The sequence below is a fragment of the Psychrobacter sp. GTC18467 genome (genome assembly GCF_055397455.1).
In genome coordinates, this window is record NZ_AP038920.1 from 805,839 (window position 1) to 863,509 (window position 57,671).

51 protein-coding genes and 1 tRNA gene (2 of these 52 cut by a window edge) are annotated in these 57,671 nt (G+C 45.4%); 19 read left to right on the top strand and 33 right to left on the bottom strand.

Translation table 11 applies throughout. The features are described 5' to 3' along the window. Together ACZ5XY_RS03395 and epmB are read right to left on the bottom strand one after the other, a co-directional pair. Positions 1–392, bottom strand: partial view of a hypothetical protein gene (locus tag ACZ5XY_RS03395; RefSeq protein WP_464742970.1) — the start only. 1,459 nt of this gene lie to the left of the window's left edge; the window shows 392 of its 1,851 coding nt (coding positions 1–392); the start codon lies at positions 390–392; its stop codon lies off the left edge, out of view. Positions 393–605: 213 nt separating this feature from the next. Further along, positions 606–1,634 (bottom strand): EF-P beta-lysylation protein EpmB, encoded by a 1,029-nt coding sequence (epmB, locus tag ACZ5XY_RS03400; protein WP_464742972.1) that lies wholly within the window; start codon positions 1,632–1,634, stop codon positions 606–608. A gap of 110 nt (positions 1,635–1,744) precedes the next feature. On the opposite strand from epmB, the gene efp reads away from it, so the two are divergent. Further along, complete coding sequence (gene efp, locus ACZ5XY_RS03405) at positions 1,745–2,317, top strand: elongation factor P (protein WP_464742974.1); 573 nt, start codon at positions 1,745–1,747, stop codon at positions 2,315–2,317. A gap of 83 nt (positions 2,318–2,400) precedes the next feature. Here efp and ACZ5XY_RS03410 read toward each other — a convergent pair whose 3' ends face one another. From ACZ5XY_RS03410 to ACZ5XY_RS03460, 11 genes are all read right to left on the bottom strand, one after another. Then, positions 2,401–4,164 (bottom strand): GAF domain-containing hybrid sensor histidine kinase/response regulator, encoded by a 1,764-nt coding sequence (locus tag ACZ5XY_RS03410; protein ID WP_464742976.1) that lies wholly within the window; start codon positions 4,162–4,164, stop codon positions 2,401–2,403. 22 nt (positions 4,165–4,186) lie between these two features. Next, positions 4,187–5,014, bottom strand: coding sequence for a tRNA threonylcarbamoyladenosine dehydratase (locus tag ACZ5XY_RS03415; RefSeq protein WP_464742978.1), 828 nt, complete (start codon positions 5,012–5,014; stop codon positions 4,187–4,189). 238 nt (positions 5,015–5,252) lie between these two features. Then, on the bottom strand, positions 5,253–6,161 hold the full coding sequence (locus ACZ5XY_RS03420) for a TatD family hydrolase (protein ID WP_464742980.1): 909 nt from the start codon (positions 6,159–6,161) through the stop codon (positions 5,253–5,255). Positions 6,162–6,291: 130 nt separating this feature from the next. Continuing rightward, positions 6,292–7,173, bottom strand: a complete 882-nt coding sequence (locus ACZ5XY_RS03425) for a hypothetical protein (protein ID WP_464742982.1) — start codon at positions 7,171–7,173, stop codon at positions 6,292–6,294. A 161-nt stretch (positions 7,174–7,334) separates the two neighbouring features. Then, entirely contained in the window at positions 7,335–7,493 is a 159-nt protein-coding gene (locus tag ACZ5XY_RS03430; RefSeq protein WP_464742984.1) for a hypothetical protein, read from the bottom strand. Positions 7,494–7,579: 86 nt separating this feature from the next. Beyond that, positions 7,580–9,823, bottom strand: a complete 2,244-nt coding sequence (gene gspD, locus ACZ5XY_RS03435) for a type II secretion system secretin GspD (RefSeq protein ID WP_464742986.1) — start codon at positions 9,821–9,823, stop codon at positions 7,580–7,582. 70 nt (positions 9,824–9,893) lie between these two features. Further along, entirely contained in the window at positions 9,894–10,829 is a 936-nt protein-coding gene (locus ACZ5XY_RS03440) for a type II secretion system protein N (protein ID WP_464742988.1), read from the bottom strand. Continuing rightward, complete coding sequence (gspN, locus tag ACZ5XY_RS03445; protein ID WP_464742990.1) at positions 10,826–11,632, bottom strand: type II secretion system protein N; 807 nt, start codon at positions 11,630–11,632, stop codon at positions 10,826–10,828. The genes ACZ5XY_RS03440 and gspN overlap by 4 nt, the downstream gene beginning before the upstream one ends. A 247-nt stretch (positions 11,633–11,879) precedes the next feature. After that, the gene (locus tag ACZ5XY_RS03450) at positions 11,880–12,197 is read right to left on the bottom strand and encodes an H-NS histone family protein (RefSeq protein ID WP_464742992.1); all 318 of its coding nucleotides are present in this window, start codon (positions 12,195–12,197) and stop codon (positions 11,880–11,882) included. 333 nt (positions 12,198–12,530) lie between these two features. Then, positions 12,531–13,160, bottom strand: a complete 630-nt coding sequence (gene ssb, locus ACZ5XY_RS03455; RefSeq protein ID WP_464742994.1) for a single-stranded DNA-binding protein — start codon at positions 13,158–13,160, stop codon at positions 12,531–12,533. Between the two features lie 93 nt (positions 13,161–13,253). Beyond that, positions 13,254–14,618 carry an MFS transporter gene (locus tag ACZ5XY_RS03460; RefSeq protein ID WP_464743727.1) on the bottom strand — a complete coding sequence of 455 codons (1,365 nt, stop codon included), beginning with the start codon at positions 14,616–14,618 and terminating at the stop codon, positions 13,254–13,256. A 740-nt stretch (positions 14,619–15,358) separates the two neighbouring features. Between ACZ5XY_RS03460 and uvrA the strand changes: the two genes are divergently transcribed. The 3 genes from uvrA (at position 15,359) to ACZ5XY_RS03475 (ending at position 19,785) form a co-directional block, all read left to right on the top strand. Next, entirely contained in the window at positions 15,359–18,238 is a 2,880-nt protein-coding gene (gene uvrA / locus ACZ5XY_RS03465; protein WP_464742996.1) for an excinuclease ABC subunit UvrA, read from the top strand. Positions 18,239–18,998: 760 nt separating this feature from the next. After that, entirely contained in the window at positions 18,999–19,247 is a 249-nt protein-coding gene (locus ACZ5XY_RS03470) for an IS630 transposase-related protein (RefSeq protein ID WP_464742998.1), read from the top strand. 85 nt (positions 19,248–19,332) lie between these two features. Beyond that, entirely contained in the window at positions 19,333–19,785 is a 453-nt protein-coding gene (locus ACZ5XY_RS03475; protein WP_464743000.1) for an IS630 family transposase, read from the top strand. 95 nt (positions 19,786–19,880) lie between these two features. Here the strand turns inward: ACZ5XY_RS03475 and ACZ5XY_RS03480 are convergent, their stop codons facing one another. Then, positions 19,881–20,276: a hypothetical protein gene (locus tag ACZ5XY_RS03480; RefSeq protein WP_464743002.1), complete on the bottom strand. Its 396-nt coding sequence runs from the start codon at positions 20,274–20,276 to the stop codon at positions 19,881–19,883. Between the two features lie 236 nt (positions 20,277–20,512). Between ACZ5XY_RS03480 and ACZ5XY_RS03485 the strand changes: the two genes are divergently transcribed. Then, positions 20,513–21,007, top strand: a complete 495-nt coding sequence (locus tag ACZ5XY_RS03485; protein WP_464743003.1) for an REP-associated tyrosine transposase — start codon at positions 20,513–20,515, stop codon at positions 21,005–21,007. An 86-nt stretch (positions 21,008–21,093) separates the two neighbouring features. Here the strand turns inward: ACZ5XY_RS03485 and ACZ5XY_RS03490 are convergent, their stop codons facing one another. Further along, positions 21,094–21,375: a DUF503 domain-containing protein gene (locus ACZ5XY_RS03490; RefSeq protein WP_464743005.1), complete on the bottom strand. Its 282-nt coding sequence runs from the start codon at positions 21,373–21,375 to the stop codon at positions 21,094–21,096. A 115-nt stretch (positions 21,376–21,490) separates the two neighbouring features. On the opposite strand from ACZ5XY_RS03490, the gene ACZ5XY_RS03495 reads away from it, so the two are divergent. Continuing rightward, entirely contained in the window at positions 21,491–21,712 is a 222-nt protein-coding gene (locus ACZ5XY_RS03495; RefSeq protein ID WP_464743007.1) for a hypothetical protein, read from the top strand. Between the two features lie 7 nt (positions 21,713–21,719). On the opposite strand, the gene ACZ5XY_RS03500 is transcribed toward ACZ5XY_RS03495, so the two are convergent. After that, complete coding sequence (locus tag ACZ5XY_RS03500; RefSeq protein ID WP_464743009.1) at positions 21,720–22,301, bottom strand: GNAT family N-acetyltransferase; 582 nt, start codon at positions 22,299–22,301, stop codon at positions 21,720–21,722. Between the two features lie 111 nt (positions 22,302–22,412). After that, entirely contained in the window at positions 22,413–24,023 is a 1,611-nt protein-coding gene (locus ACZ5XY_RS03505) for an FAD-dependent oxidoreductase (RefSeq protein WP_464743011.1), read from the bottom strand. A 185-nt stretch (positions 24,024–24,208) separates the two neighbouring features. Between ACZ5XY_RS03505 and truD the strand changes: the two genes are divergently transcribed. Continuing rightward, the gene (truD, locus tag ACZ5XY_RS03510; RefSeq protein ID WP_464743013.1) at positions 24,209–25,396 is read left to right on the top strand and encodes a tRNA pseudouridine(13) synthase TruD; all 1,188 of its coding nucleotides are present in this window, start codon (positions 24,209–24,211) and stop codon (positions 25,394–25,396) included. A gap of 16 nt (positions 25,397–25,412) precedes the next feature. Here the strand turns inward: truD and ACZ5XY_RS03515 are convergent, their stop codons facing one another. Together ACZ5XY_RS03515 and ACZ5XY_RS03520 are read right to left on the bottom strand one after the other, a co-directional pair. After that, positions 25,413–26,903, bottom strand: coding sequence for a GGDEF domain-containing protein (locus tag ACZ5XY_RS03515; RefSeq protein WP_464743015.1), 1,491 nt, complete (start codon positions 26,901–26,903; stop codon positions 25,413–25,415). Between the two features lie 152 nt (positions 26,904–27,055). Further along, a complete protein-coding gene (locus tag ACZ5XY_RS03520; protein ID WP_464743017.1) occupies positions 27,056–27,952 on the bottom strand; it encodes a PHP domain-containing protein in 897 nt (298 codons plus the stop codon). A gap of 244 nt (positions 27,953–28,196) precedes the next feature. Between ACZ5XY_RS03520 and ACZ5XY_RS03525 the strand changes: the two genes are divergently transcribed. From ACZ5XY_RS03525 to ACZ5XY_RS03540, 4 genes are all read left to right on the top strand, one after another. Continuing rightward, positions 28,197–28,748, top strand: coding sequence for an inner membrane-spanning protein YciB (locus tag ACZ5XY_RS03525; RefSeq protein WP_464743019.1), 552 nt, complete (start codon positions 28,197–28,199; stop codon positions 28,746–28,748). Between the two features lie 95 nt (positions 28,749–28,843). Beyond that, a complete protein-coding gene (locus ACZ5XY_RS03530; protein WP_464743021.1) occupies positions 28,844–29,155 on the top strand; it encodes a YciI family protein in 312 nt (103 codons plus the stop codon). Beyond that, complete coding sequence (gene mnmC1 / locus ACZ5XY_RS03535) at positions 29,152–31,152, top strand: FAD-dependent 5-carboxymethylaminomethyl-2-thiouridine(34) oxidoreductase MnmC1 (RefSeq protein ID WP_464743023.1); 2,001 nt, start codon at positions 29,152–29,154, stop codon at positions 31,150–31,152. Before ACZ5XY_RS03530 ends, mnmC1 begins: the two co-directional genes overlap by 4 nt. A gap of 49 nt (positions 31,153–31,201) precedes the next feature. Further along, positions 31,202–31,789, top strand: a complete 588-nt coding sequence (locus ACZ5XY_RS03540) for a hypothetical protein (protein WP_464743025.1) — start codon at positions 31,202–31,204, stop codon at positions 31,787–31,789. Positions 31,790–31,842: 53 nt separating this feature from the next. On the opposite strand, the gene ACZ5XY_RS03545 is transcribed toward ACZ5XY_RS03540, so the two are convergent. Both ACZ5XY_RS03545 and ACZ5XY_RS03550 read right to left on the bottom strand, forming a co-directional pair. Then, complete coding sequence (locus tag ACZ5XY_RS03545) at positions 31,843–33,234, bottom strand: hypothetical protein (RefSeq protein WP_464743027.1); 1,392 nt, start codon at positions 33,232–33,234, stop codon at positions 31,843–31,845. 248 nt (positions 33,235–33,482) lie between these two features. Then, entirely contained in the window at positions 33,483–34,235 is a 753-nt protein-coding gene (locus tag ACZ5XY_RS03550) for a DUF4230 domain-containing protein (protein WP_464743029.1), read from the bottom strand. Positions 34,236–34,604: 369 nt separating this feature from the next. On the opposite strand from ACZ5XY_RS03550, the gene ACZ5XY_RS03555 reads away from it, so the two are divergent. After that, positions 34,605–36,317: a proline--tRNA ligase gene (locus ACZ5XY_RS03555; protein ID WP_464743031.1), complete on the top strand. Its 1,713-nt coding sequence runs from the start codon at positions 34,605–34,607 to the stop codon at positions 36,315–36,317. Between the two features lie 81 nt (positions 36,318–36,398). Here the strand turns inward: ACZ5XY_RS03555 and queF are convergent, their stop codons facing one another. The 4 genes from queF to ACZ5XY_RS03575 form a co-directional block, all read right to left on the bottom strand. Then, the gene (queF, locus tag ACZ5XY_RS03560; RefSeq protein WP_464743033.1) at positions 36,399–37,271 is read right to left on the bottom strand and encodes an NADPH-dependent 7-cyano-7-deazaguanine reductase QueF; all 873 of its coding nucleotides are present in this window, start codon (positions 37,269–37,271) and stop codon (positions 36,399–36,401) included. A gap of 59 nt (positions 37,272–37,330) precedes the next feature. Then, positions 37,331–38,104 carry an ABC transporter permease gene (locus ACZ5XY_RS03565; RefSeq protein ID WP_464743035.1) on the bottom strand — a complete coding sequence of 258 codons (774 nt, stop codon included), beginning with the start codon at positions 38,102–38,104 and terminating at the stop codon, positions 37,331–37,333. Positions 38,105–38,169: 65 nt separating this feature from the next. Continuing rightward, entirely contained in the window at positions 38,170–39,123 is a 954-nt protein-coding gene (locus ACZ5XY_RS03570; RefSeq protein ID WP_464743037.1) for an ABC transporter ATP-binding protein, read from the bottom strand. A 207-nt stretch (positions 39,124–39,330) separates the two neighbouring features. Beyond that, positions 39,331–40,011, bottom strand: coding sequence for a c-type cytochrome (locus ACZ5XY_RS03575; RefSeq protein WP_464743039.1), 681 nt, complete (start codon positions 40,009–40,011; stop codon positions 39,331–39,333). Between the two features lie 289 nt (positions 40,012–40,300). Here ACZ5XY_RS03575 and ACZ5XY_RS03580 point away from each other — a divergent pair. The 4 genes from ACZ5XY_RS03580 (at position 40,301) to ACZ5XY_RS03595 (ending at position 45,722) form a co-directional block, all read left to right on the top strand. Beyond that, positions 40,301–40,377 (top strand) — tRNA-Arg (locus tag ACZ5XY_RS03580). A 150-nt stretch (positions 40,378–40,527) separates the two neighbouring features. Next, the gene (locus ACZ5XY_RS03585) at positions 40,528–40,923 is read left to right on the top strand and encodes a helix-turn-helix domain-containing protein (RefSeq protein ID WP_464743041.1); all 396 of its coding nucleotides are present in this window, start codon (positions 40,528–40,530) and stop codon (positions 40,921–40,923) included. Positions 40,924–41,015: 92 nt separating this feature from the next. Then, positions 41,016–44,279: a type ISP restriction/modification enzyme gene (locus ACZ5XY_RS03590; protein ID WP_464743043.1), complete on the top strand. Its 3,264-nt coding sequence runs from the start codon at positions 41,016–41,018 to the stop codon at positions 44,277–44,279. A gap of 270 nt (positions 44,280–44,549) precedes the next feature. After that, complete coding sequence (locus ACZ5XY_RS03595) at positions 44,550–45,722, top strand: Fic family protein (RefSeq protein WP_464743045.1); 1,173 nt, start codon at positions 44,550–44,552, stop codon at positions 45,720–45,722. A gap of 209 nt (positions 45,723–45,931) precedes the next feature. Here the strand turns inward: ACZ5XY_RS03595 and ACZ5XY_RS03600 are convergent, their stop codons facing one another. Both ACZ5XY_RS03600 and ACZ5XY_RS03605 read right to left on the bottom strand, forming a co-directional pair. Next, positions 45,932–46,834, bottom strand: coding sequence for a hypothetical protein (locus ACZ5XY_RS03600; RefSeq protein WP_464743047.1), 903 nt, complete (start codon positions 46,832–46,834; stop codon positions 45,932–45,934). Between the two features lie 85 nt (positions 46,835–46,919). Continuing rightward, positions 46,920–47,267, bottom strand: coding sequence for a hypothetical protein (locus ACZ5XY_RS03605; RefSeq protein WP_464743049.1), 348 nt, complete (start codon positions 47,265–47,267; stop codon positions 46,920–46,922). A gap of 48 nt (positions 47,268–47,315) precedes the next feature. Here ACZ5XY_RS03605 and ACZ5XY_RS03610 point away from each other — a divergent pair, with 48 nt between their 5' ends. Then, a complete protein-coding gene (locus ACZ5XY_RS03610) occupies positions 47,316–48,110 on the top strand; it encodes an NAD-dependent deacylase (protein WP_464743051.1) in 795 nt (264 codons plus the stop codon). Positions 48,111–48,192: 82 nt separating this feature from the next. Here ACZ5XY_RS03610 and ACZ5XY_RS03615 read toward each other — a convergent pair whose 3' ends face one another. The 4 genes from ACZ5XY_RS03615 to ACZ5XY_RS03630 all read right to left on the bottom strand — a co-directional run bounded on the left by ACZ5XY_RS03615 (position 48,193) and on the right by ACZ5XY_RS03630 (position 51,830). After that, positions 48,193–49,194 (bottom strand): adenosine deaminase, encoded by a 1,002-nt coding sequence (locus ACZ5XY_RS03615; protein WP_464743053.1) that lies wholly within the window; start codon positions 49,192–49,194, stop codon positions 48,193–48,195. Between the two features lie 50 nt (positions 49,195–49,244). Further along, positions 49,245–49,775 (bottom strand): TPM domain-containing protein, encoded by a 531-nt coding sequence (locus ACZ5XY_RS03620; RefSeq protein WP_464743055.1) that lies wholly within the window; start codon positions 49,773–49,775, stop codon positions 49,245–49,247. Positions 49,776–49,890: 115 nt separating this feature from the next. Further along, complete coding sequence (locus tag ACZ5XY_RS03625; protein ID WP_464743057.1) at positions 49,891–51,054, bottom strand: TPM domain-containing protein; 1,164 nt, start codon at positions 51,052–51,054, stop codon at positions 49,891–49,893. A gap of 152 nt (positions 51,055–51,206) precedes the next feature. Then, positions 51,207–51,830 carry a LemA family protein gene (locus tag ACZ5XY_RS03630; protein WP_464743729.1) on the bottom strand — a complete coding sequence of 208 codons (624 nt, stop codon included), beginning with the start codon at positions 51,828–51,830 and terminating at the stop codon, positions 51,207–51,209. 760 nt (positions 51,831–52,590) lie between these two features. Between ACZ5XY_RS03630 and ACZ5XY_RS03635 the strand changes: the two genes are divergently transcribed. Further along, positions 52,591–54,153 (top strand): alanine/glycine:cation symporter family protein, encoded by a 1,563-nt coding sequence (locus tag ACZ5XY_RS03635; protein ID WP_464743059.1) that lies wholly within the window; start codon positions 52,591–52,593, stop codon positions 54,151–54,153. A gap of 199 nt (positions 54,154–54,352) precedes the next feature. On the opposite strand, the gene ACZ5XY_RS03640 is transcribed toward ACZ5XY_RS03635, so the two are convergent. Beyond that, complete coding sequence (locus tag ACZ5XY_RS03640) at positions 54,353–54,988, bottom strand: fasciclin domain-containing protein (RefSeq protein ID WP_464743061.1); 636 nt, start codon at positions 54,986–54,988, stop codon at positions 54,353–54,355. 74 nt (positions 54,989–55,062) lie between these two features. Beyond that, on the bottom strand, positions 55,063–55,614 hold the full coding sequence (locus tag ACZ5XY_RS03645) for a fasciclin domain-containing protein (RefSeq protein WP_464743063.1): 552 nt from the start codon (positions 55,612–55,614) through the stop codon (positions 55,063–55,065). Positions 55,615–56,029: 415 nt separating this feature from the next. Between ACZ5XY_RS03645 and metH the strand changes: the two genes are divergently transcribed. Then, positions 56,030–57,671, top strand: the 5' portion of a protein-coding gene (metH, locus tag ACZ5XY_RS03650; RefSeq protein WP_464743065.1) for a methionine synthase. It continues 2,153 nt past the right edge of the window; the window shows 1,642 of its 3,795 coding nt (coding positions 1–1,642); it begins with the start codon at positions 56,030–56,032; its stop codon lies beyond the right edge, outside the window.

Consider the following 57,671-nt stretch of genomic DNA (forward strand, 5'->3'; position numbering starts at 1 on the left):
TGAATGGCAAGGCGCCGCTCCCGCTCAATAACGCCATCAAAAATCGGCAACATCTGCTGATATAATGACTTGACTTGCTCGACCATCAACAGCTGCTCAGCGCTTAATGGTCCTGACTCATGAATATAATGACCCCGAAGACTGGCAATCAACTGATTGGCAGCCCCAATCACAATATCCATCAGCTTTAAGCGCAGCGCATCAACGATCGGCTTACTTTGCAGCTCGGCTAAGATGGTCTCAATTTCATTGAACTGCTCATCTTCTGGCAACATGGTTAGGCTTGCCGCCCACTGCAAAAGCTGTTGGATACTGTTCTCTACATCCTCGGGAAAGGCTGACGGCAAAGGCGCTTTTGTTATGAAATAGTCCTGAAAAGTTGATCGTTTCATGGTTCTCACTCCTTGTTCACCGTCGTTATCATCCTACTCAAAACTGACTTTCGGTGATAATTTTATTTATGATCAATAATTTATAAAAAACCGTTGCGTATTCCTTATCTTACTGTTGGCAATCATGATTTTTTTAGCACTTAGCCGCTGATTAATTAATGACAATTGCCGAATTATACTGCCGCGTTATACTAACACACCTTGACTACTATCTTAACTATTATATTGAGGTGCCCTGTCATCTTTGTAAATGTCAATGGGCACCTTAAACGGTCGGTTCGGCAGTTCTTTGACCAGCTTTGGCACCAAATATCCGGGCAGTTTTGCCAGCAGTTGCCAGTACAGCGCGCAGGCTTGCCGTTCATCGATATGAAAGTGCGCCGCGCCCGCCACCTTATCGAGCAGGTGCAGGTAATAAGGGATAACATTGCTATCAAATAAATGTTTACTCAAAGCACTTTGAATCTCAACAGTGTCATTGATGCCTTTTAATAAAACGGCTTGATTTAATAAGGTCACGCCCGAAGCTTGCGTCCGTTTTAGCGCAAGTTTGGTGGCATTATCGATCTCGTTTGGGTGATTGCAGTGAATGACCATGACAATTTGGCAGCGGCTTTGGCTTAAGCGCTCAAGTAAAGCGGCGTCCAGTCGATCAGGAATCACAATGGGCAGCCTTGTGTGCAGGCGAATTGTGGTTAATTGCGGTAGCGCTTCAAGCTTATCCAGCCAAGCAAATAAGCGCCGATTGCTCAGGCTTAAAGGGTCACCACCACTTAAAATAACTTCATTTACCTCAGGATGGGCTTGGATATACTCCAAAATCGCCGCTTGTTTTTGCGATGTTGGTAAGTTGGCTTGATAATCAAAATGCTGACGAAAGCAGTAGCGACAATGAATGGCGCAAGCTCCCGTTAAGGTTATCAAAACGCGTGACTGATACTTATGCAATAAGCCGTCGATCGGATTTTGACCGACCTCACCTAGGGGATCGCTGACAAACCCCGTCACCTCGATAGCTTCTTGAACCTCAGGGAGCACTTGCTTTAACAGGGGGTCATTGCGGTCACCGACCTTCATTTTACTAACAAACGCTCTTGGGACACGAAGCTGAAAATGTTTGGGCAGATACAGCTGGTGCTCGCTAGGATCAAGATTTAACAGCAAAAACAGCTCATTAACATCGCTTATGGCTTCGGATAATTGCGATTGCCAGTTTTTTTGTGTGATTAAATGGTTTATCATGACAGCCTAATTGCAATAAAAACCGACATTATACGCCGATTGCAATCTTGCTATCAAAAAATGGCGCATCTCGTTATTTTTATTCTGTTTATTACCCCTAGGAGTGATTTGTGGCAAGTTTTTCTACCAATGAATTTAAAGCCGGTCTTAAAGTAATGCTCGATGGCAACCCTTGCGCCATTATTGATAACGAGTTTGTCAAACCGGGAAAAGGTCAGGCGTTTAACCGCGTCAAATTGCGTAATTTGCGCTCAGGAAAAGTGCTTGAACAAACCTTTAAATCCGGCGACAGCTTAGAAGCGGCGGACGTGATGGACACCGAAATGAACTATCTGTATAACGATGGCGAGTTTTGGCACTTTATGCACCCTGAAAGCTTTGAGCAGCTGCAAGCAGACAAAGCAGCGATTGGCGATGCCGCTCAGTGGCTCAAAGACAACAGCAACGCGCTTTGCACTTTAACTTTGTTTAACGGGGTGCCGTTATCTGTCAGCGCGCCAAACTTTGTGGAGCTGCAAATCACCGAAACTGACCCTGGTGTTCGTGGTGATACCTCAGGCGGCGGCGGCAAGCCGGCGAAACTTGAAACCGGCGCGGTCGTTCGCGTGCCGTTATTTGTTCAGCAAGGCGAAGTGGTTCGCGTGGATACCCGAACCGGTGATTATCAAACGCGCGTTAACTGATTGCCAAGCTCAATCTAAGCGCCATAAAAAACGCAAGCTTTATTGAGCTTGCGTTTTTTTATAAAAGTGATTTACAAACAAGTTTATAGCTCGGGCGTGTCCGAAGCCGCGCCTTGCATGGCTTGCTTATAAATCAGCCAATATTGCACCAAGGCATTTAACTGATCTTTTTTAAAGGGTTTGGTACAGTAATCTTGCATTCCTGCTTCTAAATACTTTTCGCGCTCGCCATCCATCGCATTGGCAGTCAACGCGATAATCGGCGGCAACTCCTCAGCGGCAAACATTTCATGAAGCTTAATGGTGGCCTCAACGCCATTCATCACCGGCATGTAATGGTCCATTAAAATCACATCAAAGTCTTTTGGATGGGCGGCAAATTCCTCAATGGCCTGTTGACCGTCGGTGACCAAGGTCACGTGATGACCACAACTTTCTAACGCTTTTTTGGCGATAATGGCATTGACCGTGTCGTCCTCAACCAGTAACACATGACCGGCTTGCTCACCTTGGGTTGGTGGCTCAATCAAATCTTCATATTGCCAGCTTTCAAACTCCGCCTTTTCAAGGGTGGGCAGCGGCAGTAAGATATTAAAGGTCGTGCCCTCTTCCACCACACTTTCTGCCCAAATATGACCGCCCATCAGCCCAACAAGTGACTTACAAACCGACAAGCCAAGCCCTGTACCACCATAAAGCCGATGCGTTGACTTGTCCGCTTGGTTATAGGCATCAAAAATCGCGTCAAGCGATTCAGGTTTGATGCCAATACCGCTGTCACTGACTGAAATACAAACGGTCATATCTCCACAATAATCACTACTGTGACTGACCTCTCCTTCGGTCTCGCAAGCCGTACAATGACAGTGCGGGGCGTGCTTCACATGAATACTGACTCTGCCGCCCTCACGGGTAAACTTGATGGCATTATTGACCAAATTGGCAATGATTTGTTTTAAGCGAACTGGATCACCTTCAACGTAAGGCGACAAGGCTTCGGTATAGTGATAATCAAGGGTGAGACCGCGCTGACGGGCTTTAACCGCAAACAACCCCACCACTTCGTTACAAAGGTCAGCCAAATTCATCGGGACTTTATCAATGGTCATTTTACCCGATTCAACCTTTGATAAGTCCAAAATACCATTGATGATCGACAATAAGTGCTCAGCGGAAACTTTGATGTTGTCAACACAATCGCGCTGCTCATCGCTCAACGTCGTGTCATCAAGCATCTCGACCATGCCCATAATGCCATTCATCGGCGTTCGGATTTCATGGCTCATGTTCGCCAAAAACTCCGACTTCATCTCATTGGCATGTTTGGCGCTGCGCTGCTTGCGCTGAAGTAGCAGCGCATCTCCTGCCATGGTGGCAAACTGTTCAAGCAGCCTGATTTTTTTCTCATCAAAATCAAAATGCGGCTCAATATCAATCAAACAAAGCGAGCCAAGCTTAAACGTTTTGTTATTTTCAGTGAGCATAATGGGCGCGCCAGCATAAAACCGTAAAAACGGCTCTTCACTGACCAAAGGGTTTGGCGTAAAGCGCGGGTCTAGTGCCAAATCAGGCACCACAAATACCTCAGTTCCGGCAATGGTATAATTGCAAATGGCAATGTCCCGAGAAGTGGTGCAAATCTCCCCCAATCCAATGGGCGATTTTAAATACTGAGTTTCTTCATCAATAAAGGTGATGGTCACCATAGGCACATTAAAAAACAGCTTAACCAATTCGGTAAGACGCGAAAATGCCGGCTCTTCTTTTTCGTTGAGAACCTCAAATTCTTTCAGCTTTTTGATGCGATCTTTATCGTCAATCGCAACAGGATAAGAATATGTGCCCAATCGTGACTCCATCTATCAAATATCAACGTGATAACTTGGCTTGTTGCGATAACATTTTCAGCGCTTCACTGACCATTACCATTCCCACCACTGAGGTGACCGTTACTGCTGAGCCATAACCACCGCAGCGTAACCCACCTGCCTGACAGCTTTTATCCACCCGCGGCGGCTCGGTAGAATATACACATTTTATGCCAAATTTTTCTTTTAGCTGCCGATTGATACCAAAATCATTGCGCAGTTTTGAGCGCAGCCTTGCCAAAAGTGGGTCTTGATAACTGTCTTTTAAATCGCTGACGGTAATTTGGGTCGGGTCAATTTTGCCGCCTGCGCCACCGGCACAAATCAATTTTAACTTATTAAACCGGCAATGCAGCGCGATGGCAATTTTCGCGTCCATATCATCAACACAATCTAAAACAATAATGGGTCGATGCTCAAAAGCCGCTTGCCGCGCCGCCTCGCGACTTGGCAAAATATCGGCAACGTTGTCTTTGGTCAAAAAATCATCAATCAAATTCAGTTTTAATTTTGGATTAATTTCCCTCAAGCGCTCGCCCATCGCTGCAATTTTGCTTTTGCCAAAATTACTGGCAAGCGCAGGTAATTGCCGGTTGATGTTCGATTCAACAATCACGTCCAAATCGACAAGGGTAATCACGCCCACAGCCGTTCTTGCCAATGCCTCTGCCGCCCAAGTTCCGACGCCGCCAACACCAATTACCATAACATGAGCTTGCGAAAATGTATCTACCGCGCTTGCGCCAAATAACGTTCTCGTTCCCAAAAAACGCCGTGACTCATCTGGCGATATTAACGGTGACGAACTGCCTGAGATGCTAGACATCATAACCCAATTGCCTTTTTTATAAAGAATAACAAATTAACCATAGCGATTTATAAAACTTATGCGTTTTTATCCTCGCTTTTCTGCAATTATAAGCCAATTTGCTAAAGTTATCGTCATTAAGCCCTGTAAAAAATAGCAATTTGTTAATTGTCAGCGCTTCATGATAGTTGGTTTATAATGACCTTTAAAAATTTGCAAAATGTGTTGAGTCTTAGCTCAAAATTATTCCTAATAAAAGCTAGGCTAATGGCAGGGTTACCTTTAACGCCTCACCGCTATTTTGCCACAATTGTAGAGCAAGGTCAGCGGGAGCAACATTTAGTAACTCACTGAGACTTAATAACACCCAAGGTAAGTTTGCAGGAACATTTGGGCAGGGCTGGTCTTGGCTATTTTTAGCTTGGCACATGACTGGCGTCATATCAGGGCAATCGGTTTCCAGAACCAAGCAGCCAAGACCAAACTCAGCGACGGCCGCCGTTATGGCGCGGCGCAGTTTTTTGGCATTAAGATTGCTCACCTGACCTGTCACCCCAAGCTTAAAGCCAAGCTTAATAAAGGCTTTGGCTTCTTGTTCACCGCCGCTAAAGCTGTGGGCGATACCCCCCAGTTTTTTGGCATCATAACGGTGCGCTTTTAATAAGGCTAATGCTTCGGCATGTGCCTTTCGAATATGCAGCATGACCGGCAATTGATGAGCAACCGCTAAATCAAGCTGAGCATTAAAAAAGCGCTTTTGTTTGGCAAAAACAGCCTCCTGTTTGAGCGCATCGGTAAAGGTGTCCAGACCAATCTCGCCAATGGCTAAAGGTCGTGACCGCTCAACTCGTTTTGCCAAGTCCTCAAGATGGCTTTCGCTATGCTGCTCAATATAAAATGGATGCAGCCCCAAGGCTAAATGCGCTTGCGGTGATTGCTGCTGACATGCTAAGTGGTTCAAGGTTTGGGCAACCTGTTGCATTCGCTCAAAATGCGCCTGCAAATAACCGACCAACACCAAATGCCAAACGCCGGCTTTAAACGCTTTTGCCGCTAACGCCTCACGAGAAGCTGCAAAAATAGGCTCATCGAAATGCGTATGGGTATCAATCAGCGGATAGCTTTGGGAAAAAGAGCGGGGCAAGACGGAATCACAAGCGCTTATCATGACCACCTAATATCAGTAAACTAAATTCAAAAAAATATTTAAAAACTTTAATAACTGCTACTTTAGATAAGGGCGCTTAAATCGTGCTTCAACCGTTAAAGTTTTATTTATTTGGGGTTTCAAGGCAGCATCAAGGTGCAACCACATATCGCGGCTTGATAATGCCTTGAAGCTCATTAAAAGGGACAATTAAATCGGCAGGTGTCTCTATCGTCTCCAAAATCTCTTTTGGCTGATAAACCAGATGCAGACCGTCGTTATTTAAATACCACTGCTCAGGCGGTTCAATTGACCAATCTTCTAACAACTTAGCTTCAATGCCCTGCTCGCTCAGCCATTTGATTTTGATAGGCTTGACCGCCCTCATAACGTCATCTAAATTTGCAGTCGGCAACAAAATGTCCGTAAGCTTTAGCTGAAGCTGCTTTTGCATTTCAAGCATTATGTAGCTGAGCGCTTGGGGCGGGTTGTCCTCACGGTGTTTGTTTAAGCTGATTTTTAGATAACTGAGGGCGGCTTTGTCGGGGCTTCCGGAGGATATGTTGACAAAGTCCGTATCAACGCGCTGATACATAGGCTGAGTGACTTGCGCCGTCTCCCCATAAGCGATTTGGTTAAATAACTTGCTGACCAATTTTTTAGCGCTTTCATCTTCACTGACCAGTGGCGTTTTTGGGTCAAGAATTCGAGCAATGCTTTGCCACATGATGTGGGTCAGCCAGCGCTGCTCCGGCTCAAAGCTTAAGGTGTTTAATTCAAAATATTGGCAAACGGCAGCTTCAGGGTCGCAGTTGGGTTGACGGGCGATGGCTTGCTCAGGCTTGGCAGTAACGTTTGGCGCAGGAATATAGTCGTTATCGTCATCAAAGTTTTCAGCTGATTTAGCTTTAATAATAAGCGGCTCAGCATGGTCTTGTTTGGGGCTTGTGATGGTGTCGACTTGCTGTTCAGCGACCGATTGCGGCGCAGGCGAACAGCTAGCCAGTGAAAGAATAAAAAGCGCACTGACCATGAAGCTAAAGAGGTTTTTATATGAATCATGCCAAGCTTTCATTACGCTAAAACCCAAATCTTAGTAAGATAAGCTTTATAGTAGCGTAAATTTCTAACCAAATTTTACTAATTTTCGTAAAATTTTGCCGATATTTTCTTAACTGATTGCAAGATTATTTTTCAGTTAGCGCCCTTAGAAGGTAGCGACTTTTCAATGTGAGTGCTTTTTTTGCTGCTGCGTCTTGGAATGATTAACAGCGCCGTGCCAATCAGCGCCAGTTTTAGCCATTTGGTTTTGTTGGTTGCTGATTTTTGCTTTAAAGCTGCTTTTTGAGTCATGATGTTTTTCCGATTACCTTATGCTTATAAGATAATCGGTTTTTACGGCGTTATCGTTAGTTATTGTAAAAAACATGCCATAACCACTAGCGCCCAAGCGGATACGTGGTCATGGTCGCTCCGCCGTCATCGACTCGGGTAAGGCTTTTGCGGGGTGTCACGGGCTTTGGCGATTGGTCGCGTCTGGGGATAAGCGGATTTAGCGGCATCAGCTCGTAATCGGCGTCAACTTTGCCGTCCCAACCTTCGGTGCCACTCAGGGGCAGCTGTTTAATTGTGCCGTTTTTGTCAATGACCAATTGCAGAACGCGCATTTGGTTGTATTTGCGCTCGGTCACGCTTGCCACCGCGCCGCCGTCACGTAAAATGGTTGGCTGCAAAAAGATAATCAAATTACTTTTTTGGGTGCTGTCATTGTCTGAGCGAAACAGGCGCCCAATAACCGGAACGTTACCCAGACCGGGAACTTTTTGTTGGCGCGTGGTGGTGTTGTCGCGCATCAACCCGCCTAAGGCAATGGTTTGTTGGTCATCGGCTAAAATGGTGGTGTTAATCAAGCTTTTGTTGGTAATCAACCCGCTAGCGTTACTGGTGCTGCCGGGGACAACGGAAGACACTTCTTGCGAGACCTCAAGACGAACCGTGCCATTTTCACCAATATGCGGGATGACGTTTAAATTAATCCCAATGTCTTTTCGGTCAATGGTTTGAAAGGGGTTGTTTGATGAGTCGCCGCTGGTGGTGTAAGAGCCGGTGACAAAGGGCACGTTTTGACCGACTAAAATGCTGGCTTTTTCGTTATCTAAAGTCAAAATCGAGGGCATGGACAATAAGTTGGCACTTGTTGTCGAATCCAGCGCTTGCAAAATTGCGCCATAAAATTCGGTATTGCCTTTGCTGTCTTTGCGGCTGTTGCCAAGTCCTAATAGCGCTCCGGCAATTGACCCTGCAGCCGCGCTGACGTTTGCTCCGCCTGCTAGCGCTGCAGCAGCAAGAGAGGTGGCACTAGCGCCCACGTTGGTAAAATTCACCACGCCATAGCCACTATTGGCATTGCCAAGCGCCCATTGAACGCCAAGTTGGGTTGCATCATCGCCGGAAACTTCCACGATCGCCGCTTGAATCAGCACTTGAGCTCGGCGGCTGTCAAGCTGATTGACCGCTTCTTCAATTTCAAACATCAGCTCGGGCGATGCATTAACGATAACCGCGTTTTGGGTTTCATCAGCAATGATGCTAAAGGGTTTGCTTCCCCCTGAAACGGAAGTTTTACCACTTGCCGCCGTGAGTTGTTCGCTGCCATTACCTGCAACGTTATCCGCGCGACTGGCATCGGTTTTGATGCCGCTATCACTTGTCGTGGTGTTTCCCGTTAACGATGCCGACTCAAGCGTTGATGCGGCTCCTGAGCTGTTAATGGATTGATTGGCAAGCAAGCCGCGCAGCATTTGGGCGATGTGACCGGCACTGGCATATTTTAAGCGGAACACCCGCAGACCACTTAAGCGGCGGCTTGGGGTGGTATCAAGCTCATTGACCATTTCTTGGACTTTGGCAATCATTTCAGGGCTGCCTTTGACCAACAAACGGTCGCTTGAATTGTCGGCAATGACTTTGAGCTGATCGCTTTGACCTTGAGCGCCGCTGCTACTGCCCACCAAAGCGCTGATTAAATCCATCATGCGCTCGGCATCAACGTGACGTAGCGGAATGACCCGCAAGCTGTCATTGCTATTGCTGTCCAAATCGCGGATTAAAGTGGTCAATTGGTTTAAACTGTCTGCGCGATCGGACAATACCAAAGCGTTGAGCCCCGGAACAGCGGCGGCGTGCGCTGATTGCGGCATTAGTGGTCGGATGACGCCCAATACTTCTTCGGCTTTGGTATTGGTTAAATAAATCACCCGCGTGGTCAGCGCCTCGCCTTTACTGTCGCCGCGCAAATCAACCGAAATGCCAGATTGCTTTGCCACGCTATCCGGAACCAGTTTTATCGTCGTTCCTGATTCAATCGCGGCAATGCCGTTGACCTGCATCACCGTTAAAAACAATTGGAAAATTTCATCGCGCGACAATGCCCGATTAGAAATCACCGTCACATTGCCATTAATCCTTGGGTCAAGGACAAAGTTTTGATTGGTGATGGTCGCCACTTCATTGATAAACGCTTTGATGTCGGCATCTTGCAAATTGACTTTCCAACTTTCGGCATTGGCAAAATGACTTGCGGCTAACAGTGGTAGCCCTATGCAAAGCGGTCGTAGCACAACGAGCGCTCGGCGAACACAAAGCACTAACGGGTTTATGAGATACTGATGCAAACTTACCATGAAAATCTTACCCACTTGATGTCACCATCGGCGATGGTTGTTACGAATGTTAGTTTATAGCCTTGCTGAATCAAAACTGTTGGCGAATGGTGATGGTCTGGTCACCGCGCTGAACTTCAATTTGCGCCTCTTTTGCTTGCTGAACTTGTTGCAATACGGCAGCGTCCGCAGCAGGGCTATTTCCCACCGTTTTGCCGTTAACGGACAGCACTTTATCACCCGGCTCAAGCCCTAAGCGATTGCGAAGCCCTGTCGGCATGGCAGCGGTCACTTGATAGCCCTCTCCTGATGCCATGACGCCCATTCGGCTCAGATAGCTTGCCGGATTGTCTTGAAGTTCGCTGACGGCTTCATCGATTGCTGAAGCGGGGCTTTGCGGGGCGCTACTGTCAGCTGCCGCGCCGCTGATATCACTGGCAAGCGCAGGCGCTTCTGGCAACGTCGGTAGCGAATTTTGCCCATTTAAAGCGGTTCCTAACGGCTGATTGCTGATTGCGCCGGCGTTCATTCCGCGCTGGTCAAGCGGCAACTCTTGACGCATAGTAATCACAATCGACTTATCACTGCGGTCGGCAATCACTACGGTATCCCAATCCACCGCCACAAGCGTAAAGCCACTATCTTTTAATTCATCATTAATATGATAGTTTTTAACCTCGCCATTCACTTCCAATAATGCCGAAGAAAATCGCTCAGGGATTGCCATCATCACCCCTTTTAAGACCACATTGGGCGGCGCTGCGACAGCCTCCGAAGTTGCCGTTGGGGTGGGCTCAGCAAAAATAGTAAATAAGCTGCTATGGTCAACGACCGCGCTTTGGTTATTTTGCAAAGGAACTGGGGGCAAGTTTGGGGCGGTGGGCGGCGCAAGAATCAGCCAAATCAGCCGAGCAGCAACCCAAGCCAACCAAATGATTGCCAAAAGCAGCAACCAGCCCGAGAAGCGGTTCAGCGTTTGCAGCACGGATTGCAAAACGGCACTCAAGTTTAGGCTTTTTGACCTCATTGGGCGCTCCCTAAACTTGACAACAGCGGCTGGCGAACACTGACCACCGGCGTATCTTGGGGCGCTTGACCTTTATAATCAGGCATCGTCTCTAAAAGGCGCTGAGTTAAATTCACATCCAACATATTATCGCCATCTAAATACAAATCACCCAAGCGCTTATTTTGCTGATTGTTTAAAGTAATATGCAAAAGCCTTTGGTTGTTTTTTTGCTCAGCGCTCAAATCTGCAAACGTACTTGGCATCAGCAATCGAAACACCCGACCGCCGCTTGGGTAACCGACCTCACCGCCCGCCCAAATCAGCTGACCGCCAGCTTTGCTAAAGCCGCTAGGGTCCTCACCTTTTTTAGCCTCGCGCTTGAGCATCACCTCTTGAACTTTAATCGGCGAATTAGGCAATTGCCAATCCATCACGTGATTGAGCGTCTCAGGCGAAATTTTGCCATTCACTTCAGAAGCTTGCCATGAGGATTTACCGATAGCAACTTTGGCTTTCAGGTTTGATTGCCCAGAACTGATTGCGACGTCCGCGCCAAATTTTCCCAAAAACACCTGCCACGGTCGCCATGACCACGATGCCGTTCCTGACAATGGCACAGCGCCCACAGGCAATTGCCAAACTGCTGAGCCTTGCCAAACATTTCCCGAGACATGCTCAATATAATTTGCATTTGGCGCAAATTTTTTCATCACCCAAGCTGCCGGCATTTGCAGCAGCAAAAACAGCATGAAGAGCACAACGCCCACCAACCACCAGCTTTTTTTGGGGCGACGGTTATCAAGTGAGGTCAATTTGGGCACAACATCAGCCTTGAGGTCAGCAAAAACATAGGAAGAATTAAAAAATAAGAATAAGTTGCAATCACAAAATAGGGGTTATCATAGCAAACTCCTGCCTAATATTAATAGCAAAAAAGCCAGTATATTTTTGCCATTACAAAACTTGTAATCACAAAATATATACTGGCTTGAATCACTTACGCCCTATTAAGCGTTGGCAAAAGTGATTTGGCGAGGCGGTATTTTAAACGCTAATTTGTTATCACAATTAAACCTCAAAGTCCTCAAGACGTTGACCAGCGTCGAGCGCATCGACCAACCACGTGGGCTTACGACCGCGACCTGTCCACGTTTCTTCATGGTTTTCGGTGTTGCGGTAGCGGATATTGCGCTTTTTGGTCAACTGCTCGCCTGCTGCCAAAATCTCGCCAATGCTGGCGTCAGCGTCTTCAGCGATTTGCTCAAACTGCAAGAACGCATCATAAAGGCGTTGGTGCTGCTTTTGCTCAATCAGCTGCTGAGCATTTTGACTAAGGGCTAACAACTCATCAACATCCAAGCTTTCTAAATCAATCTTATTGTTCATTGTCGTCTCTTTTAAAGGGCTATACTTTGATAAAATAAGGCTTTAATAAAAATATATATGAATTAAAACCGCTATTAAGCTTTATTTTAAATAAAACAATAGGCATTATTTAAATTGCTTAATCGTTGCAGCCTAACATAAATTAAACCATTAATAAATAGATTGGTCTTAATGTTTAAATTGACAGAGCAATTAAAGAGCCATTCTACTTTCATCAACAATATTTTATTCAAATAGACATTAAACATTTAAAATTAATTCAGCGTTGAAAGGATACAAAAAAGCCCTGAACTGTCAGGGCTTTTTTCATATTCGTTGAAAACTTTAAAAGGGTTAAAAAGGAATGTCATCATCCGCAGGCGCATCATTCATCGGCGTTGCAGCAAAGTTGTTTTGCGGCGTGTCGTCGGGGCGATTAAATTGGTTTGCCGGCTGGTTAAACTGATTGTTTGAGCTTTGATTAGTGCCGCCTTGATAACCGCCTGAATGACCTTGATTGCCGTAATCTTGGTTAAAACCTTGGCGCGGATTATTGTAGCCTGATTGATTACCAAAGCCGCCTTGATTGTTTTGGTTATTTTGATAGTTGTTTTGAGCGCCCGTATTAGCATAGCCGCCACCTTGAGCGCCGGCGCTATCGAGCATTTGCAGGTTGTCAGCGCGAATCTCAGTAATATAGCGGTCTTGACCATTCTGGTCTTGATATTTTCGCGTTCGAAGGCTGCCTTCAATATAAACTTTACTGCCTTTACGAAGGTACTGAGCCGCGATTTCGCCTAAGCGATTAAACAGCGCAATACGGTGCCACTCGGTCGCTTCACGCTTTTCGCCTGAAACTTTATCCGTCCACTGTTCAGAGGTCGCCACTGAAATATTGGTCACGCCGCCGCCATTATTAAACTCACGGCGCTCAGGGTCTGCGCCAAGATTGCCAATAATAATAACTTTATTTACACCACGCATAAAAGTGTCCTTGTTAAATTCAATCTTGGTCAACACTAAGACTGATTTATTAATGAATGAATAAGAATTAATGCTACTTTATATAACTTTTTATCAAATATCTAGGGGGCTTTGGCTGAGCTGCGACAACGATTGACGCGAAGAATCCGTCAGTTTGGATTTATCAAGTTTTAGATAAGCGATTTGCTCTTTTGCCATCACCATCAATTCATCAACGCCATCAACTGCCAATACTTGCCGCGACCAGTCTTGAACGTCAGTATTTTTAGGAATGGTGACGGTGGTACTGGTCAAATATGGCGGCTGAGCAATCGGCAAAATTAAGAGTAAGGCTATTGCCATCACGACCGCTAACAATGCCCAAGCTAAAAGGTCGGATTGGGTGAGTAAAATACCGCCAAGCGCCCCGCCAACAAACGCCCCAAAAAACTGAGCAGATGAGCTAATCCCCATCGCGGTGGCTTTATTCGCAACCGGAGCGCGCTTTGAAATCCAAGACGGAATGGTCGCCTCAAGCAAGTTAAAGCCCATAAAATACAGCAAAAGCCCTAAAATAATCACAAATCCAAGCTGATTACCAATGGCTAATAGGGCTAAAGCGACCGTCATTAGGGCAATTGCAGCTAAAAACACTTGGCGCATTTTGCGTTTTTTTTCAGCGATAATAATAAAAGGAATGGCAATGGCAAAGCCGATAAATAAAAGCGGCAAATAAACCATGCCTTGCTGGCGAACGGTTAACCCAAGCACGTCGCTTAACTGGTGCGGCAAAATCACAAAAATTGCGGTCATCGTTAAATGCAGCGCAAAAATGCCCACGTGAAGGCGGTTTAAGTCACCAATTTTTAGCACCTCAGCCAACTGGACTTTGACGGATTTTTGCGCAAGGTTATGCTTTAACACGCGCAAAGGCGATGGGATAAAGAGCAGCAAAATCATCGCCAAAACTGCAAATCCTGCGGTCAACCAAAACAGCCCTGACATGCCAAGCGCGCCGACCATTAACGGCCCTATGGCAAAGGAAATCATGATCGAGCTTGCAATCGTCAGCCCCATGGCTGCCATGGCTTTGGTGCGCATCTCCTCACGGGTGACGTCAGCAAGCAGCGCCATCAAAACCGCAGAAACGGCGCCACTTCCGGCAAGCGCACGACCGATGATGACTTGGTAAATATCGGTCGCCGTTGCTGCTAATATTCCGCCTAAAGCAAATAAAATCAGCCCTGCAAAAATAATCGGCTTTCGCGGAAATTTATCGGCGGCAAGGCTGACCGGAATTTGAAAAATCGCCTGACCTAAACCATAAATCCCCACCGCAAGACCAATCAAAAACGGCGTGGCATGGGCATAATCGTCGCCATAAACTGAAAATACGGGAACAATCATAAACAAGCCAATCATTCGCAAGGCAAAAATCCCGCCAACGCCCAATATCGCCCGTTTTTCTACGCTATTCATAATGGCCTCACTGATGATGAGCGGCGCAAGCTGTCGCGGCTCGGTGTTGCAGAAGAGCAGATGGCATAAATCGCCATCGCGGTAGGCAGTATAAAACATTCAGCCTTTTATAGCGATAATTTTGCAGCTCAAGTGATATTTATTCTTATTTAACGCAGCGGTAAAGCGCTTGCTTGCTAAGTGGCGCTATTGAAAGCTAGGTTTAGCCGCTAAATTGCCTTTAAGTTACATTGTTACTTCTATGATGAATAAGCGGCGAAATATGCCCAATTCCCTTGAATAATCGGTAAGTTACAACCATAAAGAAGCTTGTCCCGAAGGTTAGTTTTGATGGTTGACGGCTCCCTTTAACTCAAAACTCTTTACTTTCTTAACGATTGCTTGACCATTTTACTATGATTTAATACCCATAACCGGTTTTATAAGGGTTATGGTTTGGCTTATGAAAATTACTTAATTCAAACTTAAGACTTAAAAGTAGTTTATTTTTAATAAGATTGTCAACTGTTAAATTAATAGCTGATTTTATTATTTAAACTTTTGTTAATATATTAAGTAATGAATCAGTTAACGCTCTTATTCAAAGATTGAAATTTTTAATTTTTAACCATACTTTTTTAAAATATATCTTTTCTTATTAATTGACCGAATTTGGTAAAAATAGTACGACATAGTGAAGATACTTATTTCGTTATTGAATTGAATTTTACGACAAATTAGCAATAGGATACCCAAAACCGATGGCAAATGACCATATTGCAATTCGCGGTGCTCGAACTCACAATTTAAAAAACATTAATTTGGACATTCCTCGGGATAAGTTTGTGGTAATTACCGGCTTATCAGGCTCGGGAAAGTCATCCTTAGCGTTTGACACGCTTTATGCTGAAGGTCAGCGCCGCTATGTGGAAAGCTTGTCGGCGTATGCGCGGCAGTTTTTATCGCAAATGGAAAAGCCGGAGGTCGATAGTATCGAAGGGTTGTCGCCTGCCATTGCCATCGAGCAAAAATCAACCAACCATAACCCGCGCTCAACGGTTGGCACAATTACCGAGATTTACGATTATTTGCGGTTATTGTTTGCGCGGATTGGCACGCCATTTTGCCCAGAGCACGGCGAGCCGATGGTGGCGCAAACCATCACTGAGATGGTCGACCACATCATGGCGCTACCTGTTGACAGCAAGTTGATGATTTTAGCGCCAGTGGTTCGCGACCGCAAAGGCGAGCATCAAGTGTTGCTTGAGCAACTGATTGGTCAAGGGTTTGTTCGCGTCCGTATTGATGGTCAAGTCTATGATATGGACGAGTTGCCCGAGCTTGAAAAGAATAAAAAGCATACCATCGAGGTGGTTGTTGACCGCTTTAAAGTCCGCGATGATTTGGGCAATCGCGTGGCAGAAAGCTTAGAAACGGCGCTGCGATTGGGTCAAAATATCGCTATTTTGCATCATATGGATGGCAACCCAAATCCAGAGGGCGATGACAATCAAATCTTATCCGCAAAACACAGCTGCCCTGTTTGTGACCGTGCGGTGTCCGAGCTTGAGCCGCGCCTCTTTAGCTTTAACAACCCTTATGGCGCTTGCCCGTCGTGCGATGGTCTTGGCAAACGCCAATATTTTGCTGCCGAAAAGCTCATCACTCATCATGAAAAAACGCTCAATCAAGGCGCAATTAATGGTTGGGATAAACGTCATGCCTATTATTTTGGGCTGCTGAGCACCGTTTGTCATCATTTTGGCATTGATATGGACACGCCTTGGCACGACTTACCGCATGACCAGCAAAGTCTGATTATGAATGGCTCAGGAAAAGAAGTACTGACCTTTAACTTTACCGATGAGCGCGGTCGCAAAACCAACAAAACCATGCCGTTTGAAGGGGTTCTGCCCTACCTTGAGCGCCGCTACGCGCAAACGCAAAGCAATTTGGTTCGCGATGAGTTGGCAAAATATTTAGCCGATACCACCTGTAACGTTTGTCACGGCGCGCGCCTGAACGAGATTGCACGAAATGTGCGCGTGGATAACCAAACCATCGCCGATATTGTTAAATTATCCATTGGTGACGCCGCAGATTATTATCAATCGCTCAAAATCAGCGGTCATAAAGGCGAAGTTGCCGACAAGATTTTTAAAGAGATTAATGAGCGGCTGAATTTTTTGGTGAGCGTTGGTCTTGATTATTTAACGTTAGCGCGCTCAGCTGAAACGCTATCGGGCGGTGAAGCTCAGCGGATTCGCTTAGCCAGTCAAATTGGCGCGGGGCTGATGGGCGTGATGTACGTCCTTGATGAGCCGTCCATTGGGCTGCATCAGCGCGACAATGACCGACTTTTAAAAACCTTAACGCGGCTTCGTGACTTAGGTAATACCGTGCTGGTTGTTGAGCACGATGAAGATGCGATTCGCCAAGCCGATTATATCATTGATATTGGCGTTGGCGCCGGCGTTCATGGCGGTCATGTGATAGCTCAAGGCAGCAGCGGCGACATCATGGCAAGTTCTGAATCGCTTACGGGCAAATATCTGTCCGGTGAGCTGAAAATCGAAGTGCCTAGTATTCGCCATACCGCCAAAACGATTGATATTGATGGCAAACAAGTGCCATTATCTATTGAACTTAAAGGCGCAACAGGAAACAATTTAAAAGACGTCGATTTAAGCTTGCCGATTGGGGTGATGACCTGCGTGACGGGCGTTTCAGGGTCAGGAAAATCAACGCTGATTAACCGAACGCTCATGCCCCTTGCCGCAACCGAGCTGAATAACGCCTCAACCTTGATTGCCGACAGCTTTGAGAGCATCAGCGGTCTTGAGCATCTGGATAAAATGGTCGATATTGACCAAAGCCCAATTGGACGGACGCCGCGATCCAATCCGGCAACTTATACCGGCGTGTTTACCCCGATTCGTGAGATGTTTGCGCAAACTCAAGAAGCGCGCGCTCGCGGCTACAAACCGGGGCGCTTTAGCTTTAACGTCAAAGGCGGTCGCTGCGAAACTTGTCAAGGCGACGGTCTCATTAAAGTTGAAATGCACTTTTTGCCGGACATGTATGTCCCGTGTGACAGCTGTCACGGCAAACGCTACAACCGCGAAACGCTTGAGATTCATTATAAAGGCAAAACTATTGCCGATGTTTTGGACATGACCGTTGAGGATGCGACCGAGTTTTTTGCGGCGATTCCCGCCATTCATCGCCGACTTGAGGCGCTGATGGAAGTTGGACTTAGCTACATTCGCTTGGGGCAATCTGCGCCAACGTTGTCCGGCGGTGAGGCTCAGCGGGTGAAACTGGCGCGCGAACTTGCCAAACGCGATACCGGTCAGACGCTCTATATTTTGGATGAGCCGACCACGGGACTGCATTTTCATGATATTGCCAAGCTGCTTAACATCCTGCATGCCCTTCGCGATAAAGGCAACACTATCGTGGTGATTGAACACAATTTGGACGTGATAAAAACGGCGGACTGGATTGTGGATTTGGGACCTGAAGGCGGTAAAGGCGGTGGCATGATTATCGCTGAGGGCACGCCTGAGCAAGTCGCGGAAACGGAAGGCTCGTTTACGGGGGAGTTTTTGAAGCCGATGCTTGAGCAAGAGGCTCAGTAAGTTAGGTTGTTGGGTTTGGGAAAGGCTGTTCTTTCGGGAATGGTCTTTTTAAAAAACTATCTCATTAAGTATAATAAGCTTGACGAGGCACTATACATAATATGGGTTAAATCACCCCGAACAATCGAAAGGACAAATGCAGTGTCAATTTTTCAATTATAAAAGTCAATATTAAAGTACAAAAACCAATGATGGTCGCAATATTTCCTACCATAGCAAGCCCTCCCAGAATGTCAATTATTAGATATGTTGAACTCAACAGCTCTCATGATTTATCTTAATTATCCAACCTTTCGATTGGAGGGGGCAGAGCCCAGTTAGATTACTCGAAAAATTTAGATTGGACAAGTTATTTTATCGCTTAACTGTACTTTGATTAGTAAAAAAATTTACTCATTTTGTTTTTTGCAATGTTTCAACTAGCTTAAAAGTAGTAAATATACTTAGACTTTTATTGTCGCTGTAGAGCCTCTCTAATCGACTTTTGAAATCTTCATAAGTAAAAAACATTAAAGAAATGAATATAGTAGCTTTATTTATTTTTCCTCCTTTTATATGTAATAGCCTATTTTTTTGAAATAATTTCGACTCTCTATACTTAACGAAATCAAATTGTGCTGTTTCAGGGATACAAAGATCATAATAAATATAGTAAATCCCACCAAGAAATGTTACGATAATTATAAATTCAAGCTTGCTAATCACTATGACATACCCCATTATCCTTCGTAAAAAGGTCCTACAGTCTCTTGAACAAGGCATGAGCGTACGCACTGCAGCAAAGCTTTATGATATGAGTCCCACCACTATTATTAACTGGAAAAAAGACATTAGCATCAAACCTATTGTCAGAGCACCACGCAAAATATCTACCGAAGCACTAAAACAAGACATTGCTGACTATTCTGACGCTTACTACTATGAAAGAGCGGCGCGTTTGGGCTGTAGTAAATCCGGCGTAGAAGCTGCCATGAAGCGGCTGGGCTATACCCGCAAAAAAAAGTCTTAAACACCCAAAATCAAGTTGGCTTAAGCGATTAGAGTACACCATTAAACTGAAACACTATCAATGCCAAGGCTACCCTATTATCTATATGGATGAAAGCGGCTTTGAGCAAGAAGTTATCAGAGCTTTTGGCTATACGCCAGTAGGCAAACCTTGCATCGATATCTATAACTATCAAAAAACAAAAAGAACGAACGTCATTGGGGCGCTATATCAAAAAAGCTTGTTTGCCGTGGACGTATTTCCCCATAACATCAACTGGCAAGTGGTTTACGACTGGTTTAAGAATAACGTCATTCCAAAGCTTGGTCGCAAATGTGTCATCGTTATGGACAACGCTCGCTTTCATAAGAATAAACGCATCAAAAAGCTATTAAACCGGCATGGCCATCGCATACTCTGGCTACCGCCTTACAGTCCTGATCTGAATCCTATTGAACACAAATGGGCAGAGGTAAAAAAGCTCAGGCAAGGCTGGGGTGAGAATAATCTCAATCATTTATTCAGCAATATCTGCTGTTACAAATTTAAATTGGATTGACTATAGTTTCTTCAACATTCATTTTCAATTCCTTAAAACGATAAATAAGATGTTAGCTCATTTTTATAAAGACCAAGTTTTATCAATTAGTGTTCTTAATGTTTGCTTTTATTTTTAAAATACATCGTTACATAGCCGATTAACCAAAAAGCACATATTGCTTGAAACCAGATTAGACTGTGCATGGTGATCGTCATGATATTATCAGTCTCAACGTTGTAGTGTAGTAATGACAATAAACCCATCAAGGCATACAAATAAAGCCACCAACGCCCCTTGTTCATCTGGCTTTTAACAGCCACGATTAAGCCATAGATACCGATTGGTGTCATGACGAACCAAAAAGCATCTACCAGATGAGGGGATAACCAATCAGGCTCAGGATAGTGGTCAAAATGAATCACATTATGAACATAGTGCAAAATGCTTGAGAACACATTAAGTAATACAATGAAAATTAAGGTTTTATACTGTTTGTAACGATTTATCATGGTGTACCTTGTTGATCGTCTCTAAAATATCTTGCCAAATATAAGCTCGTAGGTTGGGTTGACTGGGGAAACCCAACAATCCATTCCACATAAATTATTTCATTAGGTGTCGTACCTCGACACCGACTTACCTTATCATTCCGATTGATATTACATACTCGTAGGTTGGCGTGGAGCTTGCGACACCCAACAAAATTTAGTAGTATAAATTATCAATCATCCACTTGCAAAATAACATGGAATACCGAAGGCATTATCAAAAAGGAGCAAGCTATTTTTTCACAATTAATCTTGCTGATAGGTCGAGCGATTTATTAACCAAGGAAATTGAAACACTTCGACATGCCTTTAAAACCGTTAAACAAAAACATCCCTTTCATATCGATGCTATCGTTATTTTGCCAGACCATTTGCATATGTTATGTACTATGCCAGATAACGATGCGGACTTCTCTAAGCGCATCAAGCTGATCAAATACTACTTTTCTTATCACATTAGCAAAACAGAGCCTATTTCAAATAGCAGACGTAAAAAAAGCGAGCGCGGTATTTGGCAACGCCGATTTTGGGAACATTATATTCGTGATGAAGCAGATTATTACGCCCATATTGATTATATTCATATCAACCCTGTTAAGCATAATCATGTTAAACAAGTCAAGGATTGGCAATATTCGTCATTCCATCGATTTGTCGCAGATGGTTTATTGCCTATCGACTGGGGCAATTAAGAATATTCATTGTTGGATATAATAGTTGTTGGGTGCCGCAAGCTCCACCCAACCTACAGATTAGAATTAATATAAAAAACTCTCAACTAGACCACCTCCCTCACCACCCCCATCACCCGACCATCCACAATACGCTCAAGCTTATCCTCGATTTGGCGGCACTGAGCGTCAATATCGCGTTTAGTTTGAGCGACCACCACAAACGACCATTCGCTGGCATCATGACGGTCAAGCTCGCCGCTTTCGCAAACCGCAACGTTTGGGCTGCGACCAAAGCGCTCATGAAGACCGCCGACGCGTTGGCGTTTTTCTTTCAGGGAGCTACAACCGGGCAAGGAGATGGTGACGGTCATAATGGCTATTTGCATCTTATTTTCCCTAACAAAAGATTAAATAGATTTCACCCCAAAGTTCATCGCGGATTACAGACAACCGCACTTTGATGCTGCTATCATACCGTGAATTGACTTGAGGGGCGCGGCTGTGTGGCAGGTGTATTTTTTTATTTTACCGATTGGGCTTGGGCTGATAACGCTAGTGGCAAGCTTGATTGGGCTATTTGCCTATTTAATGAGTGATGATGACGCCACGCGCCGACCGGCGTTTAACTGGTTTCGGCGCTTGATCGTCGTGGCGTTTATCTTGCTAAGCCTTGGGTTATTTATGACGTTTGGTTATTTTTGGGGCGCTCCGCAACACGCTTAATCGCCGATTATTTTATCGTTTTTGCCAGTTCAAAAAAATAAAGCCCTTCTTTTTTTGGCGTTCCGTTGTTGCCGTCCTCAGGAAAGGCTTCGGTATTTCCCGTTGCCACATAGCCGCGCCGCTCGTAATAGGCTTGCATTTTTGGGCGACCGTTTAACACCAAAAGCTTGATGACCGCTGGCGAAGGCTTGCCTTGAGCATTTTTACGATGGTTTAAATGACGCTCGGCGAAAACCTCGCCCGCCTCAAGCATGGTATTGCCAACGCCATTGCCTTGAAGTTCAGGATTGACCGCAAACATGCCGATATGAGCGTCATCATTGCCCATCTCAACATTGATACAGCCCAAAATCTCACCGGTTTCTGCCCCACCACGCTCGCCGTTTGCCGTTTTTGGGAATACAAATAAATATTGCTTTGGGTCGTTAATAACGCCCTCAAGCTCGGCTTGGTTGGTTCGGATACCGCCGACCAAATCTGCTTCATTCGTCCAGCCTTCATTAAAGCGGTAGCAGCGATTGAGCAGCGGCTCTAAAGCTAAAATGTCATTAAGGGTGGCTTGCCGTAAAAATACTTGAGGCGTAGTCATAAATTTCCTAAAGAGTAAAAGGCAAATTGTAAAAGCGGCAAAGCTAAAATGTGCCATGCCGCCTTAATGTTAACAGTTAACTTTAAGCCAAAATCAGCTCAAAAAATCAGATTAAGATGAAATCGCGGTTGCCTGAGCAATAATATCAAATCCGGCTAAAAGTTGCGCGCGCGTTGGGGCAACACCGCGCCGAAGCAGCGCATCAAAGGCAACCAATTCTTTATCACGACCAAGGGTGCTTGCGGCGGTCGCTCGGCTGTCCTCCCCCTCATCGTCAAAATAAAACTCAATGTAGTTCAACTCGTTTGGCTGACCCATTAAAATACCGTGGTCGGGCGTTTTGGCGTGACCGCTGTAGCGCAGGCTTTTGCCATATTGCATCGTCCAAAAAAAGGGGGTTCGCTCTTTTAGTGAGTTGACCGAATGACCATCTAAAATGTCATCATTTAAAATGCTCGCTGCCGTGACCAAACCATGCTGCAACGCCACGCGCCAATGCTCAATCCGCAAACGACCCAGTTTACCCTCAGCGTTGGCAATGTCACCAAGCGCAAAAACGCTGTCTTTTAGCTGCAATCGGGCATCAACTTGAGCGCCATTTGGGTCGTTAATCTCGCCTAACACGTCAAGTCGCGGGGCAACGCCCGTTCCTAAAATCACTACGTCAGTATCAATTTTTTTACCACTTTTAAGGGTAACGCCGGTAACTTTGCCATTATTATCGCTATTAATTTCCTGAACGGTGGCATCAAATTCAAAGGTGATGCCATTTTTTTCATGTAAATTAATTAGCGCATTGCTGACGGTTTCAGAGACAATGCTACTCATTACGCGATTGTTTTGACCGATAACGGTAATTTCGGTAGCTTTTCCTGCTTGCGCAAGTGCGGACGCGACTTCCATGCCGATAAATCCTGTGCCAACGATAGCCACACGCTTGCCGTGCGTTGCTTCTTTAATCGTTTTGGCATCGTCAAGGCTTCGCAGCGTAAAAACACCATCTGAGGTTGCGCCTTTAATCGGCGGAATGACCGGCTCAGCACCTGTGGCAATAACCAAAAAGTCTGCCGTGATTTGATTGTCCGCTTTGTTGTCAGCGCCCACTACCGTGACGGTTTTATGTTGATAATCGATGTTTGAGACGCGCTGACTTAACCGTAAGTCGATGTTTTGTTTTTTCGCCCAATCATCGCCGCCAAGTTTAAGCTTTTTTTCATCAGCTTTTTCGGCCAAAAAGGCTTTGGACAGTAGCGTTCTGTCGTACGGCTCGTGGTCGTCCGCGCTGATCATGATAATCTTGCCGCCGTAGCCTTCGTTGCGCAAATGATGGGCGCTCATAAATCCTGCTGCGCCGCTACCGACAATAACGGTCGTGGTATTTTTAAGCTTATCGTGAGGGTTGTTTTTAGTAATTTTAGAATCAGTATCGACGATTAATTTATCGCCGCTATCTTCGATTTGATATTGGGTTAAGCCCTCGGTTGCTACCGGTTCAAGCAGTGAGCCGTCCTTGCTATCAAAAGTAGCATGATGCCACGGACAGACCACGCGATTGCCGCAGCGCAGACCGTCGCCCAAGTTTGCGCCAGCGTGCGGGCATTTGCCATTAAAGGCGTGAAACTCGTCATCATCGCGGGTGATTAAAATAATGCTATCATCGTCTTGTTTAAATGATTTCATACCGCCGCTTTTAATGCCGGCTTTGTTGATGGTCACTTTCATAAATCGTCCTTAGGTGGCAATGGCTTCCTGATGAAATTTTTTATTTATTGTCAATTATCAACTATTGATGATAGCAACTGCGCCATTTATCTGCTGTTTTTTTATGGTCGCGGCAAGTAGCAAATCGTAACCTCAATCATGATTTACACCTTTTTTAATTTTTTTTATAAATAAGAGCGTCGTTTATGACATTAAACCCCGAAATTCAAAATTTTGAAGTAAAAGAATTAGCCGATACCTCAAAGCTGCCGCAGCCAAGCAAACCGCCAATTTTAACGGCAAATTTTAAAACCATGGCGCAAGATTTTATCGTTGAAGAATTATTAGACATTGAATTTAGCAATTCCGGCGAGCATCTTTGGTTGCAACTCCAAAAACAAAACTTGAATACGGCGTTTGTGGCGCAAATGTTAGCCGATTGGGCACAAATTCCGCTAAAAGATGTTGGCTATTCGGGAATCAAAGACAGAAAAGCGCAAACGACGCAGTGGTTTAGCTTGCGATTACCAAAAAAAGAAGTTCCTGCTCTGACCTTTACCGATTTTTTGCAAAATCAAAGTTTAAATAACGGTGAAAAGGTCACTATTTTGGCGCAGCAGTGGCATCAAAAAAAACTCAATCGCGGCACCCATCAACAAAATCAATTTACCATCGTGCTTCGAGAAGTAAATCTTGATGACAAAGATAATAATCCAGCCGCTAAAGCTAAGGTATTAACTCAGCTTAACGCCATTGCAAAAATCGGCGTTCCTAATTATTTTGGCGCTCAGCGCTTTGGCATTGAGGGTAATAATATTGCCGCTGCTTTAAGACTTTTTACTAAACCCATAACCGAAACTAAAAAGCCGCAAAATAAAAAACCAATGAGCAAAAGTAAAAAACGCCGACCACCAAATCCCGCGCAAAGCCTTGCAATATCCGCTGCCCGCAGTGCGATTTTTAATCAAATTTTAGCGGCGCGCGTGATTGATGACAGTTGGAATTGTGGCAAATCGGGTGAGATTTTTAATCTTGCAGGGTCAGGGTCGATATTTATTAGCGAAACGCTCGATGAGGAAATAAGGGCGCGATTGATGCGCCATGACATTCACCCAACCGGCGCACTTTGGGGAACGCCATCGGCAAAATCAAGCGCCTCAATTGATAGCTTTGAAATAGATATTGTTAAAAATAATGCGTTATTAACCGAGCTTGCTTTAGGGCTTGAGCGCTTTGAGGTCAAATCTCAGCGCCGAGCGCTTCGGCTCACGTTAACTGATTTTGCTGCCCACTGGCTTGATGAGGGGGCGCTAAAGCTTACTTTTAAACTGCCAAAAGGCAGCTTTGCCACCAGTGTTTTGGCAAGTTTTGTGCAAGACTTAACTCAGCCTTAAGAAGTTTAGCGGTCAGTTAAGATTTCAGCTCGCCCGTTTGGATTAACTCATTGGCGCTTGCCACGCGGTTGCGACCTGATTTTTTGGCATGATAAAGGGCGCTGTCGGCGGTGCTGATGATGCGCTGACAAATCACATCTGCCGGTGGTTCGTTTTTAACAAGGTAGCTTGGCAGTTGCCGCTGCTGCTTTAACGCTTGCGAGAGGCGGTGGATAAAGCATAATTTTTTATTTGATGCGGTCGTTTCTTGCAAGCTGTTGGTACTCTGTGCTAGCGGCAGATTTCGATTTTGCGCCTCAAGCTGATAGCTTTGTTTCAGAAGAAGTAATTCGTCATGACTTAAGGTATAAAGCCCTAAGCTTGCAGTAATCGGCAGTTGGCGACCGTCTACAAGGCGAATCGGGTGCTCAGAAATTCGCAGTCGCAAATCTTCAGCAATGGCAAGGGCGGCGTTGTGGGAAATATGCGGCAGCCCAATTAAAAACTCCTCACCACCTTGCCGGCTGACCGTTTCATCAAGCTCAAAGGTGCTATTTAATAGCCCTCCCACCTCTCGCAGCACCAAATCGCCCGCATCATGACCATAAGTATCATTGATGTTTTTAAAATAGTCTAAATCAAGGATAATCACACTATAACTTTGCTTTTCTTTGAGCGCCATCAGGCTTTTTTGCATCATCGCCAGACCAAAGCGGCGGCTATTTAGTTTGGTCAGCTCATCTTTATTGGCATGCTCTAAAATCTCATTTTTGCTGGCATCTAAAATTACCAACAGTTTTCGAAATACAAAAACCATAAACATGGCTTTAGGCAGCGCCAAATACAAATGACTGCCGCGCCAAAAAAACGATGACGACTGCCGCAGCAGCTCAATATTTTCCCAACTGAGTTTACCATCTTTAAAAATGGAAGCGGCAATTGCATTTTCAATGGTGGTCATTTCGCTGTAGGTTAAATAATTGTAAGTATCAAGTGGAATGGAAGTAATGGTCAGTTGCCGTAAATCAGGCAGTTTCAACCCAAAATAAGGGATGATGGTCAAAAAAACGACCACCGCGACCTGCCACAAAAACGCCCACCACATATAGCGGCGGCGAACCAGCATCATCCCAAGCATCGCCCCGCCCACAAGCGACACGCCCGCCACCAAACTGCTGTGCCCCATCACCAAAATAACCATAGCAATATAAATGCTGTAGGCGGCAATCAGCACCAACTGCCACCGATAAAGCAGCAGTAAATTATTTTTAATCTTGACCAAATAAAACACCAGCCACAAACACAGCAGCCACATCAAGCTAACGCCCATCCAAACCGGCGGCAATAGCGCCATCTGAACGTAAGTACCAATCTCGTCTTGGCACAACCAAACAAACAAGCACCAAAGCCAATGCAAGCTGATTTCAAGAACCATAAATAAAGCTAACAGCGCGGCGCGGTCTTCTGCTTGCCATTCAAAAATGATTTGGGACAGTTTGTTGTGAGGTTTAAAAATGGCATTGAGCATAAACGAGCAATCACTTATCGAAAAATCAAGGTCATCGGTTACCGCTTAGGGACAGTTAGGATAATTTTAATTTAAAAATTATCCATGTAACGCTTATAAAAATAAAAGGTTGTTGTCGATTGCGCCTTATCAGCGGCTTAAAACCGTTTGGTTTATTGGTCTTTGATGGCGCAAAAGGCGCTAAAGCTTTGCCAAATTCCCGATTGGTCAGGATTTAATTTAGGGACATCGCCCAAGCGGCGCCACGGCATATTAGCACCGTGAAAGTCGCTGCCTGTTGATACGGCAAGCTTGTGCTCTAAAATACAGCGGTCAATCATTTTTCGCGTACTGATAGGCTCGCTGATACTTGGGATTTCGCAAGCATCGCCGCCAAGCTTAGCAAATTCGGTAATTAACTTTCGGATTCGGGTGGCGGACAGCTGATATCGGGTCGGATGGGCAAGCACCGCTTTGCCGCCGCAGTCGTGAATCAGGTTGATAGCGCGCTCAAGGCTTAACGCTTCAATCGCCACATAAGCCGGTTTGTTGTCCGCCAAATACTTATCAAACGACTGCTGAACCGTTTTTACAAGACCGCGCTCAAACAACACCTGACCGATATGAGCTCGACCAACCGCGGTTGGATTGCCGCCGGCTTTCGCGCAAATCTCCTGCCAAAGCGGCGCAAATTCCAAATCAAGCAATTTACTTAATTTTTCAGTCATCTGATAACCGCGAGTGGCTCGGCTGTTTTGCAGTCCCTCAAGCGTTTGCTGCATGAGTTTAGTATCGGTAAAATCAAGCGCTACCACGTGAATGATTTTAGTGGCGGCTTTATTTTTACCATAACCACCCTCAAGGGTATGCTGACAACTGATTTCAACGCCATTAATCAGCGTTATCCCCAACTCTTTTGCAGCTTTTTTTGCCAACTCAATGCCCTTTAGCGTGTCGTGGTCGGTCAATGCCAGCACATCAATGCCAAAGGTTTTGGCGCGAGCGACGACCTCCTCTGGTGCAAATGTCCCATCGGAGCAAGTGCTGTGGCAATGCAAATCTATTTTCATCGTTAAAACCTTATTAAGGCATCATTTTGCCAGTGCTTTTGGACAACAGGTGGCAAGGCGCGAATTATGGTTACCGCCGCGCGCCAAATCCTATTTTAGCCCTCATCACATTCAATTTATAGAATATAGTAAGTTATAGGATATAGTATAAGGCAGATTGTGCCGTTTGATGCGCCAACATTGCTTTTTTTATTGCCGTGCGCCGTGTAAACTATCGGCATCACTTAAGCGGGTAAGCCTTATTATGAAAGCCTTGTTAGACTTTATTCCACTCATTGCGTTTTTTATTGCCGCGCGCCACAGCGGTATTTTAATGGCGGCAGGGGCGCTACTTATCGCCACCCTCATCGTTTATGCCATTCATTTTATCCGCCAAAAAGGCAAGTTTGATAAGCAGCAATGGGTCGTGTTATTGCTGACTATTGTTTTTTGCGGCGGTACGCTCTTGCTTCGCGATGACATTTATTTGCGCTGGAAATCGCCAATTATTAACGGTATTTTTGCGCTAACGTTGTTTGGTAGCGCGTTGATTAATAAACCGTTAATGCAGCTTGCCATGAAAGATGTGTTTTTATTATCGTCATCAGGTTGGAAAAAATTAACCATAGCTTGGGCGCTATTTTTTGGGTTAATGGGCGGGCTGCATTACGTTACTGCCTTTATGATGAGCGATGAAGCTTGGATTAACTTTAAAACTTACGGCTGGATTCCAATTATGCTGGTGTTTATTGCTGCCCAATTTATGGTATTAAAAAAATACCTTAATCCTGCGCTGATGGACAAAACGGCAAAATAGCGCTTGCCTTAAAATCAGCGCTTGTTAACAAGTTAAGAGTGTCATTAAAGTTTAGCAAAATCGCTTAAAAAATAAAGAAACAATAAGGAATGATTATGTCACTATTTGTCATCATCGGTCATGACGTTGCCGGAAGCCTTGAGGGTCGAAAAGCCACCCGCGAGGAGCATTTAGCAAGGCTCAAGCAGCTCGACGCTGCTAACCGCCTTGTCATTGCAGGACCTACGCCCATCGAGCATGGCGCTCCTGAAATGTCCGGAAGCATCATTATTGCCGACTTTGACTCGCTAGATGCCGCTCAAGAATGGGCGAGCGCCGAGCCGTATTTGCGCGAGGGTATTTATAGCCACGTTGATATTAAGCCCTTTATTCAAGCCCTGCCAGCAACGACAGTCACCCAAAAATGACTATCACGCCGGCAAAAATCACTTGGCAAACGGACGATTTGGGCAATGAAGTTCCGGTATCTGCGCTGTTTGGTGACGTTTATTTTTCGAACAGCGACGGTCTTTGCGAGTCGCAATTTGTGTTTATCGACCATAACGACCTGCCAAATCGCCTTGCCAAGCTTGCAGAAAGCCAAAGCTTTACGGTCGCGGAGATTGGCTTTGGTACAGGACTAAATTTGCTGGTTCTTTGGCAGCTTTGGCGAACGCTTCGCCGTGACAATGCCAATCTTGCCAAATCACGGCTACATTTTATTACCACCGAAAAATTTCCACTGACCCAAAGCGATTTGGCAAAAGCGCTTGCCAGTATTGCCAAGCGCGCGCCTGAATTTACTGATTTGATTGATAAGCTTTTAGCCGCTTACCCGCCTTTAGTTGAGGGCTGTCATCGGTTAAACTTTTTGAAAGATAACTTAACGGTCGATATTTGGTTTGGTGACGCCGCTCAAAGTTTGCAAAACTTAGCTCAGCCGGAACATGAGTTGCCAAAGCCGTTTATTGATGCTTGGTTTTTAGATGGCTTTGCGCCGTCTTGCAATGAGGACTTGTGGGCGCAAGCGATTTTCACCCAAATTGCGCGATTATCACGAGTAGGAACGACTGCCGCCACCTTTAGTGCGGCAGGGGTCGTCAAGCGCGGATTGCAATCTGCCGGATTTTTGGTTAAAAAAGTCAAAGGCTTTGGCAAAAAACGCGAAATGATTACCGCGATTATTGAAAATGGCGACGTCAAAGCTAAAACCACGAAATTACTAAAACCACAACCGCAATCGCTGATTATTGGCACGGGCGTTTCTGGACTGATGGCGGCATTCTCGCTGGCTCAGCGCGGTCATCGAGTGACTTTGCTTGACAAAACCGCGCCCCTTGCCGGTGCCTCTGGCAATCCGCGAGCGCTGCTTGCGCCGAAAATGACGCCGATAGCATTTGTCGCCGAGCATCTGCACAGCCTAGCCTATTTTTATAGCAGCCAATTTTATCGCAGCCTTGATTTGGTGAACGCTCAGTTGCTAATTGATACTATCGTCACCCCAACCGGAACGCTTGATTTATTGACCCAATCCAACGTTGATACTGAGCAAATCAAAGCTTATCCAAATGAGATTGCCACCACCCTTGACAATGACCCCGCGCAAAATCTCAGCGGAATTTTTGGTCAAGAGTTAAGCAATAATTTATTTTTACCAAAATCGGCATTAATTAATCCGCAAGCACTTAAATCGGCAGTGTTAGCCCATCCAAACATTGAATTTAAAAAATTCTCGGTTAAAGATATTAAAGATAATGGTCAAAATGCAATGGTCACTGGATTTTTGATTGCAGATGACAACAGTGAAAATAAAAATCTTGCAAGCCTAAACGCAGATAACGTCATCATTTGCGCAGGATTTGAAAGTCACTTATTGCATCCTAAAATTTTTAATTGTCGTAAAATCCGCGGTCAGTTGTCTTGGTTTACCCCAAGTGCTGAGCAATTGGCGGCACTGCCGAAAATCCCGTTAAAATATAGCGGTTATTGCGCGCCATTTTTACCCACCAAAAAAGATGCTGATATTAATCAAGTTAATTATCCGCAAGCGCAGTTTTTACTTGGCGCAAGCTTTGATCGCAACGATGAGCGCTTAGACGTTCGCAAGCTTGACCACGAAGCTAACCGTGATAAGCTAGTAGCCGCAATTCCTGAACTTGACGCAGTGATGCCAACTGATTTTGACAACTGGCAAGCCCGCGTTGGTATTCGCGCGCAAACGCCGGATTATCATCCGCTTGTCGGCAGGCTGAAGGATAATATTTGGTGCTTAACGGCAATGGGTTCAAAAGGCTATGCGTTCGCGCCGCTTTGTAGCGAGGTGCTTGCCGACTTGATGACAGGCAATTTTGCGCCAGTATCAAGTCAAATGCTTGCCAAACTTGCGCCCAATCGCAAACGACTGCAAGTGCCGCTTCCGCCTTAACTTTCTGGCATGACTAAATTATTGGAACTGATGTTATGGAACTAATGTTATGAAACTTAAGGGCATTCAACCAAAGCCAATCGTTGCTATTGTTGTCAGTTTATTTTTGCTGACCGCTTGCCAAAAAAAGCCGGAAACCAAAGTCGAAGCAGAAACCGCTGCTCCCGTTGCCACAAGCACTCCTACCGAAGCAATCGCGGCTGACCAAGATGCCCAAAATACTGAGGTAGATTCAGCTCCAGAGCAAGCCGATACCGAACCTGCCGAGCCGCCAAAGGCTGACGCCGAAGCCGCTGCGGCAGAAAATGATGAGACCGCGGCTGAAAATCCGCCCTCACTTGCCGGCGCTCAAGTGACCGATGTTCGTTATAAAAGCGAGGACGGCACGACCATGAGCGTGGTCTTTGAAACCTCGCGCGAGGGCTTACTCAACGCCATTGTCAGCTTTGACAATCAGCCAAAACTCACCTTAACCGCCCCTGAAGGTCAAGGCAACAACCCGACCTATCGCTCAAAGGACGGCAATATTGAGCTTGTGAGCCATGATGGCGGCAGTAGTATCGATTTGATTCAAAATGGCGATATCACCAACTTCACCGCCATCAGTGCGGATGCAGCGGTGATTACTCAGTCTTAAGGAGTGGTTTTCAGGGTTAGCTTTTAAAGACCAAGCTTTTAAAGACCAAGCTTTTAAAGACCAAGCTTTTGGCGCAATCTTGATAAAAAGCTGGTTTTTTGAGCTTGCGCGGCATCCATTTCAGGAACAGCAGGGCTAGTTTCGTCGGCTTGGTTTGCCGTATTTGTTGCTAAACCGGCTTGATTTTCAGCTTGAGCGTCATTTGACATCTCAGCAGGTTGGTCAACCGTAGCCGCTTTTTGGTTGGCGCTATTATTGATTGCTGAATTTTGGGATTGTAACAGGCGCGCGTCTAAATTTGCATAGCTGTCATGTTGCAAACTTGCTGAAAATAATAAACTGACGATAATTTTTTTCACCGTTTTTATTGAAACGCCGGCGGTTGCGGCAAGTTCATTGATTGACCTTGGTGAAAGCTCAAGCGCGGTCATGACCCCAAGCAGCTGTTGACGTTCTTTTTTATTTAAGCTTACCGTAAGGCTGTCAGCAACCTTTGGCGCATAGCTTTTGATTTCAGGCTTCACCCAGTGCGCTAGACGATAATTTGCTGAGTCGTTAGCCAGCGGCAGTAAGCTTGCGGCGTGATCCCAAGCTTGTTGCCAAAGCCATTGGGTTAAGTCATAAGCTTCAGCCGCATTTAAGTCCGCACCTTGATAGGGCGTCAATTGCCACGCCAAAACGTTCATTTCTGAATGGGATTGTCGATACCAAATGCGACCTTCTTTTGGGGCAATAATTGCCAAGCACTCGCCTTTTGCTTGTAGCTGATAGCGCCCCTCAGGCTTGGCTTTTAACTGTTTAATCAAAGCAATTAATCTTGAATAATCGGTTAACGGCTTGGCAGCTGCTTGATGGTTTTGAGAGGTAGTTTTGCTCGTTTCAGCGACAAATCGTTGATTTGTGGTTGATGGCGCATTTTCGGTATGTTTAGGAAAGTCTATTGGTCGGCGGCTTTGCTCATCATCTATACTAGCCTCAGGTTGGGTTGGGCGATTTGAGGTAGCCTCTACTTCAACGTTAGCTTTTTCATATCCAAGATCACTTTGCTTTAAAATCGTGGTGACCGCCCCTGCGCTTTGCTTTAAGGCAAATACGGACGTCATCAGCCAATCATTGAGACCGTCAAGTTTTTTTAACGGCAAAATCAAGCGATCTTGATTGATCCAACCTTCATCAATATCAGTTCGGCTGACATAAAGTACCGGCTTTTGTACTTGGCTGCTAAGGAGTTTGAGGATACTGGCAGCGGCGCGAAACTCGTGATTAATCATGAATAAATCGACCTGTGGATGGTTCGCCGACACCCACTCTAAATCCGCCTCAAGCCGCAAAAGTACGCGCAAATAGCCTTTGATCATCACCTGATCGGCAGGTTTAATCCCCACCAACGCAGTTCGCAGGACTTTTTTTAGATTGTTTTGAGTAGGCATTAAACCTTGACTCATCGTGACCCCTCCAAACCGCTTAACAAAAATCTTTCAAAATGATGGCTTACTATTTATGAATTACCTTAAACGCTAACTATTATAGCTTGAATTGTCAGTTAGTCGTTATCAAACCGCTAATTTTTACAACAAAAATTGACTAATTAGGGAAAAGCCTGTCAGTTTTAAGGTTTAAACGCCCTATTGAAGTTAAGCAATATTAATGCCAACTTAGTGATTAAGAGGTGATCTTTAAGCACGGTATACCCTTAAGCTTTATTATTGGGCTTTTTGTTGGAGGCAGCTGGCATCTGACAAGCGCCGGTGCCTTGAGAGTTTACTGTCACCACCGCTCCGGTTAAGGAAAACAGCTGTTGCAACTGTGATTGGGCATTTTTTGCGGCAAGGGTCATGATGTTACCGCGGCAAGCGCGCTCCAAAACTTCCTTTTTTGCCGATTGCTGAGCCGCTTCAAACACTTTTGGGTCAACTTGCATGAGATTAAATGCACCGGTTTGCCAATCGTAAATTTCCAAATCATCCAAATAAACGGTAAAAATTTGCGACGGCGGCAAAGTGATATGAATCGTTGGCATCGAGGCGTTGCTATCGGTGTTGGCTTTGGCGTCCTCATTGACCACAGGCGGCACGACTTGAACCATTTCAGGGGCTAATTCGCTCAAATTAATGCCCGCCTCAACGCGGCCGCGAGCAATAAACAAGCCTTTTTGCTCATCCTGCCAAAGCCGCTGCCAACTGCCACGCTTTTGGCTACTGATGATGGTATCGACGCTAAATAGTACCGTTTGCAGTCGGTTTAGCTCTTGAATTTGACTGATGACGCCCTCGCGGGTGATGGTTTCAACCGGTTCGGCTTCGGGCTTTTTTTGCATGGTAACAAACGCCCAAGCTAGTGCTAAAATCCCAAGCAATAATACCAACCACGAGAGCCAAGCCACAGGCTTTTTTCTGGCAGATTTAGTTAGAATGACTTCTTTTTGTGGCGGTTGCTTTTCAGTCATGGCGCATCCTTTTTTACTTTTAATATTGTTATTTTTATCAATTTAACTCATCACTATATGAAGCCTAAAATATGAAGCCTAAAATGCGCCTTTTAAAAATCAAATTCAAGCCAAAGCTACCGATTTGCTACAATCATCCTTAAAAATTCAGTTAAAAATAAAGCGCTTATTTTACCAAGTGGCGCGGCAAATTACAGCCGATATGCCAAAAGCTTAAAAAGTCATTGCGTCTTTCGTCAAGTTTACCTACCATAGTCAGATTGTGCTTAAAAAATCCTCAAAAAATTGGGGAGATTTTTAGGTTTCGGGCATTATTTTTATCCGTTATATCTTTATCCGTTATTACTTTTTTAAGGTTCTGCTTTATTTATGAAAGCCAGTCAGTTGTTATTCGCCACGCTTAAAGAGACGCCAAGCGATGCCGATATTGCCTCAAGTCAGTTGATGGTTCGGGCAGGTCTCATCCGAAAAATTGCCTCAGGGCTTTATATTTGGTTGCCAATGGGGCTTCGGGTGCTGCAAAAAGTGGAGCAAATCGTCCGCGAGGAGATGCAAAATGTCGGCGCGCAAGAGGTGTTGATGCCGATGACTCAGCCTGCCGAACTTTGGCAGACGACGGGGCGCTTTAATGATTATGGTCCTGAATTGCTTCGTTTCAAAGACCGCCACGAGCGCGATTTTGTGCTAGGACCCACCCATGAAGAGGTCATCACCAACTTGGCGCAAGGCGAGCTGCGCAGTTATAAGCAGCTTCCGGTCACCTTTTTTCAAATCCAAGGTAAGTTCCGTGATGAGATTCGCCCGCGCTTTGGGGTGATGCGCGCTCGTGAATTTACCATGAAAGACGCCTACTCCTTTCACGTGGATAAAGAGTCGCTGGCGCTGACCTATCAAGATATGTTTGACGCTTATACACGCATTTTTACCCGTTTGGGGCTTGATTTTCGCGCGGTTCAAGCCGATACCGGCTCGATTGGTGGCTTTGCATCCCACGAGTTTCACGTTCTTGCCAGCAGCGGCGAGGACGATATTGCCTTCTCAGACACTTCTGATTATGCAGCAAACATTGAGCTTGCCGAAGCGGTCTGTAGTGACGTTCGCCAAGCGCCATCACAAGATAAAGCTGACGTTGCCACGCCAAATATGCCGACTTGCGAAATGGTTGCTGAGCATTTAGCCATTCCATTGGCAAAAACGGTAAAAACCCTTATCGTTAAAGGCGAAACGGAAGACGGCGAGCCCCAACTCATTGCTTTAGTGCTTCGCGGTGACCATTCACTAAATACCGTTAAAGCTGAAAAAATCCCGAACGTCACCTTGCCGCTAACCATGGCAACGGAAGACGATTTAAAATCAGCAGGGCTTTATAAAGGTTATATCGGCGTTGATTTGGACATGCCCGTCTTTGTTGACCGCGCGGCGGCGGCATTGTCGGATTTTGTATCTGGAGCCAACAAACCTGACTTTCACAGCACCGGTGTGAACTGGGAGCGTGACGCGGCTATTACTGACGTTGTTGATATTCGCAACGTTATCGAGGGCGACGCCTCCCCTGACGGTCAAGGTCACTTACAAATCAAGCGCGGTATCGAAGTCGGTCACATTTTCCAATTGGGCGATAAATACTCAAAAGCGCTTAACTGCACCGTTTCGGGTGAAAATGGCAAGCCAGTTACCTTAATGATGGGCTGCTACGGCATTGGCGTGAGCCGAATTATTGCTGCGGCCATCGAGCAAAATAACGACAATAACGGTATCATTTGGCCACAAACGCCCAATGTTAAAGACTCCATCGCGCCGTTTGAAGTGGCTATCGTGCCGATGAAATCCAAAGAAGATGCGGTGATGCAAAAAGCCACTGAGCTTTATGACACGTTAAAATCGCGCGGCGTTAACGTGCTGCTTGATGACCGCAACGAGCGACCCGGTGTCAAGTTTGCTGATTTAGAATTGATTGGGATTCCACATCGCATCGTGGTGTCTGACCGCAATTTGAGCGAGGGCAAATACGAATACACCAGCCGCCGCGATTCTGAAAAGCAATTGCTTAGCTTGGATGAGGTTTTGGCAATCGTTGGTTAAGCTAATATTTAAATTGCCCATAAAAAAGCGCCTGATAATGGGCGCTTTTTTTTACTTTAGATTTAGCTGAATTAACCGTACCTACTGCCGAATCAATCGGCTTGGCTTTGGCAAAAGTGTCAAATCACTGACGCGGCACGGGTTAATGTCGATACCGCCGCGGCGCGTGTACCAAGCGCGAACGATTAAAGAGCTTGGCGCAAAATATGTCGTCAAATCAGCAAAAATCTGCTCAACGCACTGCTCATGAAAGCCGTTGTGCTGCTGATAGCTTAAAATATAGCGCAGCATATTGGTGTCACTCACCAACCGCTTGGTGGTCATGGTCACCCCAAGCGTTCCCCAATCCGGCTGATTGGTCACAGGGCAATTACTTCGCAGCAAATTAGAATGAAAACAATACGTTTGACTGGCGCTGCTGCTCACCGCAATCTCGGTCAGCTCAAGCAGTGATGGGTTTGGATGCTCGGACAACTCAAGCGGCGTTTTGATATTTTTTAGCGCCTCATCAATGCAAATACCGTCCGGCTGAACCACAAGCAGCCTTGAAGTGGCATCTTCTAAGCGGAACAAATCGACTTTGACATCCGACTGCAAGCATTTTGATAAATCCTTGCTAATCAACTCCTTAACATCATCCCAACGCTCAAACTTGGTGAAGTTGAGACTGTTTAAATAAAGCTTTAACGATTTGGACTCGATAATAAACAGTGACGTTGCCGAAATGGTAAATCGCGCCATTGCCACTTGCGCCACGCCCAAACCATTGAGCCACGACACCTCAAACGCATGCCACCAATCCACACCGACCGTGAGCGCCTCAAGGTCAGTATTTGGGTTGCTTGTTAAAATGGCGTCGCGACCAACGCTCCTTGCAATTGGAAATAAAATCTCGGGGCTGTAGGTGGTGGGGTACTGGTTGGTTTGCTCCCCTAAAATGCCGTGAATACTCATGAAGTTCCTGATAACTAATAAACGGATAGATTAACAATGACTATAGCAAAATTAACCAATTAAAGGCGGATTTTTGAGCCATCGTTGATTAAGCGATAAGCAATCACATAAAAAATCACGCAAAAGGCAAAAATCGCCGCCATCGAATACCAAACATTGACGTCCGAATAGCCCAAAATGCCAAAGCGAAACGAGTTGACCATATAAACGATAGGATTTAATAGCGACACATTTTGCCAAAAACTGGGCAAGTTTTCCATCGAATAAAACACGCCGCCAAGATAGGTCAAAGGCGTGAGTACAAAGCTTGGAATGATAGAAATGTCATCAAACGAGCGCGCAAAAACGGCGTTAATAAACCCGCCCAACGAAAATAAAATCGACGTCCCAAGAACCGTAAAAATGGTCACAAACAAATGCTCAATGCCAAGCTTGGTAAAAAATAGCGCCACAATCGACACAATCAGCCCGATTGCCAAGCCGCGAAACACCCCGCCGCTGACATAACCCATTAAAATGGCGTGCTTTGAGATTGGCGAAACCAGCAATTCTTCAATGCTTGAATGAAACTTGGCACTAAAAAAACTCGACACCACGTTGGAGTAACTGTTGGTGATAATTGCCATCATGATAAGCCCTGGCACGATAAACTGCATATACGGCACGCCGCCCATCTCGCCGACGCGCGAGCCAATCATTTTACCAAAAATCACAAAATATAGGCTCATGGTAATCACCGGCGGCAGCAGCGTTTGCGGCCAAATTCGCACAATCCGGCGGATTTCTTTCACCAGCAGCGTTCGAAAAGCAATCCAGCGCTTGGCAGCATTCATCTAAAAACTCCTAATCATTTTTATAAGGCTAAAATATGAGGTTAAAACCTAGCTTTAAAAGAAAGCTACGCGGTCAGCGGCTCATCAATGCTTTTATCGACCAAGCGCATGAACAACTCTTCTAAGCGGTTGGCTTTGTTGCGCATACTGGCAACTTTAATATTTTGCTCGGACAACTGAGTAAAAACGCCGTTTAGGGACTCGCCCTCTGATAATGTCACCTCAAGGGTCAGCGCGTCCGGCTGAGCAACATCGGTCACCCCTAAAAGTTTCACTTTTTGAGTGAGCGGCTCTGCCAAATCAAATACAAAAGTTTCCACCGACAACTGAGCCAGCAAATCTTTCATATCGGTATTCACCCGAATTTCGCCGTGGTCTAAAATGGCAATTTTGCGGCAAAGCTGCTCGGCTTCTTCTAAATAGTGCGTCGTTAAAATAATCGTGGTGTTCTCTTCGATATTGATTTGCTGCATAAATTCCCACATCGAGCGGCGCAGCTCAATATCAACGCCCGCGGTCGGCTCATCTAAAATCAACAGCCTTGGTTTGTGAATCAGCGCTCGCGCAATCATCAGCCGCCGCTTCATGCCGCCGGACAACTCACGAGCCTTGTTGTCGCGCTTATCCCAAAGCCCAAGCGCTTTGAGCAGCTTTTGCGCTCGCGGTCGTGACTCACTTGCGGCAATGCCAAAATAGCCTGCCTGAGTGATTAAAATATCTTCAACCTTTTCAAACTGGTTAAAGTTAAACTCCTGCGGAACGACGCCCAAAAATTGCTTGGCTTTTGCAGGCTCTGCCAATAAATCCGTGCCAAAAATATGAACGCTGCCGGTTGTGGGCTTAAATAATGAGCTGATAATGCCAATCATCGTTGATTTTCCGGCGCCGTTTGGCCCCAGCAGCGCAAAAAATCCGCCTTGCGGAACGCTTAAATTGACGCCTTTGAGCGCCGAAAAGCCATTTTTATAGGTTTTGGATAAATCTTGAATCAGGAGCGCGGGAGTCTCAGTGTCAGTCATGGGCATCTCAATGGCGTTGGGTTAGCAAAAATTGATGTTAAAAATTCGGCTTTAAACGTAAGCAGCCTTTTAATGTGAGGCTGAAGCAAACCAATTTCAACCGCGCCGCTTGCGTTGATAATTCCGCTTTCTTAGGAGGGATTATTAAAGGCAATAAAAAACGCCTACTTTATGCAAATAGGCGTTTTTTATCGCGGTTGGGCAAGCTTAGCTTGACCCTGCAACCATATAATCAACCGCGTTTTTGACTTCTTCATCAGGAATATCCGCCCCGCCTTTAGCCGGCATGGCATTAAAACCGTTGATGGCGTGGTCATAAAGGGTGTCTTTACCCTTAGCAACGTGCGATGCCCAAGATGCCGCGTCACCCATTTTTGGCGCACCAAGAAGTCCTGACGCATGACAGGTATGACAAACGGCGTTATAAACGGCTTCACCATCACGAGGACCGTCACCTGCAGCAGGTCCTGACGAACGCGCCGTGACATCACAAGCCTCGCCACCGTCAAAGCAAACTTTACCTACCGGCTGAATCCGAGCGATAAGGTTTGGGTATAAAGCAATCAGCTTTTTGACCTGCGGGGTATCTTCAGGAACAGGCTCTTCTTCAACGGCAGGAGCCGCGGCGGCAGCCTCAGCGCCATCTTCGGTAGCGGCAGTATCGGCTGTGGCTTCTGGCTCATCGGCAGGACCATCGCTGTCTTTGGTATCTGCGGCAGCTTGGGTTTTGTCACCAAGTTTTTCAGGAATATTTTCTTTCACAACTTCCTTGCCTTCAGCCACATCTGCTACGGTTACAGGCGTTTCAGGCGTACTCTCAGCTTGGCTCACCGCGATACTAGCGATTCCTAGAATGGCAGCTGCCGATAACATAACTACTTTTCTCATTCGTCACGTTCTCTTATTACAATTACAAAGGCGGGCTTCAATCAAAACGGTTTTGCCACTGGCATCATCGGCCAAAAACCAGTCGTTGATGGCGGGCTCAATTGCAATCGGTGGTCAACAATGATTATTCTTCTTAGCATTATAAGGGAAAATTGGGTCAAATTGCCATGCCTGATTCAGCGCTAACTGGTTTTTTCTTAAAAAACTGCCAAATGCTGGATTGAGGATTGGCTTATTCAGATTTATTTGCTAAACTTGCTGGTCTTTATTTTTGCTTAAAATAAAAATTGCGCCCGTAGCTCAGTTGGATAGAGTATCGGTCTCCGAAGCCGAGGGTCGTGGGTTCGACTCCCGCCGGGCGCACCACTCCCCATAATTCTGCATTTCCTAGCGTTACCTCATTCCCCTACAGCCCTTTATTTACCTCATTTTAATTCCTTTGTCATTACCTGATAGCACCATTACAATGTTGTTAAATTTGTTGTTAAACAATTTGACCTTATTTTTGGTGATGCCATGACCAAGCGAAAAGACTACCTATTAACAGACGCAAGCGTCAAAGGCATTGCTAAGCAGCCCACACCTGACAAAGTGACCCGCCATAGTGACGGCAACAGCCTTTATTTGATTCAGCACCCCAATGGCTCACTATTTTGGCAAATCAGTTACCGCTATCAGTCCGATAAAGCCAAAGCATTAAGCCAATCAATCGAGCTTGCCAAATTGCGCCGCGCTCAATCGTTAACACAGTCCGAACTTGCCGCCTTGATGGGCGTATCGCAAGCCTGCATATCAAAGGTGGAAAGCGGTAAAGACATTCAGCTATCAACCTTGCAAAACTATATCAGGGCGTTAGGTGGTGAGGTGAGCATTATCGCTAAACTGCCAAACCGTGACGTTATATTGATTTAGCGCCCGCGCCCCATAGGTGAACCCGCACGATTTTTATACCTTGTTTTAACTTTTTAAGCACGTTCATTCATCGATACCATTTAGGAATATTCATGTCCAATAGCAGTCAGCAGCACGTTAGCGATTACGTCCATAAAGTAGCCGCAAGGGTTAAATTAGGTCACAGCTCAGAACACACCTTTCGCAAGGATTTAGAGGACTTAATCAATAATTTAGCGCCTGAGGTGATGGTCACCAATGAGCCAAGCAAAGTCACCGACTGTGGCAACCCTGATTTTTTAATCAGTAAAAAAGACATTCCTATTGGCTTTATTGAAGCCAAAGACGTTGGCAAAGACTTAAATTCTAAACTGTATAAAGAGCAGTTTGAGCGTTATAAAGCCGCCCTTGATAACCTCATCATCACCGACTATCTGCGCTTTCAGTTTTATGTCAATGGCGAGCGCGTTCATGAAGTCTGCGTTGGTGAGTTGGTTTCAGGTGTCGTTCAGCCGCATGATAGTGAGTTTGAGCGTTTGGCAGAGCTATTGCGCGACTTTTGTGTTTATATTGGGCAAACCATCAGGTCAGCCCCGCGCTTAGCAGTATTGATGGCGGGTAAGGCAAGGCTGCTAGAAAATATCCTACATCAAGCGCTTACCAGTGATGAAGCTAGTAATACCAATACTGACTTGCGCGACCAATTCAATACTTTTAAGTCTGTGCTTATCCATGACCTAACCCCTAGTGACTTTGCCGATATTTACGCGCAAACGCTGGCTTACGGTATGTTTGCCGCACGCCTGCATGATGACACGCTAGACACTTTTAGCCGTCAAGAAGCGGCGGAGCTTATCCCTAAGACCAACCCATTTTTACGAAAGCTATTTTCTCATGTTGCAGGCATCGATATTGATGACCGTATCAAGCTGACAGTCGATAACTTAGCCGATGTATTCCGTGCAACCGATGTGGCGGCTATCCTAAAAAACTTCGGCAAAACCACCCAAACCCAAGACCCGATTATTCATTTTTATGAAACCTTTTTGGCGGAATACAATCCCAAACTGCGTAAGCAGCGCGGCGTTTGGTACACGCCTGAGCCAGTCGTTCAGTTTATCGTACGTGCCGTGGACGATATTTTAAAATCTGAGTTTGATTTGGCAGATGGTATCGCCGATACCCGTAAGATTGAGATAGAAAAGCAAACGCAAACTATCGATAGCCGTACCAAATCGGGCTATAAGACCGTAAAAGAGCGGGTTCATAAGGTGCAAATCCTTGACCCTGCAACGGGAACAGGGACATTCCTTGCCGCCATCATTCAGCATATTTTTCACAGTCAGTTTGAAAATATGGGCGGCGTTTGGAGCAATTACGTTGAGCAAGAGCTACTACCGCGCCTGCATGGCTTTGAGCTGCTGATGGCAAGCTATGCGATGGCGCATCTCAAGCTTGATATGCTGCTTGCTGATACCGGTTATCAGCCGATTAACCCTAAGCGTCTGCAAGTCTATCTGACCAACTCACTAGAGGAGCATCACCCCGATACCGGAACACTATTTGCAGGCTGGCTGTCGGCTGAGGCGAACGAAGCCAACGCGATTAAGCGTGACGCGCCCGTGATGGTGGTGATTGGCAATCCGCCGTATAGTGGTGTATCAGCAAACAATAATAAGTGGATTTCAGGTTTAATTGAAGATTATAAATATGTTGATGGTGAACACTTTAAAGAACGTAAGCACTGGCTTAATGATGATTATGTAAAATTCATTCGTTATGGTCAGCACTTTATTGAAAAAAATGGTGAGGGTATCTTAGCGTTTATCAACCCGCATGGCTTTTTGGACAACCCCACCTTTCGCGGAATGCGTTGGCAACTATTAAAAACTTTTGACAAAATTTACACTATTGATTTGCATGGAAATAGCTTGAGACAAGAAGTATGTCCAGACGGTAGTAAGGATGAAAATGTCTTTGATATTATGCAAGGCGTTTCCATAAATATATTTGTCAAAACAAATAAGAAGTCAAATAAGGATTTAGGTAGAGTTTATCATTATGATTTATACGGGAAAAGAGCATGGAAATATGATTTTCTTAGAAATAACAGTGTTAGCAAAATAGCATTTGAAGTAGTTGATTTTAATAGTCCTAATTATTTCTTTAACCCAAAAGATGACACTGGGCGAGCTGAATATGAGAAAGGTCTTAAAGTAGACGATATTTTTAAGCATATTTCTTCTGGAATAGTAACGGCACGAGACAGTGTAGTTATAGATTATAAAAGTAAGAGCTTGATTGAAAGAATGAAAAAATTTAGTGACGAAAGTCTTAGTGATAGAGATATTAGAAACTGGCTGTTTCCAAATAAAAAAGATGCTAAGTATTTAGCAGGCGATTCTAGAGGTTGGAAGCTTGCTGAAGCTAGAAATAATATAAGAAGTAACAATCATGTGAAGTACGTTAAAGACTTAAACTATAGACCTTTTGATTTTAGAAAAATTTATTACTCACAAGATATGGTTGACTGGGGACGAGAGAGTTCTATTTATCACAGTGACTTTGATGATAATTTTGCATTACTAATTCCTAAAGCTCATCGAGATAGCGAATTTGCACATATTTTCATGACAAATAAAATTTCAGAAGCCATTTTTTTATCTTCCAAAACTGGCTCAAATGCCATGAATATTCCGCTTTACTTATATCCTAATGTTCAATCTGAATTGTTAGATGTGAACAAGCCAACCCGAACCCCAAACCTTGACCCTAACATCGTGGCAGACATTGCTAAAGGCATTGGCTTGACCTTTACCAATGAAAAGACGGCGGAGGCTGGCACGTTTGCGCCAATAGATATTCTTGATTATATCTATGCCGTATTGCACAGCCCGACATATCGCGAGACTTATAAAGAGTTTTTAAAAATTGACTTCCCCCGCGTGCCCTATCCGCGTGATGCCGATACGTTTTGGCAGTTGGTCGCGCTAGGTGGTGAGTTGCGCCAAATTCACCTGCTAGAGTCACCAAAGCTTGCGGCGGAGAGTAAGGCGCTTGGGCTTGGCTATCCAATGGCGGGGGACAACCAAGTTACCCGTAAAATGACCAAGACCAGCATTGGCTTTGAGCCTGACGAGGCAGACAGCAGCATTGGCAAAGTTTGGCTGAATGATACTCAGTATTTTACTAACGTGCCGCAAGTGGCTTGGGAGTTTTATATCGGTGGCTATCAGCCCGCGCAAAAATGGCTCAAAGACCGCCAAGAGCGCACGCTTGATGTCAATGATGTTAGGCATTATATGAACATCATCGCAGCGCTGAGCCTAACCAATGCCCTGATGCAGCAGATTGATACTATCGATGTGATAGGCTAGATTCGCCTGACTGTGACCTAGCTTTAAAACAAATCAAAAAAGGCAGCCGTTCGCGACTGTCTTTTTTTGTGATTTGGTGGCGCGGTCAGTGTAATGATGACGCCTAGCAGAATTTATCCAAGCTTGCCGTAATAAGAATCGATAGGCAGAAATTATTTTTGACATTTTTTTTGACATTTTTGCTCTATTTTTTCTTACAGGCTTTTACTTATAATGCTTGTAGCTGATAATCCTTTTGACATTTCTTTTGACATTTTAGGGCTAAATATTATGGCAGAACACGCTAAAGAGTGGCTTGACGAGCAAACGCTGAGGGTTATGACCTATCGGTCTGGCGCATTCACCTTTACGCTTGGCTGCTTGCCCGATAAAGGGCTGTTAAATCGTATTGATGACGCGCAGTTACGATTCAATAAAACGCCAAAAGTGGCAGAAATCATCGATGAGATACAAGATAGAGTCCTTGTAAGTAGTGTTTACAGCACGAATACGATTGAGGGCGGGGAATTTAGCGAAGAAGAAACCAGTCAAATTTTACATACCACTCCAAAAGAAATTCAGAAAACTGCTGAAAAACGGCTATTTAATCTCAAAGATGCGTTGCTATGGGTTAATCAGCGCCGTAATCCGCAGTTTGAACCTATGCTTGGCAAGCCGTTTTCATTAGCTGATGCCTCACAGCTTCATGCTTTGGTATCAAAAGACTTGAACGAGGGGCATAATCCCGTTGGGCCATTTCGTAATAATGAAAAATGGCAAAAAACCTATGTGGGTAACGTGGAATCCGGCGGACGCTATCAGCCACCAAAATGCCTTGAGGATATTGAGTATCTGCTAGAGGCTTGGATTGAGTGGTTAAATAGCCCTGCTATTATCAATCAGCACGTTATTGTTCGGGCAAGTTTGGCGCATTACTATTTTGAGCTGATTCACCCATTTTGGGACGGCAACGGTCGGACGGGGCGCTTGATTGAAATGCTTATTTTTGAACAATCAGGGTATCAGCTGTCATCATCAGCGATTTGGCACTATTATCAAAAAAATATTCATGAATACTTTGCTTTATTCAATCATTGCCGTAAACAGGCGAAAGCCAAAGCCCCCTTACCTAATCAGCCTTTTATTGATTTTGTGATGGAGGGAATGCTACAGACGATTAATGAGCTGCATGACCAATGCAATCAGCTTATTGGGTTTTTGCTGTATCAAGGCAGCTTAAATACTGCTAAGTTCAAAAAGGTGATTTCTGAAAGGCAATTTAATGTCATTATGGTTATGATGGGATTGAGTGATTTTTACAGTCCTGCTGAGCTGTTGAGAACCCCTCAAGTCAAAGCGTTATATAGCAATCTCACTGACAGGACTTTTTATAGAGACATACAATCACTGCTAGATAATGGCTTTTTGTTTGAGCAAGACGGCAGGCTGCTACTGGCAATTTAAAACCGTCTTTTTCAACTGTTTTTGTAACTACAGCTTTGGTAGATTTGAGCAAAAAAATAGAGCAGCAATAGCAAAATGTTGTTAAATATGATGTTAAAAATATTATCTACTTATCTCAAATCCTTGCCAACAAAGGTTTTAAGAACTTAGGTTGTTTCCCGCCGGGCGCACCACTCCCTATAATTCTGCATTTCCTAGCGTTACCTCAACTAATAATTTTCTTCATAAACTTCCACCGTTTCATAATCGTAGCTGTCATCATCATTAGTGGCAGCAGGCTCTTCGATAACCACAGTGTCTTCAGCATAGTCATCACGAACGCGAATGGTGCTTTGCGTGGTCGGCGCTTTTGTGGGTTCAGGCTTTGGCGGCAAGTCGCTCATACTTTGGCGGCGGTTCGCGGTTTCCCAAGTCGCGTCCATGCCGTTTGGCTCTTCAATAATAACATCATCAAAACCATCATAATGCGCCATCATGGCAACGTCCGCTTGATTTTCTTTATCAATTTCAATCATAGCGGCAATCATCGCAGCGGCACTGCCAATATCGCCCACGTTGTAGCTTTGGTTTTGATTTCCCGATTCATCGTAAGACGTGCCAATGTCATAATAAATCGGCGCTAAAAAGCGATTGCCGCGAAGCTCACTAAAGCGGCTAATGACCTCGGCGTCGATACCAAATAACGCCAGAGTGTCACTATAAATGCCGCTATTGAGTATCCTAAAAATTTGACTGGCAATATCAGGGGCGCTGCCCTCATCCCCAAGGTAGCGAATGTCCAAATAAGCGCTGCAATCCACGCGACCGTCCTCACGGCGGCTTGGCTCGGAGATGTAATCCACACCGATTTTCACGCGGCGCAGCAGGGCTTGGCTTATTGGGTCATCGCCTTGAACATTGATACTGGTGTCACGCGACCGCTTAATCACGTTGTCTTTAATCCCTTGGACAACCCAAGGCGCAATGCAAGGATTGGTGATGGTGGCGGCATTTTCGGCGGGCTGATTGTCGTCTTTTGAAGCGCTATGACCACAAGCAGTAAGTAGCGCGGCGGTGCTGACCCCCAAGCCAAGCAAGGATACTTTAAGCAAAACGACAAGTGAGCGTGACATGAACCGACCTTATTTTTTAGATAAAAAATGATATGCTAAATCAATCGGCGCATTATCGCTTATTTTACTAACACAATTCTAGTATTTAGGTGGGTTTTAAGGTTAAATCATGGGCAAGGGTGCTTTGCGACGGCACTTGATGATAGTTCAATACCAACGCATCCCCAAGCTTGCGCTGACCTGCTGCCACTTTTTTATCTATAGTAATCATGGCGATTTTTTGTCCAGACTTACTGACAATCAAATGATTGGGCTTTTGGGTAACGCGGACATCAGTAAAGCTTTGCTCAATAAGTCGCGCCGTTTTTTGTAAAGCGGGGTTAGGCTTTGGCTTAGACGTTTTGTTTTTGTCATCACCGCGCCGTTTGGCAACCAACCAAAGCGCAAGAATAACCACAATCAATATGACAAGCCACCAAATACCGTCTATCATCAATCAATCCGTCCAAATATAAGCCATTTTGAAAATCGAGGTGGGGTTATGGTAGCAGAATTATCCGCGCAAATAACGGCGCAAATTAAGCAGGCTGCAACAATGCTCAAATCAGCTAATTCAATCTGTGTGCTGACAGGGGCAGGCGTTTCTGCTGAAAGTGGTATCCCGACGTTTCGCGATAAGCAATCGGGGCTTTGGGAAAAATTTCGCGCCGAAGACTTGGCAAGTCCTGACGCGTTTGCCCGCGACCCCAAACTGGTTTGGTCGTGGTATCAATGGCGACGCCAACAAGTCATCGATAAAAAGCCTAATCCTGCCCATTTAGCCCTTGCCCAGTGGCAAAAGTCGGCGGCAAATACGGGCATTCATTTTACCCTAATCACCCAAAACGTCGATGATTTGCACGAACAAGCAGGAAGCGACGTTTCTCATTTGCACGGCAGGCTTTGGCAAAATCGCTGTAGCCGTTGTCAAAATCTATCAAAACAATCACCCAATCCAAGCGAAAACGCCAAGCAAGCGCTTGATGATAATTTGGTGTATTGTGAGATTTGCGGCGGCTTGCTGCGACCTGATATCGTTTGGTTTGGCGAAGCACTGCCCGAAACAGAGTGGCAAATTGCCGAAAACGCAGCAGCAGAATGCGCGGTGTTTGTCAATATTGGCACCTCAAGCTTGGTCTATCCGGCGGCAGGGCTTGCGCAAATCGCTCGTCAGCACGGCGCTCAAGTGATTGAAATCAATCCGCACCCAACGCCCAATACCATCGTTAATGTGACCATTGCTGCCCCTGCCGGTCGCGCCTTGCCGCAACTGCTAAAGCAAATCAGCGCCCTATAAAACAATTCTACCAAAAACCCCTACTAAAAATGGTTTTAGCAGGGGCTGTTTATTTAACTGTTTGACTAACGAAACTCTTACGCTACTGCGCTACCGCAAGGTCAACCTTGTTAAGGTACTCTTGTTTTAACGCCTCACTAATAAATGACGAGTTAAACGAGTTTTTGACCAATTTAATCACGTCCTCGCTAGTGAGCGGTAAATTTTCGCAGATATTAATGAAGTTTTGGTTCAAATAACCTTTAAAATAGGCAGGGTCGTCTGAGTTGACACTGACATTTAAGCCAAAATCGAGCAGCTGTTTGATGTTGTGCTCTTGATAATTATCAAACACCTTAAGTTCGATGTTGGAATTTGGGCAAACGGTCAGCGGGATTTGCTCTTCTTTTAGGCGCTGCATCAGCTCAGGGCTTTTGATGGATTGCACGCCGTGGTCGATTCGGCTGATTTCTAGCAAATCAAGCGCCTCATAAATATAAGAAAAATCGGCTTCCTCGCCAGCATGAGCCACCAGTTTAAAGCCTTCTGCTTTGGCTTTTTTAAACACGTCTTTAAATTTTGACGGCGGGTTGCCGATTTCTGAGGAGTCAAGACCGACACCGATAATGTCATTTTTAAATGGCAGCGCTTCCTCAAGGGTGGCAAAGGCTTCGTCTTGGGATAAATGGCGTAAAAAACACATGATGATGCAAGAGGTGATGCCAAATTGCACTTTAGCATCGCTTAGCGCTTCTTTGATGCCGCTAAGCACCGTTTCAAAGGCAACGCCCCGTGCGGTATGAGTTTGCGGGTCAAAAAATATCTCGGTGTGAATGACATTATCTTCCACGCATTTAAGAATATACGCCCAAGTCAACTCATAAAAGTCGTCTTTGGTGATAAGGACGTTGGCGCCGGCATAATAAATATCTAAAAAGGTTTGTAAATTGGTAAAGTTATAAGCTCGGCGAACATCGTCGATATCTTTATAAGGGATTTCGATTTGGTTTTTTTTTGCCAATTTAAACATCAATTCTGGCTCAAGTGAGCCTTCAATGTGTAAATGCAGCTCCGCTTTTGGCAATTTTTTTATCAGCTCAATCATTCTGCTCTCCCACCATGATTACTTTTTAAATCAGCTCAATCAGTAAAAACTTAGGTTAAGAATACCACAGAATCAGACAGCTCATTGCCCGTAGGGTCATTTTCTAAATAATAATATTGCCGCAGCAGTTGACCGATTTCATCAAGCAGCTCGCAAAGGCTGTCCTCAAATTTTTGATTGCTCATGCCGGCGACCGCTTTGTCACACATGGCGCGCCAAATGGTCGGGCTGACGTGCTGACTGATGCCACGGTCAGCGATGATGTCGAGACTTTTTTCGCAAATATTGACATAAACCAAAACGCCAGTGTTTTCTTCGGTATCCCAAACACGGTAGTCGCTAAATAAATTGATGGCGCGCTCGCGGCAGGTTAAATGATAGGCGTCCGGAATGGGCAGCTGATTTTCAATAATTAAAAACACCTCACCGCGATGACCGCGCTCAGCCTCGGTGATTTTCGCGCTTAAGTTGGCTTTTACGGTCTGATTCAACCAGCGGCTGTGCAGCATCGGCACAAACAACGCCTGACGCCACAAGCGGGCAAAGCTTGGTTTGGATTCAGTTAGATTTGGCTTTGCCATGATTCATATATCCTCAACATCGTTCGCAAAAAAAGCAAACCCAAAGGCAAAAAACATAGGGCGATAAGTCAGCTTTTATCAGCTTTATTTTAAATATGCTAATTTGGCACTGAGTTTACCACGAACCGCCGGCGCCGCCACCGCCAAAGCCGCCGCCGCCCCCACCGAAACCGCCACCACCAAAGCCGCCACCCCCAAAACCGCCGCCGCTACTGCCGCCGCCAAAGCCTGGCATAAAGATAACGCCGCCACCGCCGCCGCGACCTCCACGCCCCCCGCGACCGCCACCGCCGCGAGAAATTAAAAACAACCAAATAAAAATGGTCATAATTAAGGTCATAAAAAACCCGCCGCCAAGCGCTAGTGACCCCACAAAAAAGCCGCCGGAGGTGAGCAGCGACCCCAAAAAGCGACCGAAAATTGCAGTGATGACGTTGCCAAAAATCATCGCCATAATAAATAAAAAGATGCTCGATGGCGTATCACTGTCTTGTTTAGCGCGCTCAGCAGCTTGAGCATCAGCGCGAGCAAGCACCTCGGGGTCTGCTTTTAGCCGAGCTTCAAGGGCGCTAATTCCTGCACTCAGCCCAGCAGCGTAGTCGTTTTGCTTAAACAGCGGCGTGATATTTTCGCGGATAATGCGCTTCACAGCAGCATCGGGCAACGTGCCTTCAAGACCATAGCCAGTTAAAATATAAATATTACGGTCATTGACCGCAAGCACAATCAGCAGCCCATCATCGACATCTTTATTGCCAAGTTGCCATTTGTCCGCCACTTGCAGCGCGTAGTCAAACATCGGCAAGCCATTGGTCGTCGGCACAATCACTACTGCCGCTTGAGCTAGCCCCGACTGATAAATGTCTTGCAGCTGCTGGGTGAGCCGCTGCTTTTCACTGCTGGTTAAAATATTGGCTTGGTCAACGACCGGCTCATTTAAAATCAGTTTATCGGCATCAACGCTTTGGGCGCTTGAGGTAACTGGCGGCTTGGTTGGCGGGGGATTTACTGTCGGATTTTGCGAATCTTCGCGCTGAGTGATGGCGTCGTTGTTTAAGATACTGTCATTTAACGCGTCATTATCTAAAGCCTCACCAAGCGCTTCATTATTTTGCCGCGCTTTGGCGATGGCGACCAAATCATCAGCGCTATGGTTGCTTAGGTTTAAGCCGTTGCCCTCAGCAGCGACAGCAACATCAGAAGCCGCAAGCGCCTGCCCCATTCCGCCTAAGCTTAAGCTCAATATCAGTGCTGCTTGTACTGCTTTTGCCTGTTTCATTCGACCAAACCACCTCAAGGGCATTTTTACCAACTTATCCCTGTCATTGTCAAAAATAAAAAATATTTTCAAAATTTGTTATTTTCAAAAGCTCATTGCTCAGTTGCCAATGTCGCCAACCGTTTTTATTCAAGATTTTCTAAAAACACCAACTATTTATTATCATCCCCAAAATCAACCGTTGGCGCGGTTGAAATTTGTGCCTCATTCGCCACGGTAAAGTTTGGTTTCGGCTGCATGCCAAAGACTTTTGCCGTGATGTTGGTTGGGAACTGGCGAACCGTGGTGTTATAGCCTTGAACCTCTTGAATGTAGCGGTTACGAGCTACCGTAATTCGGTTTTCCGTGCCCTCAAGCTGCGCCTGCAAATCTTGAAATAACGCATCGGATTTTAAATCTGGATAACGCTCAGAAACCGCCATCAGCCGTGACAGTGCGCCACCAAGCTCCGATTGCGCGGCAGCGTAACGCTCCATGGCTTGTGGGTCATTAAGCACCTCAGGGGTGATATTGATGCTTCCTGCCCGCGAGCGTGCAGCGGCAACCTCAGTCAATACCGATTTTTCTTGGTCGGCGTATTGCTTGACCACTTTCACCAAGTTTGGCACCAAATCGGCGCGGCGCTGATATTGGTTGACCACCTCAGACCAAGCTGCCGTCACTTGCTCATCTTGGGCTTGCAAATTATTATAGCCGCAGCCGGTCAAACTTACCGAACCGGTCGCCAAAACAGCAGACAAAAACAGCGGTTTTAATAACTTGGCAGGGTGCTTCATTATCGATTTGCCATAACTATTGACAAAATCATGCGACATAACTTTCTCCTAATTCCTCTTAAACGCTGATGGGGCGCTTAATTTTTAATCTTTCTTATGCTGCTAATAATGGCGCGATAACTTGAAATTTACAATTCACCGTTACCAAAACACAACCGCAAGCCCCCAATTACTGACGATTTTGGAGGATTTCAGCTTATCATCAACGCCAGTTTTGCCAACCTTTTTTAGCCATTTTTCAGTAGCCTTGAGCGCGAATTTTGCGTTATTTACTCTGTATTTTGACCACAAAAATTTGAACAATAAATGTCTTATTTATAAAAACGATAGCATTTAAATCACTATAAACCTTAGGTTTAATTTTAAAAAACTGCGAGGCAATCCCTGCTTAGTTCATAACTATAATTTTTGTTATATAAAAAAAATTGCTAGTAATCAATTTAAAACTATGGCAAATTGCAGTTACGTAGCGGTAGGTTTTAGCAATATTTAGAAGCAATTAGAAGTTAAATCAATGATTTAATATGATTTTACGGCTAAAAAAGCTTAATTTTCCTAAAACCTAATGGCTGATTAAAATGATAACACCCTCCTCAAGGGTGAATAATAGCTCAACATTAAAGCAAAACGTTAAGCGTTCGAGCAAAAGTGATGGGGGTTATTTTGGCAATGGTTAGCCAGTGATAAGGCAACTTTTGCGGATAACTCAAAGGTCAATGGGCTACTTTTCACCACTTTGAGACACATTGAGGACGACGACATGGAAAATTTTGTAAATATAGTCAATGGGATTATTTGGAGTCCGGCACTGGTGTATCTGTGTTTGGGCGCAGGATTATTCTATTCCATCATGACGCGCTTTGTTCAGGTGCGCTTGTTTGGCGAAATGATTCGCTTACTGTTTAAGGGCAAAGCCAGCGCCGATGGGATTTCATCATTTCAGGCGCTTGCGGTATCGCTAGCCGGTCGCGTTGGTATGGGAAACATTGCAGGGGTTGCCGCTGCCATCGGCTTTGGGGGTCCTGGCGCGGTATTTTGGATGTGGGTCGTTGCCTTTTTGGGTGCCTCAACCGCTTATGTTGAGTCAACACTTGCTCAGATTTATAAGGAAAAAGACGCGGTCACCGGTCAATATCGCGGGGGTCCTGCCTATTATTTTGAGCGCGCTTTAAACCAGCGCTGGTATGGGGTGGTATTTGCGGTGGCGTCCATTTTTGCTTGCGGCATGTTCTTGCCCGGCGTTCAAGCAAACGGCGTGATTAATGCGGTTACTCAGGTGATGGGTGAAGGCACGGCGATGAACATTCTTGGTATGGATGTTGGCGCGATTCGCTTAAGTGCGTTAGTTATTATTCTTGTGGTATTAGGCATCATTATTTTTGGTGGGATTAAACGTATCGCGACTTTTACTGAGTTTGCCGTACCGTTTATGGCAATTGGCTATATTGCGCTTGCCCTTATCATCATGTTTGCTAACTTTGAGCGTATCCCTGAAGTGTTTGGCTTGATTATCGGCGATGCCTTTAGTGCCCAAGCCGGCTTTGGGGCGGCGATTGGCTGGGGTGTTAAACGGGGTATTTACTCCAATGAAGCCGGTCAAGGAACAGGACCGCACGCAGCAGGCGCGGCTGAAGTTGAGCATCCTGCTCAGCAAGGATTGGTGCAAGCGTTTTCCGTTTACGTCGATACGCTATTGGTTTGTTCAGCAACCGCGTTTATGATTTTGACTATGGGAACGTACAACATTCAAGGCAAACTTCCTGCCGGTGAGTTTATCGTTCAAAATGTTCCTACCACCACTGAAATCAACTCGCCTGCCTTTACCCAAATGGCAATGCAATCGGTTTATGGGGGCTTTGGTAACACCTTTATCGCCATTGCGGTATTCTTCTTTGCCTTTACCACCATTTTGGCGTATTACTACATCGCTGAAGTGAACGTGTCGTATTTGACCCGATTTATCAGCCGAAATGCCAACCGTACCGGATTAATTTTGGTTAAAATCTTAATCATGGCAATGGTGGCTTACGGTGGCTTAAATTCTGCCGGTTACATTTGGACGATTGGCGATATTGGCGTAGGCTTGATGGCTTGGCTGAACATCGTTGGTATTTTGATTATCTTCTTTGTTGCAAGACCGACGCTTACCATGCTCAAAGACTACGAAAGACAGCGCAAAGAAGGCGTTGAGCATTATGACTTTGACCCTGCCAAATTTGGCATCAAAAATGCGCCGTATTGGGAAGAGCGCCATCTAAGACGCCAAGAAGCGCTGCGCCAAGTTGAAATCGGTCGTGAGTCGTTAGACAAAGAGCCGAAATAACTTAAGTTTAAAAGATTAAGTTTAAAAGATTAGCTTTAAAAAGATTAACTTTAACGCATTACTTTCAAAAAAATCCTAAGCTCAAGCTTGGGATTTTTTATTGCCAATCATAAAGCCCGTAAAACATTCCAAATAAAAAAGTCTGCCAAATAAAAAAGCCTGACCTACTGTCAAGCTTTTTTATGACTAAAACTTAAAACTACTGTTTTGGTAGCAAGACTTGGTCAATCACATGAACCACGCCGTTACTGGCTAAAATGTCGGTTTTGGTGATGTTTGCCTTGTTGCCGCTGGCATCGGTAATCATGTTGTCCTTGCTAATCATAAAGCTTTGACCGTTAACGGTTTTGATGTCGCTATCATAAGGGATGTCTGCCGCTTTGACTTCTTGCTCTGGAATCACATGGTAGCTTAGTACGGCTTTAAGCATTTCTTTATCTTCAAACAATTGCTCTTTGGTCATATTAAGCTTGGTCAACAGCGCTTCAAACGCGGCGTTGGTTGGCGCAAATACGGTAAAGCGACCGTTTTCTGACATCAAAGTGGTGTCAAGACCTACGTCTTTGAGCGCTTCGGTTAAGATGCTCAAATCAGGCGTTTCAGCGGCAATCTCGCCAATGGTTTTTTCAGAAACGTTGGTCGCTGCAGGGTCCATCTCATCGATGGGCTCTTCAGGAACAACGGCAGGCGCAGGCTCAGCTTCAGTGGTTGAAGCAGGCGTTGCCGGCTCAGTGGTAGCAGCGTCCGTATCGTCAGCAGGGGTGGTATTGTTGCTACAAGCCGCAAGACCAAGCATCGCGGCAATCGATAACGGGAGTAAGCTTTTTTTTAGCATAATCGTATCCTTTAGGACATGGGGTTGGTAAATTAAAATAATTAAGGTTAAGGGTAAAAATAATCTCGCTTTATTTACTTCGGCATTAAAACGTGGTCAATCACATGAATGACGCCATTACTTGCCGCAATGTCAGTTTTTATGATGTTGGTGGTGCGCCCCATCTCATCCATCAATTGACCTTTTGGTGTGACCATCAACACGTCATTGCTGAGCATCACCACATTACCAACTTTCAAATCACGACTATACATTGGCATCTTGCCATTGATAACGTGATAGCCCAAAATCTTGGTCAATAGCGGCTTGTTGGCAAAAAGCTGAGCTTTAGTCATTCCGGTTTGTTGCAAGGCTTGGACAAAGGCGTCATTGGTTGGCGCAAAAATGGTAAAGTTGGCATTTGGGTTGGCAAGCACGTCCGTCAGTCCTGCGGCTTGAACCGCCTCGACAAGGAGTGAAAAATCAGGATTGCTTTGGGCAACCTGAAGTAAATTCATATTGGTTTTTGCAGGAGTCATGGAGGTCATTGGTGTGGTTTTTTTCATTGGCATCATATTGTTACAGCCACTTAGTCCGGCAACCGCAACGCTGATAATGCCAGCAACTGCTAATTTTGATAAGGTCATGATTTGCTTCCTTAATTGTTGTTGTAATCATCAATGAACGTTGATTTGATACCTTATTAACGCGTTATCACCTTGTTATAACTATTTGCATTCTTATATCATTTTTTACTAAAGTTAAATTAGCATATAACGCTAGGGCAATTATTCTACAATTGCGCTAATATTTGTAAGCCCAATATAACTTTTGTTTAGTTTCTAGCCAAAATTATGACTTTTTAAGCATTTTTACGATTTTTTCACTTATTTCTATAAGCCTTAGTCATTAACAATGGTTTTGTCTATCAAAAAAGTTCGGTATAAAGCGCCCCAATTTTCATGGTAAAATGGCAAGTATCTAGTTCTTTTTAGCTTCTTTTTTTATCTCTTCTTTTATTAATTTATCGCCTAATTTTTCTTTGAAATAAGCAGTAATTTTATGACCACAGCCACCGCCAAACCCGCCGACCAAAAATCTACGCCCACTGCCAACCCAAGCGACTTTGAATTGACGCCGCTGGACGTTTTTAACTTTAAAGCCCAGCAAATCACCGCGCGCGAGCGTTTGATTGCGATTTTAACCCAGCGCATTATGATGCTCGATGGCGCGATGGGAACGCATATTCAGACGTATAAACTTGATGAAGCCGACTATCGCGGCGAGCGCTTTGCCAATATTTCTCAAGACGTCAAAGGCAACAATGACTTGCTCGTATTGACGCAACCGGCAATGATTCAGGACATTCACCGAGCGCACCTACAAGCCGGCGCGGACATCATCGAGACCAACAGCTTTAACGGTACGCGGCTGTCGATGGCAGATTACGACATGCAGCATTTGGTTCCGGAGATGAACCGAGAGGCAGCACGAATTGCTCGCGAAGTGGCCGACGAATTTACCCAAAAAACGCCGGAAAAGCCGCGATTTGTGGCGGGTGTCATTGGTCCAACGTCAAGAACCTGCTCGCTGTCGCCTGATGTGAATGACCCTGCTTTTCGTAACATCACCTTTGATGAGTTGGTGCTCAATTACCGCGAGGCGACGCTTGCTTTAATCGCAGGTGGCGTGGATATCATTTTGATTGAGACCATTTTTGATACGCTAAACGCCAAAGCGGCGATTTTTGCGGTGACGGGCGTCTTTGAAGATATCGGTTTTGAATTGCCGATTATGATTTCAGGGACGATTACCGACGCGTCAGGGCGAACGCTGTCAGGGCAAACGGCAGAAGCGTTTTATAATTCCATCCGCCACGCCAAGCCGTTATCGGTCGGCTTTAACTGTGCGCTTGGGGCAGATGCACTCAGGCCGCATATCCAAACCTTGTCAAACATCGCTGATACTTTTGTTTCCGCGCATCCAAACGCGGGGCTGCCCAACGAGTTTGGCGAATATGACGAAACGGCGGAAGAAACTGCCGCGCTGCTTGAAGGCTTTGCTAAAGCGGGAATTTTAAACATCGTGGGCGGCTGCTGTGGGACAACGCCTGAGCACATCCGCCAGATTGCCAACATGGTTGCCAATTTTCCACCGCGCCCCATTCCCGAAATTCCGCCTGCCTGCCGCTTGTCAGGACTCGAACCCTTTAACATCACTAAAGACAGCTTGTTTGTGAACGTCGGCGAGCGCACCAACGTGACCGGCTCTAAAAAGTTTTTGCGACTCATTAAAACCGAAGCTTACACCGAGGCGCTTGATGTGGCTCGCGACCAAGTCGAAGGCGGCGCGCAAATCGTTGACATCAACATGGACGAGGGCATGCTCGACTCCAAGCAAGCGATGATTCACTTTATCAACTTGGTATCGGGTGAGCCGGACATCAGCCGCGTGCCCTTGATGATTGACTCGTCAAAATGGGACATCATCGAAGAAGGACTCAAGCGCTCGCAAGGCAAATGCGTGGTGAACTCAATCTCTTTAAAAGAAGGCTACGACGAATTTGTCGAACGTGCCAAGCTATGTATGCGCTACGGCGCGGCAGTCATCGTGATGGCATTTGATGAAGACGGTCAAGCCGACACCGAGCAGCGCAAAATTGAGATTTGTCAGCGCAGTTATGATGTTTTGGTGAATGAAGTTG

Bases quoted from the DNA above. Each gene is read 5' to 3' on its own strand.
- epmB (WP_464742972.1), bottom strand. From the start codon at position 1,634: ATGATAAACCATTTAATCACACAAAAAAACTGGCAATCGCAATTATCC.
- ACZ5XY_RS03415 (WP_464742978.1), bottom strand. From the start codon at position 5,014: ATGATGTCTAGCATCTCAGGCAGTTCGTCACCGTTAATATCGCCAGAT.
- ACZ5XY_RS03420 (WP_464742980.1), bottom strand. From the start codon at position 6,161: ATGATAAGCGCTTGTGATTCCGTCTTGCCCCGCTCTTTTTCCCAAAGC.
- ACZ5XY_RS03425 (WP_464742982.1), bottom strand. From the start codon at position 7,173: ATGGTCAGTGCGCTTTTTATTCTTTCACTGGCTAGCTGTTCGCCTGCG.
- ACZ5XY_RS03430 (WP_464742984.1), bottom strand. From the start codon at position 7,493: ATGACTCAAAAAGCAGCTTTAAAGCAAAAATCAGCAACCAACAAAACC.
- gspD (WP_464742986.1), bottom strand. From the start codon at position 9,823: ATGGTAAGTTTGCATCAGTATCTCATAAACCCGTTAGTGCTTTGTGTT.
- ACZ5XY_RS03440 (WP_464742988.1), bottom strand. From the start codon at position 10,829: ATGAGGTCAAAAAGCCTAAACTTGAGTGCCGTTTTGCAATCCGTGCTG.
- ACZ5XY_RS03450 (WP_464742992.1), bottom strand. From the start codon at position 12,197: ATGAACAATAAGATTGATTTAGAAAGCTTGGATGTTGATGAGTTGTTA.
- ssb (WP_464742994.1), bottom strand. From the start codon at position 13,160: ATGCGTGGTGTAAATAAAGTTATTATTATTGGCAATCTTGGCGCAGAC.
- ACZ5XY_RS03460 (WP_464743727.1), bottom strand. From the start codon at position 14,618: ATGAATAGCGTAGAAAAACGGGCGATATTGGGCGTTGGCGGGATTTTT.
- uvrA (WP_464742996.1), top strand. From the start codon at position 15,359: ATGGCAAATGACCATATTGCAATTCGCGGTGCTCGAACTCACAATTTA.
- ACZ5XY_RS03470 (WP_464742998.1), top strand. From the start codon at position 18,999: ATGAGCGTACGCACTGCAGCAAAGCTTTATGATATGAGTCCCACCACT.
- ACZ5XY_RS03475 (WP_464743000.1), top strand. From the start codon at position 19,333: ATGGATGAAAGCGGCTTTGAGCAAGAAGTTATCAGAGCTTTTGGCTAT.
- ACZ5XY_RS03480 (WP_464743002.1), bottom strand. From the start codon at position 20,276: ATGATAAATCGTTACAAACAGTATAAAACCTTAATTTTCATTGTATTA.
- ACZ5XY_RS03485 (WP_464743003.1), top strand. From the start codon at position 20,513: ATGGAATACCGAAGGCATTATCAAAAAGGAGCAAGCTATTTTTTCACA.
- ACZ5XY_RS03490 (WP_464743005.1), bottom strand. From the start codon at position 21,375: ATGCAAATAGCCATTATGACCGTCACCATCTCCTTGCCCGGTTGTAGC.
- ACZ5XY_RS03500 (WP_464743009.1), bottom strand. From the start codon at position 22,301: ATGACTACGCCTCAAGTATTTTTACGGCAAGCCACCCTTAATGACATT.
- ACZ5XY_RS03505 (WP_464743011.1), bottom strand. From the start codon at position 24,023: ATGAAAGTGACCATCAACAAAGCCGGCATTAAAAGCGGCGGTATGAAA.
- truD (WP_464743013.1), top strand. From the start codon at position 24,209: ATGACATTAAACCCCGAAATTCAAAATTTTGAAGTAAAAGAATTAGCC.
- ACZ5XY_RS03515 (WP_464743015.1), bottom strand. From the start codon at position 26,903: ATGCTCAATGCCATTTTTAAACCTCACAACAAACTGTCCCAAATCATT.
- ACZ5XY_RS03520 (WP_464743017.1), bottom strand. From the start codon at position 27,952: ATGAAAATAGATTTGCATTGCCACAGCACTTGCTCCGATGGGACATTT.
- ACZ5XY_RS03525 (WP_464743019.1), top strand. From the start codon at position 28,197: ATGAAAGCCTTGTTAGACTTTATTCCACTCATTGCGTTTTTTATTGCC.
- ACZ5XY_RS03530 (WP_464743021.1), top strand. From the start codon at position 28,844: ATGTCACTATTTGTCATCATCGGTCATGACGTTGCCGGAAGCCTTGAG.
- mnmC1 (WP_464743023.1), top strand. From the start codon at position 29,152: ATGACTATCACGCCGGCAAAAATCACTTGGCAAACGGACGATTTGGGC.
- ACZ5XY_RS03540 (WP_464743025.1), top strand. From the start codon at position 31,202: ATGAAACTTAAGGGCATTCAACCAAAGCCAATCGTTGCTATTGTTGTC.
- ACZ5XY_RS03545 (WP_464743027.1), bottom strand. From the start codon at position 33,234: ATGAGTCAAGGTTTAATGCCTACTCAAAACAATCTAAAAAAAGTCCTG.
- ACZ5XY_RS03550 (WP_464743029.1), bottom strand. From the start codon at position 34,235: ATGACTGAAAAGCAACCGCCACAAAAAGAAGTCATTCTAACTAAATCT.
- ACZ5XY_RS03555 (WP_464743031.1), top strand. From the start codon at position 34,605: ATGAAAGCCAGTCAGTTGTTATTCGCCACGCTTAAAGAGACGCCAAGC.
- queF (WP_464743033.1), bottom strand. From the start codon at position 37,271: ATGAGTATTCACGGCATTTTAGGGGAGCAAACCAACCAGTACCCCACC.
- ACZ5XY_RS03565 (WP_464743035.1), bottom strand. From the start codon at position 38,104: ATGAATGCTGCCAAGCGCTGGATTGCTTTTCGAACGCTGCTGGTGAAA.
- ACZ5XY_RS03570 (WP_464743037.1), bottom strand. From the start codon at position 39,123: ATGACTGACACTGAGACTCCCGCGCTCCTGATTCAAGATTTATCCAAA.
- ACZ5XY_RS03575 (WP_464743039.1), bottom strand. From the start codon at position 40,011: ATGAGAAAAGTAGTTATGTTATCGGCAGCTGCCATTCTAGGAATCGCT.
- ACZ5XY_RS03585 (WP_464743041.1), top strand. From the start codon at position 40,528: ATGACCAAGCGAAAAGACTACCTATTAACAGACGCAAGCGTCAAAGGC.
- ACZ5XY_RS03590 (WP_464743043.1), top strand. From the start codon at position 41,016: ATGTCCAATAGCAGTCAGCAGCACGTTAGCGATTACGTCCATAAAGTA.
- ACZ5XY_RS03595 (WP_464743045.1), top strand. From the start codon at position 44,550: ATGGCAGAACACGCTAAAGAGTGGCTTGACGAGCAAACGCTGAGGGTT.
- ACZ5XY_RS03600 (WP_464743047.1), bottom strand. From the start codon at position 46,834: ATGTCACGCTCACTTGTCGTTTTGCTTAAAGTATCCTTGCTTGGCTTG.
- ACZ5XY_RS03605 (WP_464743049.1), bottom strand. From the start codon at position 47,267: ATGATAGACGGTATTTGGTGGCTTGTCATATTGATTGTGGTTATTCTT.
- ACZ5XY_RS03610 (WP_464743051.1), top strand. From the start codon at position 47,316: ATGGTAGCAGAATTATCCGCGCAAATAACGGCGCAAATTAAGCAGGCT.
- ACZ5XY_RS03615 (WP_464743053.1), bottom strand. From the start codon at position 49,194: ATGATTGAGCTGATAAAAAAATTGCCAAAAGCGGAGCTGCATTTACAC.
- ACZ5XY_RS03620 (WP_464743055.1), bottom strand. From the start codon at position 49,775: ATGGCAAAGCCAAATCTAACTGAATCCAAACCAAGCTTTGCCCGCTTG.
- ACZ5XY_RS03625 (WP_464743057.1), bottom strand. From the start codon at position 51,054: ATGAAACAGGCAAAAGCAGTACAAGCAGCACTGATATTGAGCTTAAGC.
- ACZ5XY_RS03630 (WP_464743729.1), bottom strand. From the start codon at position 51,830: ATGAAGCACCCTGCCAAGTTATTAAAACCGCTGTTTTTGTCTGCTGTT.
- ACZ5XY_RS03635 (WP_464743059.1), top strand. From the start codon at position 52,591: ATGGAAAATTTTGTAAATATAGTCAATGGGATTATTTGGAGTCCGGCA.
- ACZ5XY_RS03640 (WP_464743061.1), bottom strand. From the start codon at position 54,988: ATGCTAAAAAAAAGCTTACTCCCGTTATCGATTGCCGCGATGCTTGGT.
- ACZ5XY_RS03645 (WP_464743063.1), bottom strand. From the start codon at position 55,614: ATGACCTTATCAAAATTAGCAGTTGCTGGCATTATCAGCGTTGCGGTT.